The sequence below is a fragment of the Shewanella sp. SR44-4 genome, from assembly GCF_014163715.1.
In the GTDB taxonomy this organism is placed as follows: Bacteria; Pseudomonadota; Gammaproteobacteria; order Enterobacterales; family Shewanellaceae; genus Shewanella.
The window spans coordinates 12552-69920 of the sequence record NZ_JACJDU010000025.1 but is presented as its reverse complement, the minus strand read 5'-3'; the positions used below and the strand labels follow the sequence as shown (position 1 = coordinate 69920).

The window sequence follows — 57369 nt, the reverse complement described above, 5'->3', positions numbered from 1 at the left end:
AATCAGGTTTGGTGTGGTGACGTGACCTATGTTTGGTCAGGAACCAAATGGCTCTATTTAGCCGTGGTAATGGATTTGTATGCGAGAAAAGTGGTGGGTTGGGCTTGCTCTGACAGCCCGAATACCGATTTGACTTGTGCAGCATTAAGAATGGCATTTGAAAGTCGTGGACGGCCCCAAAACCTGATGTTTCATTCTGACCAAGGTTGCCATTACAGTAGTCTTCAATATCGACAAATGCTGTGGAAATATCAAATAACGCAGAGTATGAGTCGACGAGGAAACTGCTGGGATAACGCGGTAATGGAACGTTTTTTTAGAAGTTTTAAAACAGAATGGATGCCGAAGTATGGTTACAACAATTTTGATGAAGCGAAGCTGGATGCGTTGAATTACATACTAAAGCACTACAATACAAAACGTGGTCATAGTTATAACAATTATATGACGCCAGCGGCTGCCGAAATGGCTGCATAAAACGCCCCCTGTTTGTGTACAGTTTTACTTGACCACATCACCGTTCAGTAAACGTCGTCGGAACGCTAAGTATTTACAAATGGATGATTTATTAACACGAGTGTTCTACTCTATTGTTAGCTGTGCACCTCGCTCTTCCTGATCTAGTCGATAATAAATACTCATTCAACAACAAAACCTTTAAACATAAACTGACTTTATCGTTAACAAACAAGCACAAATGTAAATTATCAGATGAGAATGGTTTTCATTAGTGTTTAGTGCTATATTGCGGCCAAATTTTACTGTTGCCGATGAGTAAGCTGTTATGCATTTGAACGTCATTAATATTGGGATGTTAAGTCTACTGCTACCTGTACTGAGTGTCAGTGCGAACGAGAACACGACCGACCTAGACTCGACAGAGTCGATTGAGAAAATTACCGTAATGGGCCGGGCACAAACCTTTTATCGTGAATCTTCTACGTCTGTGGGTGCCAAAGTTGAAACCGATATTATGGATTTACCGCAATCGGTGCAGGTGTTGAATGAACAGTTAATAGTTGACCAAGCAGCACGCGAAATCACCGATTTATACCGCTCTATTGCGGGTGTGAGCACTTATAGTTATTCAGGGGTGACCTTTCGTGGCTTTCGTGATGACAGTAATGTGTTTTATGACGGTGTAAGAGGCGACCCTTTTTCTGGTTTCGGTGTACCACAGTTATTTAATATTGAACGAGTTGAAGTATTAAAAGGTCCAGCAGCTGCGTTATACGGTGGTGGTGAGCCTGGCGGCATGATTAATTATGTCAGCAAAAAGCCGAGTTTTGTCCAAGATACTGAAGTGACATTAACCACAGGCGATAACGACCGTATGGGCGGGTCAATTGATTCTAAAGGTGGTTTAACGGATTCAATTGCTTATCGTTTAGGCGGTTTTTATGAGCAAAAAGACAGTTTTCGAAATAATGCCGACTCTGAAAATACCGAGTTAACAGGTGGATTATTATTTCAACTTGACGATGACACTACACTCACAACAACGATTGATTATATCAAACAAGACTTAGGTGGTAATCGTTTGCGTGGCGTTCCCGTTGACGATGATGGTAACTTTTTGGTTGATCCAAGCTATAACGCTAATGAAAAATCCGACTATCAAAACCTTGAAGCAACAATATTACAAGCTGACTTACAGCATCATTTTAGCGATGAGTTAAGTGTTAATACCACAGTGCGTTACCTTGATAACGAGCGTGTTCAGGGATATCACGAATCACAAAGTTGGGTTGACGTTAATGGTGATGGCGAAGCCAATATTGATGATAAAACCATTAAACGCGAATATCGTAAACAGTATCGCGCTAACCAAGAAGTCAGTGTGACTTCAGATTTTGTATATCGATTAGATACTGGTATTGAGCAAACCTTATTATTTGGAGCAGATTACCATCACGTAAACAGCGATTATGATTATTGGCGTGCCCGTTATGAGGCTGATGGTGTCGCTAATCTAAACATTTTTGATCTTAATTACGGTGAAACTGATCCTTCGACTTATAACTTACAAGATCAAGATCGTGATGGCACTAAAACCGAACGCGCGGGTTTATATGTTCAAGATCAAATCAGTTTAAGCGAGAAATGGTTGTTATTGGTGGGGCTACGTTACGATCACTTTAATGATTTTGATAAAGAAACTGGATTTGAATTTAGTGATAATCATGTATCACCGCGTGGTGGTATTGTTTATAAATACTCCACCGATACATCGTTTTATGTTAATTATGCAGAAAGTTTTAATCCGACCTCGCTTGGCGATCAAGAAACGGCGAGTGAAGACAGTAGCTTAGAACCTGAAATGGGTGAACAAGTTGAACTAGGGATAAAAAATCAGTGGTTTAATGGCAGCATGATGACCACGTTAGCTGTGTATCAAATTAATAAAAAAGATGTCGCCATGAATAATCCTGCTGACACGGGCAATGATGACGGAATCCCTGCGTTAGTAAGCTTAGGTGAAGTTGAAAGTAAAGGACTTGAGTTTACGTTGGTGGGAGATATAACACCTAATTGGACTGTTATGGCTAATTACGCCTATAACGATACTCGTGTTACTCAAGGCGATATTGGCGATACCTATGCCGATGGCAGCAAGTTTGTTAATGCGCCGCGTCATCAAGCGGGTTTGTGGACGCGTTATGACATTGACAGTTTGAATTCTGCTATTGCACTGGGTGCAGATTATGTCAGTGAGCAAATGAGTGCAGATGCGCAGCGTGTTAAACCCTATACCGTGTTTGATATGAGCTGGACAACTACGTGGCAAGATACCCAGTTTCAGCTAAATGTGAAAAACCTGTTTGATAAAGAATATGCCGTGAGCGGTTTCTCTGAACGTAATGGCCATTTCCCGGGTGCACCACGAGAAGTGGTGTTGCAGGTATCGCATCACTTTTAATGTCGAATTATTAGTGGGGTTGTATTAACGTCTTGCTGAATTAAAAAAAGGGCGTAAACAATTTATTGTTTACGCCCTTTTTTGCTATCTGGCCGAGGGTTAAAAGCTGGCTTTGTGGCCATCAGTTGAGACTATTATCGGTCACCAAGTTAGATAGAATGAATGCCAATATTGTCAATTCCGCTAATGCTAAAATCACTAACAACTTCAATCAGTAAAGATGTTACCAAGTCTACATGGCAAAACCTCAAGCATTTAGTGCTGACGGCCTTGCGAATGTATATCGTAACCAAACAGTCTGCCTAATTAAAAATGGTCTTTCACTTGAAATCTGAACTCCCAAGCGTTGATGTCGTTGCCCGTAGTGATCGGGACGGCAATATCAACATGGGCTACGTTACCGTAACTGGATTTAGAAGAGTAAATCCGTGCGCCAATACCAATACTACCAATAGGGCCATCAACTTCGTTTTGCTCGTCTGGACCACCGCTTGCTTGACCTATATCGGCAAATACAGCCCAACCTAACTCGGCCAATTGATATAAATTGATGTTTGGATAGTATCGGATTTCACTCGTGAGCAACCATTGATTGTCACCATGCTGGTAGTCGTTGGGATATCCCCGTACACCTGTTTCGTCGCCAAGGGCAAACGTTTGATCAAGATAGTTATTGTGTGAGGTTGCGATACGCGCCTTGGAGTAAGCGGTCCACTTAGGGCTGATTTGGTGGAAGAATTCAGCGGCTAAACCGACATTATAAAAGTCTTGTTGGCCGGTTTGAATATCCGTTCGAGCATTAACGGTCATTAGCAATAATTGATTGTCTTCCTGCCAACCGCGACTGCTTGAAGCCGTTACGTGATAGCCCACAGCAGCATTGTCGGCAACGTCATTGGTTTCCAATCCTAAACTTACAGTGTGGTGCCAACCTAAGTTAAAGTCTTCGTTATTATTAATCAGGTGGATATTGTTCAGCACTGTGTATTGGTCTTGCAGGTATTCGTAGCTGATCCAAGGGTATACAAACTCACGATCAAAAGGTAACGGTGAAATGGGGTATTCGTCGATGTTATTGAATTGATGTTGGTCTTGGGTTATCCCTAGGCTAATACGGTGCAATTGATCTGGCGTTTTATCGACTAACCAACCAAATCCGACGTTAGCATAATCGATAACATGTTCAAATTCGTTAATGTCTTGGCCATTTTGTCTTATGGTGTCGATGCGGGTATCCGTTAACCATGACAGGGCGTACATGTTCTGAGTATCAAGAGTATAAAAGGGCTTATTAAAGGCGATAGCAGACGCTTGGCCGTCACTGTTGTCGTAAAAATCGACCGACACATTACCGTGTTTAATCCATCTTACTGGAGCATCAAAGGCAAACTTATACCCGGTGCGGTCGGCACTTGACTGGTATTTTATTTTAGTTTTAACCCCTAATCCCAGTAAGTTATCTTCCTTCATGCCAAACGAGTATTTAGTGTCGCCGCCATTTTTACTCAAACTGACCGTTGGCAGTAATGACCAGTTATCCCACGTTTCGACTAATACCACGTCTTCAACGTTGTCGTCGGCGAGTGGATCTTTTCTGGCAATGTTGATATCAGCATCACGAATGTAAGGTTCGTAGCGCAATAATCGCTGCGCTTCTTGAAGATCTTTCTGAGTGATTTTTTCACCTTTTTCAAAGCTTAAGCTATTGAGAATAGTCGACTCTTTGGTATTGATATGCAGATAGTTTGCCCAACGATGAAGGAAAATAGCATCCGGAGCTGACTCATCAAAAATAGGATGACTAACGACTACAATGTTCGCGACTTTTTCGACATCATGTTTATTCGTTGTCGACGGACTAGAGGGCGTGGTGACAGAGTCATCGTTGGCTTTTAACTGTGCTTCACTGTCAGCAATAGTTGCTTGAACAGCAGACGAAGAAAGCAGGATGACGAAAAAAAATACTGCCATAAATATGATTGGCATAGCTTCGTCCTTATTTTTATTGTTATGTTTTTGAGAGGCCAGTAAGAATAGAACTATTGTTTTCAATATGAACTTTTTATGTTGCCTCTTTGTTTCATATCATACCTGAATAACATAATAGTCAAGCATTTAGCTTGAATAAATATTTCATTAATCCATTTAAATTATGTGGGTATTTGAGTTGTTAAAAAATAAGGGCAGCGTTTATAGCTGCCTTTTAATACCGATAGGAAGGTAATGTTAACTTGTAAGATTTATAACGAACGGCGAGGGGGCACGATAACGTTAGCAAAAATAAGCCCAGCGATTAAGGACATAAAAATTAAGAATATTTGTGAGCCTAAATGGGCTTGATTGAGCATGGTTTCGCCCGAAATTAATGCATTGAGACCAATATAGGTTTTGCTACCAGGGACCAGAATAACGATGCCTTGCAGTAACGCAATCGACACTGGCGCCTTCATCCAGCGCGCATACAGATTTGAATAGATGCCCACGGCTAGTGCACCGACAAAAATACCAATAGACTCACCTAGATAAATCCCGCCTAACATGGCAGAGAAAAATGCCACAATGCCGGCAAATATGCCCCAAGGGGAATCTTTTAAGCGTGCTTTAAAGATAATAACCAACGACATCGACAATAACGGCACCGCAGACCAAATCGCCCAACGAGGCAACGGTATAGGTTCTACATAGATAGTTTCACCAAAGATGGCTTTACCAATGGTCATGCCAAGCACAGCACCAAAATACAGTTTAAATAACTGCATCACAGCATCCATGATACGTGCCGTACCGGAGATTAAATCGCGGGCGGCAAGTTCCGCTAAGCCGAGAGTGAGTGCAAGACCGGGAACAAAAATAATAATCCCCGATAAAATGGTTACGGGTAAATTGATACTCGGGTCTAATTGCGCAATCCCTGACGCTAAGATAGCGCAAACTACCGCCGCCATGGGTTCGAGCATCTCTGCGATACGTTTTGAGCGTTCAGCCCAAAAAACTAAGCTGTATACCAGTAAACCAAAAATAGCTGACCAAAAAACGTCATGCCAACCGGTACCCATTAACATGGCGAAAGCACCCGCACTGGATCCAAAAGCTAACAGCGTCAGTTTATGGCCATAAGGATTGGGTTTATTGGCGATTTCTTCTAAGCGTTCTAATGCTTCTTGCAAGGTTCGCTGCCCAGAACTGAGCTCTTCAACCAATTCAAAGGTACGTGCTAACGAGCCTAAATCTAAGTCGCCAGGTTTAACGCGTGCAACGTGATTGTATTCTTGCTCAGTGTCATGTTGGAGTACAAATGTCATCGATGTGGGCGATATTAAAAAATATCCTTCAATACCAAGGGTATTACATACCGTTTGTAAGTGGGATTCTAAGCGATACGCAGGAGTACCAAATTTATGCAGGTACTTACCTAGTTTAATGATAAATCTACGTTTTTCTAAAAAATCCTGATTATCCACTGGGCAGTAGTCACTCTTGTTAAGGTATTGAGCTTATTTTGGCGCGAATATTAACCGATTAAGGCGTGTGTTTACAGCCAAACTGATTCAAAATGTAGTGATAACATCAACAAATCAAAGATTAGTATAATAACAATAATATAGACGACTTAAGGAATAACACATGACATTGATGATATCGGGTTTATATGCGGGCCTAACAGCGTTGTTGGTTTTAGCATTATCTTACAAAGTGGTTAAATTTCGTCGAGTGAATAAAATAGGTATCGGTGATGGTGGCCATCAAGGATTATCCATTGCGATCAGAGCTCATGGCAATTTAATTGAAAATGCACCCATAGTACTCATTTTGTTAGCACTGGCTGAATTGAATGGCATGCCGGTTTACTTGATACACTGTTTGGGCACAGCTTGGATTGTGGCGCGTTTATTACATGCTATTGGATTAAACCAAGGTCAAGGCGGCCATCACTTCGGCCGTTTTTGGGGTGTATTAACGACTTGGATAGTACTATTAATCTTAGCGGTTGCTAATATTGGCTTCTTTATTGGGTTATAACATTGAAAGCATAAGGGAATAGCAATATTCCCACGTGTTTTACAAGGTTATAAAAGGATAAAAATATTTCACTTTTGGTGTTTTTTTAGTCACACTTAGTGTCGCTGTACTGCTATACTCCGCGTCCGTTAAATTCAGCCGTAGGCTGATGTTGTCATCGGATCAGCTAGGCTGGTTTTCCCCATTTATGTAGGTCATATACATGCAAGTTGAGTCAACGTTATTTAATTATCCAAAGTTTTGGGCTGAATGCTACGGAACAGCACCTTTTTTACCCATGTCTCGTAAAGAGATGGATATTTTAGGTTGGGATAGTTGCGATATTATTGTCGTGACTGGCGACGCGTATGTTGATCACCCAAGTTTTGGTATGGCGGTGATTGGGCGAATGTTAGAAGCCCAAGGTTACCGTGTGGGTATTATTTCGCAGCCTGATTGGTCAAACAAAGAAGACTTTATGCAGCTAGGTCGCCCAAATCTATTTTTTGGGGTAACCGCTGGCAACATGGATTCGATGATTAACCGTTACACCGCTGACCGTAAGTTACGTCATGATGATGCTTACACTGCTGGTGATATTGGCGGCAAACGCCCCGATCGTGCCGTGACCGTGTATACCCAGCGTTGTAAAGAAGCCTTTAAAGACGTACCCGTTGTTATCGGTGGCATTGAAGCCAGCCTACGCCGTATTGCCCATTATGATTATTGGTCAGATAAAGTGCGTCGCAGTGTGATTTTTGACGCCAAAGCCGATATTTTAATTTACGGCAATGCTGAACGACCATTAATGGAAGTTGCACGCCGTATTGCTGCGGGTGAGGCCATTGGCGATATTGACGATGTTCGTGGTACCGCAACAATGCGTAAAGAGCCTATGCCCGGTTGGCGTGGCATGGATTCACGCAAAATTGACCAATTACATAAAATTGAGCCATTACCTAGCCCATATGGTGCTGATGATGTTGGTTGCAGTAATTTGTCAGGTCCAACAGACGAAAAGATTTTTGATAACGAGGCACCTAAAGCCATTAGCGTTCAACCGCCTCGTCCAAAGCCATGGGAAAAAACCTATGTACTGCTTCCTGCCTATAACAAGGTCAGCGAAGACAAGTATTTGTATGCCCATGCCTCGCGTATTTTGCACCAAGAGCAAAACCCAGGCTGTGCTCGTGCGCTGTTTCAGCCACATGATGCCAACCGTGGTGTATGGGTAAATCCACCTGCGTGGCCATTAAACACCGACGAAATGGATGCAGTATTCGATTTACCTTATCAACGCATCCCGCACCCTGTGTACGGCAAAGAAAAAATTCCTGCCTACGACATGATTAAGACGTCAATCAATATCATGCGTGGTTGTTTTGGTGGTTGTTCATTCTGTTCGATTACCGAGCATGAAGGACGCATTATTCAAAGTCGCTCGAAAGAGTCGATCATCAAAGAAATTAAAGATATTCAAGAAAAAGTGCCAGGCTTTACCGGCGTTATTTCTGACTTGGGTGGCCCAACGGCGAACATGTACCGTTTAGGTTGTACCAGTGAGAAAGCGGAGAAAACCTGTCGACGTTTATCATGTGTGTTCCCGTCTATTTGCGGCCATTTAGGCACCGACCATAAACACACCATCGACTTATACAAAGCGGCACGTGAAGTACCTGGTATTAAAAAGGTGTTAATTGCTTCGGGTGTTCGTTACGATTTGGCTATCGAAAACCCAGAATATATTAGAGAGTTAGCTAAACATCATGTGGGTGGTTATTTAAAAATTGCTCCTGAACATACCGAAGAAGGCCCGCTCAGTAAAATGATGAAGCCAGGTATGGGAACCTATGACAAGTTTAAAGAACTGTTTGATAAGTTTTCTAAAGAAGCGGGTAAAGAACAGTTTTTAATTCCGTACTTTATTTCGGCGCATCCTGGTACTACCGATGAAGACATGGTTAATTTGGCATTATGGTTAAAAGGGCAGAAATTTAAGCTCGACCAGGTGCAAAACTTTTATCCATCTCCGATGGCAAATGCGACCACGATTTATCATACCGAACTTAACTCACTGAAAAACATTAAGCATGATAGTGAACAAGTGACAGTGCCTAAAAAAGGTCGTCAGCGTAAATTGCATAAATTCTTGTTGCGTTACCACGACCCAATGGGCTGGCCGATGATCCGTGAAGCCTTAGTTGCTATGGGTAAAGAGTCGTTAATTGGTAATGGTCCAAATCATTTGGTACCACCCGAAACGCGTAACGAGCAAACTAAAGTGAAGTGGGGCCAAAAGCCATCGGCTAAAGCGAAAGAACAAAGCGGCCAAAAAGCCATGACCCGTTTTTCTGCCGATCAGTTTGAAGACCGTAAAGGTAACACTAAAGCGGATAAAGGCAGTGCTAAGCCAGTAGGGCAGAAACCAAAGTCTCCAGCTAAGGCTTCGGGCCAAGCGGCAAAAGGGCAAGCGCCCACAAGCCAAGGCGCCAAGCGTCCAGCTAAAGCGACCACTTGGGCGACTAAGTCTAAATACGCTAAGTAAGCTAACACGTTAACTTATTGTCATAAAAACCCGCATTAACGTTTGCGGGTTTTGTTTTTCTAGCAGCAATAGATTCAATAACAAGGTAATCTTGTTCGGTACTTTCGTCTTTTAATTTAGTCTGCTCAGTAGCCGTTGTGTTACACAACTGCACTTTATTGATTAAATTACTCAATGGTTTGATAAACAAGGAATGATCATTATGCCAACGTTAATTAGGCTTAGCGCATATCTCAGTGGTGCATTACTGTGTGGTAGCGCTATGTTGGTTAATCCTGCTTATGCCGTAAACTCGGTACAACAAAAGCAATTTTTTGAAGCGATTAGCGCTCTTTGTGGCAAAGCTTTTGCCGGTAAAATCACTGCTGGTGGCAGTGAAGGAGATGGCTTTAGTGGCAAAACATTAATTATGCATGTAAGAGATTGCACCGATCATCAGTTGCGTATTCCATTTCATGTTGGCGATGATCACTCTCGCACTTGGGTGATAACTCAAACCGATACCGGATTACGCTTAAAGCATGATCATCGCCATCAAGATGGCAGTGAAGATAAAGTGACTATGTATGGTGGTGATACACGCGATACTGGCACTGCTAACTTACAAACGTTTCCTGTGGACGATGAGTCTATTGCCAACTTCAAGCAACATGGCTTAACTCAGTCGGTCACTAATGAGTGGCAGATGATGATTGAAGCGCATACTTTTACTTATCGTTTAAGTCGTGAGGATCGAGATTTTAAAGTCGAGTTTGACCTCTCTAAGCCTGTAGCATTACCGCCAGCACCTTGGGGATATAAATAGGTTGTCTACTTACGCAGGCTAATTTAATCGTCATCCCGGTAATGCTCGTGAGCCGGGATCCAGGTTTATTTTTTGTATTTTATGCTTAGTACTTATGTACTTATGTACTTATGGCCTGCGGCCACTAACGTCGTGGCGCTTCACCCACACCAGACCAAGAGGAAACCAACGGCTGTTCCCTCTTGGAACTCCCAGCCGCCCCGCAACATTTTCAAACAGCGAAAAGGTCGCCATGGGGATTGATCCAGCTTTTAACTTTATTGGGTAACTGCCTCAGCCTTATTCGAAAATGCTAACGCTTCCGATAGGCCATCCCTGGCCAACGAAAGCTAGCCTGACGTCCTGTCAGGCTCACGCTATTTTCTTCAACGTCCTCAAGTTCAGAGTTGAATCGGTCCATTTCCAAGTAAAGAAAACTAACTCGTTTTTGCCCCATTCCTTGCTAACTCATAAAGCTGAGTAGTCTGCTGTTAATTACATTTACCATACTTACTCTAATGGATTGAAAATACAAGCTTCGACCCTTCAAGCTTGTTTGAAGTCCTGTCAGCCACTAGTGAAGATGGTTTGATGTAAAAGTCACTTCATCGCAAGGTTATGCGTGAAGCTGAGTATGTTATTTAAAATCAATGTAATTGCTTTATTTTAGCAGTATATTGATTTGCATATACATATTACAAATAGGATTTGTATGACACAAATAGCGAAAGTTGTTACTTGGGTAAATAGCGATCAAAAACCGCTATGGTGGAGACAAGTAATTCGTAGAGTCATGGAGCAGGGAGAGCTTAAACAGCAAGATTTGCAGCTTATTTACCAGGTTGCAAAAATGGAATTTGGTTTGCTTGAAAAAAATGTTGACTATCCTAGTTACATTAAACTCGTTGATGTTGCAGGATTTGAAACCGAAGCTGCGCCAGTAACATTAGCAAGCATAGGCAATGTAAAAAATGTCTCATCGTTAATTGAAGATGTAACGCTAAACTTTCCAATTGAGGGTTTAACGGCCGTTTATGGAGATAATGGTGCTGGTAAATCTAGCTATGCAAGGATAATGAAAAGTGCTTGTTTAACTCGCGGTGATGTCCCTGTTATTACAACCAATGCTTTCAATCCTTCAACTATTCCATCACAAGCTACTTTAGGAGTGTCTATTGGAGGTGCTGCAGTAGTTGAAAATATCTGGACTATTGGTGGTAAACCAAGTCCTGAGTTGAAGTCTATAAGAGTATTTGATTCTCACTCTGCAACACACTACATTTCTAAAACAGACAGTGTTGAGTACAAACCAGCAGAAGTAAGATTATTGGATGAGTTGAGTAGAGCTTGTCAATTTGTGAAGGACGAATTAACTCGTGAAATAGCACCATTTAGCACCCCTTACAGAATACCTGATTTAAATCCATTATCTAAAGTGAGTGCTTTTTGTAATTCGCTAGTTACTGCAACACAAACTACATTAGATGCTCGATGCGGTGGTGAAGATGAGTTGCCAGAAATAGCTCTATTAAAGAAAGATGTGATAGAACTAAGTGGAAAAACACCTGCTCAAGTAAAAGCTATTTATGAATCCAAATTAAAACACCGTGAACCGTTACTGAATTTTCTGACCAACCTGTATGAAAAACTAGGTGATGTTAATTTAGCCAGACTTGGTGCGTCGTATGATGATAAATTAACCAAGTTAAAAGTTGCTGAACAAGTACGGCGGAGCACTTTAAATGGTTTACCAATTGAAGGTATCGGCAATGAGGCTTGGAAAGAAATGTGGAGTCATGCTCAGAACTTCATAATGAGTAATGGTGATGATAAAACTTTCCCACCAGTTGAAAATGAACACTGTCCTACGTGTATACAACCGATCGGAAGTCAAGCGGCGGCAAGGATGGCTAGGTTCGCTGATTATATTACTAACCAGTCTCTGGTAGATGCAGATAAGGCAACGACTACTTTAACTTTACAGATGAATCTCATAGCTCAATTGAGCTTTGACCTTAAACCGTATGGCGGTGTTCTTGAGGAATTAGTGCAATCTGCAAATGATGCCATGGAACAATTTAACACCTGTATACAGCAATTGTCAGATAGGAAGAGCAACCTCACATCTGCTGAACCAACATTTAGTTATCCAGAACTCGATATGAGATTTGTACAGAGGCTATCTCAGCAAGTTGAAGCTATAAAAGCGAAAAGGGATGGTGTTGTTGATGATGGTTCGTTAACCCAGTCAATTAAGCTTATGCAAGACAGATTGATAGAGCTTGAAGATCGACAGCGGTTATCGGCACATAAAGAAAATATCATTTTAGAAATGAACCGTATTAAGATGCTTGGACGTTTTAACTCAGCTTTATCTACTACCAATCTTTCACTTATTACACGGTTTATATCCGAGCTGGCTAAAACTGGCAGTTTGGGGTTAATTAATACTGCATTTGCCAATGAGTTATCAGCGTTGGGCTTTAAAAGTTTTGATGTAGAAACTAAAACTCAAGGTTCTGCTGGCCAGCAAAAATTGACTCTACAGATTTCAAATAATGCGTCAAAAATAGGACATATCGCCAGTGAGGGTGAGCAAAAGTGTATCGCACTAGCTGGTTTTATGGCTGAGTTAACGATTGATAATCGAAAGTCTGCCATCATTTTTGATGATCCAGTTAATTCATTAGACCATAAGTGGAGACGCAAGTTTGCTAAACGTATTGCAGATGAAGCACTACATAGGCAGGTGATTGTACTTACACACGACTTGCCATTCTTGATGATGTTGAGTGAGGAATCCTCAAATCCGATTAATATCCAGTCTATCACTCGTAGAGGCAAGCTCTCAGGGTTTCCGCAAGGGAGGCCACCTTGGGACACTTTAAAAACTGTAGACAGGATAGGCCAGTTGAGGCAGTTAGAAGTAGAGCTTAGACGGTACACTAAACGAGATGACTTTATTGAAGATATTTATAGTCGAGATGCTAAACATATCTACGGTAAAATGCGTGAAACGTGGGAGAGATTAGTTGAAGAATGGTTAATTAGAAATGTTGTGCAACGGTTTAGTCGTGCTGTTCAAACACAAAATATTCGATATATAGTTGATAGTACGCCAGAGGATGTGGCTACCATTAGTGAAGGAATGAAGAAGTGCAGCACTTTCTTTGAAGGTCATGATACCGCTACTGGTTTAGGTGTTACGGAAATGCCAGATATTGATGAATTGTTGGCTGATATTACCGCACTTGATGTTTACTTTAAGTTATTAAAAAAACGCAGAGAGTAGTATCTGCAGTTGTGGGAAGCTTATAAGTCATGTATTACCCACCATTGACCCATATTGGGTCAATGGTGGGTAATTGAACATAAATAAAAAATTTCGGGGCATGTCCATACATTTTCTAATATCTAAAGCATTGTTGAGGCTTTATTTCAAACTTGTTTATGTCCATAAATGAGTCAGAAGTCATGATTGAAAATGGATAAATTCACCTCTGAACTTGAGGCCGTTGAAGAAAATAGCGTGAAGCTCACATGGATGTGAGCTTAGCTTTCGCGGTACAGGATGTACCATCGGAAGCGTTAGCATTTTTGAATAAGGCCGAGGTAGGATTCAAATGAGGTTTCAAGCTGGATAAATTTCCGTGGCAATTTTTTCGCTGCTGTTGTTTGGTTAAATAGCGAAAATGTTGCCGGAACGGCAGGGGTGATCCAAGAGGGGATTGCTGTTGATCCCCTTTTGGCCCGTGCAGGGTGGAACCTTGCGATGTTAGTCTGGTGTGGGCGAAGCGCCACGACGTTAGTGGCCGCAGGCCATAAGTACAACGTATGAAAAAGCTGGATTCCGGCTTAAAAACATTGCCGGAATGACAAAGTATTTGGCCCGTGCAGGGTGGAACCTTGCGATGTTAGTCTGGTGTGGGCGAAGGCCACGACGTTAGTGGCCGCAGGCCATCAATACCAAACATAAAAGAATAAACCTGGATCCTGGCTCAAAAGCATTACCGGGATGACGAGAAGGTTGTCCACAAATGCATCAGCAAGGTTAATTTGACCGCTGTGTATATGCTAATGCCATTGTTTGGACTCTGCGATAATAAACCACTTATTCCAAATAATTCAGGCTGCCAATGGCAGCCTGAATGTTATGTACTTAACGAGTGTTAAGACTCGCAGTGGTTACTTGCCATCAAAGGTAAACGACTGACCTGCAAGAGCGGCTTCAAACATTAACCCACCCTTTGCGGCGGTAAATATCGCCATACCATTGATATAGGCTGCGGCTGCGGCATGATTACTGCCTGCTTGTCCTGCGCCTGCTGAATTACCTGTAGTACCAACTTGCGCATTGGCACCAACGTTAATGGCCACTGCTGACGCTTGCGCGCTAAATTCAAAGCTACCGCTGGTGAACTCATTATAAGCTTTGGCATCTTTAAAGAAGATAATTTCACTATAGGCTTGTCCGCCTAACTGAAAGCCAATAGATAGTTGGGTTAATGTGGAATCCCCCATATAAGCATCGCTTTGATATACACGACCATTTCCATATGCGGCACCAATTCCGATACCGCCTTTGGCTACGGTTGGGAAGACTGCATAACCATAAGCCGTATTAAATAAATGTCGGCTTTCATTGGCCTTTTTAAAATTAGTGATGGCATCGTTATAAGCATCTTCGTTTGCAAAACTAGGAGCTGAAAACGCGAAGCTTAATAACACGAGTAAACTGGAAAAAACTAAGCTAATTGAACGTTTCATAAATAACCTCAGTGACTAAATTGTCATGGTAAAACTCGCCATAGAGTAGCATAACCCCTAATGGGTGCGAGTTAATAAACATTTATACTCGGCGAGCATCGGTAAACGGTTGAACATTTTTTCAGTGTGATGTGTACGGGGAAATCAGTCAGTTTTCTGTCTTACTCATCCTTTTTTTATCCCTCTCTACAGCTGAATTATCGTTTGGGTCGCGCCCATCCTCATCGACCATTAAATGATGTAAGTAAGTTATTTCTTCCTCGTCCAGCAGTGGATCAGTGTGCGGCTCTTTGCTTGATGGCGTAGCTTGGTTGGAGGCATTGAGCGACCCGCGCAAATAGGCCGATCGGGTGACTTGCTGGATGCCATATAACGCCAACACATATACGGTTAATAATAGGCTTAAACGTGTTACCGCTTGGGTTAATAATAAAACGGAGTCGCCTAAGTAAAACGGTAAATAGACCAACACGATACGCAGTATCCAATTAATGAGAATGCCGATAGTTAATACACTTAGCCAGCGAAATCGTATTACTTGTAAGTTAGGCTGCCTATTGGCCAAATATTGTGGGCGATAGTGGGATAATAAACGATAAATAGCCCCAAAATAGCCAAAGGTTTGTAGCATTAATAGGATGGGTAAAACCACAGCTAATAGATTAATACTGTTTATTTCACCCAGAGTTCCAATGGTGTTATTGGAATTTTTTGGATCGATACCAATATGAAATAATATGGTTGAACTGGTCACTAAGGCGATGATAATGGCAAAGCCAAAATGTTTGATTAACAGTGGTTGGTAATCTTGTGCTGTTAGGCTGCTTTTACAATATAAATACAGCATTGGCATTAGTAAAAAATAGATAGGGATAAACAGTGTAAGGGTTAAATGTATCGGGATAGGGGTGGTTTCAGGGGTAAGTAAACCGGTTAAAAAATAACAGCCGATAAGTAAAAAGATCCCAGCCAACAGGCTATGGCTGCGGGTGGCACTTTGGTAAATATAATGAACATACAAGCCTACTCCAAGACAATGAATGCCTCCTAGCAAGGAGAGCCACCAGTATGTTTGAATGAATAAATCGTTAAATTGGTTCATTTTCACTCTCTTTGACGATAGTGAATACTAACCTACTTTGTGTAAACCGAGTAGTTCTCGGTTATTAACTTTGCTTTACTTTACGTAAATGTCTGTTTGAAACTCTTTCTGGCGGCAGGCCTGGTGCCGGTTTGCGTTCTGCCAATAAATGCTTAATGGCAAAGATTGGATGAGGTAACAGCATTCTTGGCCCTGCATACATCATGATTTCACGTGCTCTTTGTTTCATATGAGGTTTGTAACAATGCACCGGGCATTTATTGCAAGTGGGCTTGTCTTGGCCGTAGGGGCACCGATCGAGTCGAGTATTGGCATAGCTTAAAAACTCACTACATTGCAGGCATACACCCTGGGAGGGTTTAAGAGGATGGTGCGCTTTACAGTAGATTTCGACCATAGCTTGCATGGTTCGAAATTCGTAGAGTAATTTACCGCTTAATAGTTCTGTATCATCCATAGTGTTATCTCTTATTAAATACCTTAGTAAAACAGTCGGATATTAGTAGTGTAAACTTGGCAATAGTAGCTGACAAACTCCGCTTATTTAACTTTGATCTTTGGCTCAAAATGTCCTTTTTTTGAGGTTGAGATCGCAAAAATGATTAAAACTGATGCGAAATGGCGAGTGGTCTACGACTTGTTACAGATTAAAATAGATAAATACTTGATTTTATAGTGTACATTGAAATAATAATGGCTAGTGCTTAAAAAAACAGCGCAGTATCATTAAACCATTACATTGCCTCACAATGAATGCTGTTGTGAGTGAGTTAAAACAATGTGCTCTGGCACATAATCAGCAAGGTGGAAGCCTAATGAAGGTAATTTTAACTGTCATATTGATTGCAATTGCTCTGTATTTGTACAGACGTACTCAAGCGGTGGCAAAACAAGAACGTGATAAAACCGATCGTAATGCCACATCGCATTCATCAAGTGAGGTTGCTCAACCTTTAACGGCAGCAGACGATACGACTATGGCAGAGTCTGAGCATGTCGTTATGGATAAGTCGGCAGCAGATGAGGTATTAACTGAGGTTACAGTGAAGACCGATGAACTTATTTCAGTTGATGTTGATCCTGTTGACGAGTTCAGCGAAAAGCCAACAGCGCCAGTTGAGCTGCTTGGTGAGCCAGTTGATGCTGTCGAAATTGCTCCGGAACCGACTAAGCCCAAAACTCCTAAATCCGAAAGTATAGTCACTGAGGTGGTTTCTGCGCCTGAAGTTGCCCCTAAGGATGTTGCTGCTGCAAACGAGAGCAAAGCTAGTGAGAACAATGCTAGCGAGAACAATGCTAACGTGAGCAATGCAGATGCCGAGCCTAAAGTATCTGCTACTGCAGAGGTTGATGCGCCAAGTGATCAAGGCTTGTCCTTGAGTCTAAACCGTGTTGAAGGCGATTGGGCCAGCGAAAGTTTTCTGCAACAGGTTGATGCTGCCAATAACGCTAACGATCTTCAAAGCCAGCATAATGACTTAGCCAGTGTGATTAATCATTGCTATAAAATGCGTAAACAGAGCGATTATTGTCAATATGGTGCGGCGTTACAATTAACCTATGTAGGGTTATATCGCTCATTACATCAACAATATGTCTCTCAAAAAAGCACTGATGAAATCAAATCGCCAGCGTTTATGCAGTTATCGACATTGTTAAATGATGTTGGTCAGTTTGATGAGGCGATTAAGGTGTGCGAGCAAGCGCTTGAATACCAGCTAACCGACGGCACTGTCACTGGCTTTGAAGGACGCATAAAGCGGATAGAAAAGGCCAAAACCAAAGCGAGCTAATAGGCTAATCAATACTGTTGGATGGATATCAGGTATGATATTCAAAAGGAAAGCGGACCTTGGTTCGCTTTTTTGTTGCTTCAAATCCAATGCTTTCAAGGTTTAAAATGACATTAATGACTCGTACATTAACAAAAACATTGCTGTTTACTGCCACAGTAGTTTTACTTGCCGGTTGTATTCGTACACCTGAATGGACCTTATTTTATGTTGCAGATCGAACACCTATACCGACCCAAATAGTACTGCAAGACCACATTGCCGGTTTTTACGATTCATTGGAGCAATGCCAAGCTAAAGGTGCTGGAATGTTACGCTTGCAAGCCTCGTCAGTGCCTGCAGAGCAAGCGTTTGCATGTGGCGAGTTGTGTCAGATAGATGAAAAGCAACAATTGCAGTGTGAAAATCAGGTCGTGGGTACAAAGCATAATGCAGTTTAAGCAAGATTTTTTTGAGCAACTAGAAGGCTTTTATTCGCAAGTTTATCCTTTACCCATCAGTAATCCTCATTGGCTGGGTTGGAGTGATGACGCGGCTCAATTAATTGGTTTAGCAAAACCCAATACTGAACTGTTGATGCAATTATCGGCCAACTATGCAGCTCCTGGTGCCAGTTATTACGCTCAAGTTTATAGTGGCCATCAATTTGGTGGCTATACACCAAGATTGGGCGATGGTCGTTCAATTATATTAGGTGAAGCTATTGGTCCAAATGGGGCTTGGGATGTCGCGTTAAAAGGCGGCGGTCCAACACCGTATTCTCGCCAAGGTGATGGTCGGGCGGTAATGCGCTCAGCAGTTCGAGAGTTTTTAGTATCCGAAGCGCTTGCTGCGCTAAATGTACCTACCAGCCGTGCGTTAGCAGTTATTGGTTCCGATTTACCCGTATGGCGCGAAAGCCAAGAAACGGCCGCAATAACGGTACGTTTGGCAAAAAGTCACATTCGGTTCGGCCATTTTGAATATTTCTTTCATAGCGAGCAAGGCGATGCAGCCAAACTGACTCAATTAGTTAATTTTACCATTCAACAGCATTTTCCACATTTATCAACCGATGCAGCAGGTTACAAAAAATGGTTTTATGAGGTGGTGCAGTCTACCGCTAAAATGATTGCTCATTGGCAGTCTGTTGGTTTTGCTCACGGGGTGATGAATACCGACAATATGTCGATACTTGGTGATACCTTCGATTTTGGCCCATTTGCTTTCTTAGACACCTTTAAAGAAGACTTTATCTGTAATCACTCCGATCACGAAGGTCGTTATGCCTTTGGCCAGCAACCAGGAATTGGATTATGGAACCTCAAGCGTTTGGCGCAAACATTAACGCCTATTATCGAGTCGGATGATTTAATCGCAGCGCTAAATACGTATCAATTTGAATTAATTCAGCAGTATTTATTACTCATGCGCGCTAAGTTAGGCCTTTCTCAATCCAATATTAACCCAAATGTTGTTAATGCAGAGGAACAGGCCGAATTCGATAACAAAGATTTGCAGCTTGTGGGGCAATTAACCGGATTACTCGAAACTAACCAACTTGACTATACCAATAGTTTACGCCGTTTTGGCCAACTAGACCCGAGTAGTGTGCATTCTAGTTTACGAGACGATATGGCCGACCTTGCTGGTTTTGATACTTGGCATCAAGCTTATCAAAACCGAGTAGGTGAAGTGGCGGATGTGAATGCATGGCAATGTGAGCGTAATAGTGCCAACCCTAAATATATTTTGCGCAATTACCTTGCCCAGGAAGCTATTATCGAGATTGAAGAAAATGGCGACAACAGCAAGTTATTGCAACTTCAACAACTTTTACAACGTCCTTTTGACGAACAACCTGAGATGGAAGATTTTGCCAAACGCCCACCTAAATGGGGACAAGGCTTAATAATGTCTTGTAGCAGTTAATTGATGTATTTTATCTGAGTCGATTATGAAATTATTATCAGCCAAATTAGATCCCGCAGCATTGAGTATTGTTATTCAAGCTGAAGTGGATTTTGAGCAATTTGAACGATTTGCAGAACCGCTAGCGGCTGCACTTGATTGTGATATTCGAGAGCGCCAATGGGGCGCAGATCGTCATCAATGGTTACTGAACTTTGAAGGCAGCCCTTTATGGTTACATTATGAGTTTTATGGTGATATTTGTTGGATTTCCACCGATAGCGCAAATGAGTTAGACGTATTAGCGTTTTTATTAACGCTACTTGCCCCACATATTCAAACTGCTTAAGAAGGTATACATGGACAACGGTACAGGCGCAGAGTTTCATTTTCAGGCATTGAGACCCGATCTCATTTTAGATGCCATCGAAAGCATCGGCGTCTTCCCTGAGACGGGGCTATTAGCATTAAACAGTTACGAAAATAGGGTGTACCAATTCCGCTGCGATCAAGGCATTCGTTATGTGGTGAAGTTTTATCGGCCGCATCGTTGGAGCAATGAACAAATTCAAGAAGAGCACGATTATGCCTTGGCATTGGCGGCAGAAGATATTCCTATTGCCGTTCCTGTCGTTATTGAAGGTAAAACCTTATTTGAGTATCAAGGTTATCGTTTTGGTCTTTTTCCGTCTATTGGCGGGCGGGCATTTGAAGTAGACAATCTTGAACAACTTGAATCGGTTGGCCGCTTTATTGGCCGAATTCATCAATATGGCGCAATGCAGCCTTTTAAATACCGTGAATCGCTGACCCCTGCTATTTTGGGCGATGAGTCTTATCGCTATTTACGCGAAAGTGGTATTGTTGCCAGTTCGATGCAGACAGCTTTTTTCACCGTAGTAGAGCAAGTTTTAGAGAAAGCCAAGCAGATATGGCAGCAGCACAATTTTACCTCTATACGCTTGCACGGAGATTTACACCCTAGTAATATTTTATGGACACCAGATGGACCTGGATTTGTTGATTTAGACGATGCCAGGCAAGGGCCAGCAGTACAAGATTTATGGATGATGTTGACCGGAGATCGTCAGCAGCAATTATTACAAATTGATATTTTATTAGAGGGATATCAAGAGTTTTGTGATTTTGATGCGAGACAGTTGGCACTCATTGAGCCGTTAAGGGCTTTCCGGATGGTGCATTATAATGCGTGGTTAGCCAAGCGCTGGGATGACCCTGCATTCCCGATGAATTTTCCATGGTTTGGCGATATTAAGTATTGGGAACAACAAACTCTGGCGTTTAAGGAGCAGTTATCTGCGCTTAATGAGCCACCATTGAGTTTACCTAGTTTTAATTAACAATATTTCATAATCACTACCTAATAGTATTTAGTTACAAATACAATTGACTAGCGATTGAGTTACAGGCTAACGCTAGACTATGATAGAGCCAGCGTATTTATATTTTTGCCTATTTAGAAGGAAGTAAAATGAAAAAAGCATTACTGATGGCTGCTGCACTCCTGCTAGCGCCTATGGCTGCGATGGCTGCCGATTATAAAGAAGGTGTACATTACACGGTTATTAATGATGGCCCTGAAACTGCCAAGCCAGAAATTACTGAGTTTTTCTCATTCTATTGTCCACATTGTTTTAATTTTTCTAAAACAGTAGTGCCTAAAATTGAAGCGAACTTACCTGAAGGTGTCACATTTAATCAGTCCCACGTTGAGTTTATCGGTCGTGAAATGGGCGTAGAAATGTCACGTGCTTTTGCGGTTGCTCAGCAGTTAAATGTCGAGAAAAAAATGGACGCAGCTTTATTTAGCGCTATCCACGACAAGCGTCAGCAATTTACTCGCGCAGACGATATCAGAGCAGTATTTATCGCTAATGGCGTAGATGGTAAAGCTTACGATGCAGCGGCAAGTTCATTTATGGTGAACGCACAGATGTCGAAAATGAAGCGTGATACTGAAAATGCTAAAATTTCTGGTGTACCAACATTAGTAGTTAACGGCAAATATCGCGTCGAAACCAGCTCGATTAAATCTTATGATGAATTAATTGATATCGCATTTTACTTAACATCAATGAACAAAAAGTAATCTACACAACTTATGTTTGTTAAATAAGGAGCTTCGGCTCCTTTTTTGTTGTCTAAATTTCAGCAAAGGTTATCAAACAATACTCATATTTTTAAACAAGAGGCTGATGCTGTGGTTTAGGCGGGATGTTGATTGCGCGGAGTCGAAGTTTATCGCAGGCAAAAAAAAACCGTATGTCTATAAAAGACGATACGGAGATGAGTCAAATGACTCTTTTTTACCCTGAGTAACATCAAAGATCTTAACATGGCGTCAAAATATTGGCAAGCGGCATTAAAGTGTCACTTGAGATTTATGGGATTTATCAGAACAATAAAAAATAGCATGTTAATGAAACTCTTTCGGCATCATGTGGTCAAACTTGATGACATTGAAGTTGTGCTTAACAAGAAAGTGAATAGTGGTTTATATCTGCTTTGAACATTTACATTTCCGACTTATACATGGCTTATCGTCGTTATTTCATTGCACCTTGTGCATGTATTTTCTTGGAGGAAGTCGTATGAGAATGTTCCCTGTTTATGCACCTAAATTGATAGTTAAGCATGCTAGGATCTTTTTGAGTGGCGTGATTTGGGTAAAAGACTTAGGGTTACTCGAGTTTGATAAAGGGCGCTTTTTACAGACGAAAAAAAGCCTGCCGAAAGTTAAGCAGGCTATCAGTGAATTAAATGCCTTGATTGAAATACAATCAAAGCAGTATCAATCCATTTAGATTTCGTTATTCAATAAACCAACAAGGCCGTTGACCTTATCACTCCAAGAGTTTAGGTCTTGCTGCAATTGTTGGTTTTTTTGTGTCAATTCTTGTTGCTGTGAAAGCAACGCTTCGTTCTTTTGCTTCTCTTCATCAAGCTCCATTTTTAGTAGCTCAATATTTTCGAGAGTTGCCTGGATTTTGGTTTCCAGTTGGGACAATAATTCAAGGCTCATGGGGAGTCCTATACGTTTCTGGATGGAAACCCGATTCTAGCAGTGACAAGGCCTATAGGAATAGCCTTTAAAACTAAGTGGCTAAAATATATTCAATAAATCGTACTATATTGTGCTTTATCTCAGATCGCGCTATTTTCATCTGCTAACCAAGACAGTAAAAGACCTTTTTATGACAATTACCCGACTCGATGTTAACACTCGCATGAGCAGTATTGTGATCCACAACAATACCGTTTATCTGTGCGGCCAGGTGGCTAAAGATAAGTTCACCGATATTAATACCCAAACTATTACCATGCTTGAAGAGGTCGAAAGCTTGCTCGTACAATCGGGTAGTCGACGCGATCATATTTTATCAGCCACTATTTTCCTTAAAGATATGGCTGATTACGATGCAATGAATCAAGTGTGGGACAACTGGTTACCCAAAGGGCATGCCCCTGCAAGAGCTTGTGTACAAGCAGCGATTGCCGAACCTGAATACTTGGTTGAAATTTCGGTGATTGCAGCAGTGGCAAGTTAGCCATAAATGGATAATCATTCTTGGTGACATAACTTTGATTAATCTTGATTGATGCGTTGTGATTAGGCTAGTGACAGAATGAGATATGCACTGACAGTTTGTCTGTTGCAGTATGAATAAATATATTGATGCTTGTTACGTTCAATTGACGTATTTTGATTTAGGATCTAGGGCTGCGACTTGACATTATTCTCTAGCCTCCATAGTCTGCAAGCTCAGTTTTTAAGGTGGTATGCAATGGACATAAAATATAATTTAAAATCAGCGTCAGAGCGCCGCACAGAGCCATTTAAGCCTGAAGGCGATGTGGGTTTCGGTAAGCTTCGTACTGATCACATGTTTTTGATGGATTATCGTGATGGTCAATGGTGCGATCCGCGCATAGTTCCTTACGGCCCGTTTGAAATGGCACCCGGTGCAATGTCATTGCATTATGGCCAATCAATTTTTGAAGGCGCTAAAGCCTTTATGCACGAAGATGGCGAGATTTACACCTTCCGCTTAAATAAAAACGCTGAGCGCATGAACCGTTCTGCCGATATCGTGTGTATTCCGAATATCGATGAAAGTATGCAAGTAAAGGCAATTAATGCCCTTATTGATGTTGACCGTTTGTGGTTCCCACAGCAACAAGGTGCGTGTTTATACATTCGACCTTTTATTTTTGCAACAGAAGATCGTTTGTCTGTTAGCCCTAGTCAGCAATATACATTCTGCGTCATGCTAAGCCCATCTGGAGCGTATTATGCCTCTGGGGTTAATAATGGTATTCGCTTGTTAATCAGTACTAAGTACCACCGTGCAGTATCTGGTGGTACTGGTGCTTCAAAAGCTGCTGGTAACTATGCTGCTTCACTGCGTGCAGGTAAAGCGGCTGTAGAATATGGCGCATCGCAGGTATTGTATTTAGATTCAACTAATACTCAAATTGAAGAAGCTGGCGCGATGAATCACTTTCACATTTTAAAAGATGGCACTGTGATTATTCCGACATTCACAGACACCATTTTAAAATCCATTACCTCTCAGTCCATTATGGGACTTGGGGATATGCTGGGTTGTGAAGTAAGACAAGAAACGGTGATGTTAGATAAATTCATTGCTGATATTGAAGCGGGTGAAATTATTGAAGCGGGTGGATTTGGTACTGCTGCCGTGGTATCGCCTGTCAGTTCATATATCTTCGAAGATGGTCGGGTTTTGACCGTTGGCGACGGTAAGGTAGGTCCTAATATTCAGCGTATTTATAAGCTGTTTACTGAGCTACAAAAAGGCAACGTTACTGCACCGCAAGGCTGGGTAAAACGCGTTGAACGTGTTGCACCGTAGTTTATAGCTTATTCAATCAGTAAAATACACATAAAAGCTCCTAAATGGAGCTTTTATTTTGCCTTATGAATGACTAATCTTAACTTTGTCTTGCGTTAATAATGCAAGGCAATTAACCGCACTCAGTGGCTTACTGAGCAAGAAGCCCTGTACTTGATCACAACCCCCCTCACGTAAGAAATTCAATTGCGCTTGGGTTTCAACACCTTCAGCCACAACGTTAAGCTCTAAACTGTGAGCCAAGGTTATAATGGCGCTAGTGATGGCAGCATCGTCAGGATCTTCAGTTATATCACGTACAAATTCACGATCAATCTTCAAGGTATCAATTGGGAAGCGTTTCAAATAGCTTAAGCTTGAGTATCCGGTACCAAAGTCATCAATCGCAATGGTTAAGCCTAATGCTTTGAGTTGCGATAGCACGGCAACGGAATCCTGTGGGTTACCCATAATCATCGACTCGGTTAATTCGAGTTCTAAGGCGCTTGCCGGTAATCCAGATACCGCTAATGCGACTTCTATGGTCGAAATGATATCGGCTTTCAATTGTCTGGCTGAAAGGTTAACGGCGACAGATATATGCTCAAAACCTTGTTGATGCCATTGCGCCAGTTGGTTACAGGCTTGTTGAATAGCCCATTGACCAATCTGATTGATGATGCCTGTTTCTTCCGCTAGCGGAATAAACTCAACCGGTGAAATAAAGCCAAGTTCTGGGCTTTCCCAGCGCATTAACGCTTCCAGTCCGATAATTTTTTCAGTTTTTACATCGTATTTAGGTTGATAAACCAAATATAGTTCATTGTCTTGAATCGCTTTTTTAAGTCCGGCCTCTAACTGAACATGACGTGTAGCATATTGGTTTAATTGCTCGGTATAGAATTGGAAGTTATTGCGCCCCAGTGATTTTGCGTGATACATGGCGGTATCAGCATACTTAATCAATGAGGTGGTATCATCTGCATCTTCTGGGTACAAACTGATACCAATCGACGGTGATATAGTCAGTATTTTATCGTCAAGTAAAAAAGGTGTTTGAAAAGCGTGTAACACTTTTTCGGCAATAATGGTGGCGGCTTTCGTTTTGGCAACACCTTCTAAAATAATGGTAAATTCATCTCCGCCTAAGCGTGCAACGGTATCGCCATCTCGTACAGCATTTTGCAGGCGATGCGCGACGGCTTTAAGCAGTAAATCACCGATGTGGTGGCCCATTGAGTCATTGATATGTTTAAATCGGTCAAGATCTAAAAATAACAATGCTACGATGCTATTGGCACGGTGTGCTTTCGTCACGGCTTGGTTGAGCCTGTCCTGGAATAAAGTGCGGTTAGGCAGTCCGGTCAGTGGATCAAAGTTAGCCAATACTCGTAAATCTTCTTCGGCTTTTTTACGGGCAGTAATATCGGTGAACACCGCCACAAAGTGACTCGTTTCACCTTTATTATCGATAACTTGGTTAATTTCTAGCCATGCAAGAATACCGCGACGGTTGCGGGTTCTAATGTGAATTTCACCGGCCCAATGTTTGTGTCTTAATAGCTGGGTTTCAACTGAGTTATAAAACTCGCGTGACTGCTTTCCCATGGTTAAAAACAAGAAATGCTTACCGACAACATCACGATGTTTAAAGCCAGTAATGCGACTAAAAGCTGGATTGATTGAGCGTATTTGATAGTCTAGTTCACCAACGACAACGGCTTCGTTCATACTAAACAAGACTTGCGATGATAGCTTGAGTTCGTTTTCTGTGATTTTTCGGCTAGTAATGTCTTTATGAGTTCCAGCCATTCGCACTGGAATATTATTGCCATCACGTTCAACAATTTGACCACGATCTAACACCCAAGCCCATTCTCCAGGTTTAGTTTCAACGCGATACTCTGCTTCAAAGAACTCACTTTCACCGTTAAGGTGATCGTTAAGCAGTTTTTGCACTCGTGGTCGGTCTTCTGGATCAATGTTTTTATTCAATAACTGATCTTTTAACGAAAAACTCATCGGCTCGATCATGTTAGTTCGATAGACTTTATCGTCTTTAATGTTCCAATCCCACATACCATCGCCAGAAGCCCAAAGTGCCAGTTTTAAGCGCTCTTCAGAGGCGCGAATACTGTTGTCAAATTCACGTTGCTTGGCCTGTTTTTTCTTTCGGGCATAAAAAAACCAAACAATAATTAATAATCCGACCGTAATATACAGAATATAAGCTGTGTTGCTCATATACATTGGTGGCACTACTGACACGTTTACATTAAGTGTGTATTGGCTGTATCTATTCGTCCCTAGCGCATGACGAACCACTAACTTGTATTCACCAGGTGGTAAGTTGGTATAGGTGATTTCGTTGCCATGGGATAATTCGCGCCAATCGTTGTCATAACCGTCTAAAAAGTAGCTAAAACGGCTTAATCCTGGGTAACTGAAATTGAGCGAGCCGACTTCAAAGCTGATGAGTTGTTGTTCATAAGGCATGATAATGCGCGGAGCATGGCTTAAGTCGCGAATAGGGTGTTGGGTTTCACCAATCGTGTATTTTGTCAGCGCCAGTTTGTTCTCAGACCTTTGGCTTGGAATAGTGCTTGGGTTAAATTGGTTAAGGCCTCGAATACCACCAAACCATAAGGTACCGTTAAGCTCTTTAAACTTAGCTGAACCATTAAATTCATTGGCTTGCAAACCTTCGAATTTATTATAAGAAATAAAGCTTTTATTACTCGGGGTAAAACGTGAAATACCCGAGTTAGTACTTAGCCATAAATCGTGTTTTTCGTCTTCTAAAATCGCATAAACTGTATTACTGCTTTTGTCTGCATTGACGTCCATTCTTTCAAATTTAAACGTGCCGTATTCTATTGTTAGCTTGTCTATACCACCATGTGTAGCCACCCAAAAGTCGCCATTTTCTGCTAACAAAAAGTCTCTGACACGATTGTCACTCAGACTGTAAGGGTTTTCTGAATCATGGCTCAAAAAGTCTAGTTTTTGTGCTTCAGCTGAAAGCCTTACCACTCCGCCCATAGTGCCTAGCCATAAATAACCTTGGCTAAAATAAAGCTTAATAATTTGGTATTTGAATGGCGAAAAATCAGCTTGAAAGCCGAAGTTATAAGCCATCATGCGATTTGTATACTCAGAGATAAAATACAAACCTTGTGAGCTGGCTATCCATAAACGGTCTTTGTCATCAAAGGCTAAACTGCGGATTTGGGTATCGGCATAAAATTGTGCGTTTGCCGGTTTAATTTGCTGCAGGGTATTGCTCTTATCTAAGGTAAACAGCCCTACGTTGGTGGCAAACCATAGTAAACCTTGTTTATCTTGTTTAATGTCATGCACTATCAAGGATAACTGTTCTGTAGGTATCGCTAATGTTTTTGCAAATAAATCATTGATGTAATGATATTGGTTATCATCGGGGGCCAAATACTTAAGTCCAGCACCATCGGTGCCTATCCACAGGCGTTGCTGTGTGTCCCTGAAAATGACGCGGATCATGTTTGCCATGCCTGGAGCATTGGTTTGGTAGTCGTAAAAGTGGCTAAAATATTGATGGCTGAGATTTAGTTTATCGATGCCCGAATAACCTGTACCAATCCATAGGGTGCCGTTTTGATCTAGCATTAGGCTTTGTAGTGTATTAGCACTGATGGAATTGAGTTTTTGCGGATCATGTTTATAAAGTGTGCTGTGCCACTTGCCACCCATAAAATCGAGTTTGAATAAACCGGTATTGTTGCCGATAGCAAAAATTTGATTGGCATTAACCACGATAAAATCAATTATCTTTCGGTTATCGCCAAAACTATCATCATGCGACCATATCAGTTCTTTTTTATGGGTATCGAGATTGTAGCGCCAAATTTGGTTGTCGATGGCCAGCCAGACGGAATAAACAGAGCTGGATTTGATTTGGTTTACCGTCATATTGAGCGGGATATCAAGCCGAATAATAGTATTACTATCAATGGCAAATGTGCCATGTGATTGAGTACCAACGACAATGTATTTATCGTCAATATTGGCAATGCTGGTAATATTGGGCGTGATATTATTGCCTAAACTGACGAGAATAATTTTTTCGGTTTTTAAGGATAGTATGTACAAACCCGAACGAGTACCTACCCATAAGGTATCGCCAATCACGGCAAGATGGGTTACCTGAAGCTCAGTTAAGCCTTGGGGTTGTTTAAAAGCAGTAAACTCCCCCGTAGTGAGGTTGAATCGATTGAGTCCATTGTTGAAGGTGCCTATCCATAAATCGCCGTCAGGTGACTGCAAAATATCAGTAATTAAATTGCCTGAGATAGAGTTGGTATTTTTTGGCTGTTTTAAGTATAAATCAAACTCAACACCATTATAGCTGTGTAGACCGTCTTGAGTCCCTATCCAAAGCATTCCTGAGCTGTCCATAAACAGACGAGTAATCGAGTTTTGATTAAGGTCCCCTTCGGTACTGAAATGGTCAAATTTTACTTCGGTTAAGCTGTCATAAGGATCATTTTTTTGCGCTGAAACAGACACTGAAAAACTCAATGTTATGACTAAAATTAGCCAGTGTGTTAAAAGCGTGAATGCACGAAAATTCAAATTTCACCTATAAAAAATTTATTGGAAAGGCTGTGACAACTTTCAATTATATTAACAATAAAATCCGACATTAAGTCTTACACATTCAATTGTTAATTAATTTTATCAATTGAGTTATCGATAAACTCTTTTTCCTTATAAAACTGACAGTTTTACACCTTTAACGCAACAGAAAATCGTCATTTGTCGGTTTTATGACAGTTTAACCTCTTCAATGCAGTTACTGCTGTTGGTAAGCTTTTATTATGTCATCTATTTGCTGATCTTTTTCAAGCCAAAGCTGATTTAACCACCGCTGAAATTCGACACGAGTTTCTGGGCTTGAAAAGTAGACCTCTGAGTCCACTTTGGGTACGGGCAGAGTGTCAATACGGATCACCACTTTTTTAGTGCGTCCGTGCATCACATTCGCCAATACTTTTTCCGAGGTTTCAGGATAAACCAAGGTGATATTTAGCAGGCCGGTAAACTGTTCGCCCATTGCTGAGAGTGTAAAAGCTATCCCACTGGCTTTAGGACGTAATAAATGGCGATAAGGTGAATTCTGACGTAGTCGTTTTTCTTCGGTAAACCGACTGCCTTCAACATAATTAATAATCGATGTAGGCATGTCCTTAAAACGCTCGCAAGCTTTGCGGGTTGTTTGCAGATCTTTGCCTTTCAATTTAGGATTTTTTTTCAGTTTTGCTGCACTCGTACGATCCATAAACGGCATGTCGAGCGCCCAGCAACCTAAGCCCATTATTGGTACATATAATAGTTCTTTTTTTAAAAAGAACTTCAACATTGGAATATGGTTACGCAATAAATACGTTTGGGCTGCAATATCAAAGCCACTGACATGGTTACTGATCAGTAAATACCAACCGTTTGGGTCGAGTTTCTCTAACCCTTTTACATCCCATTCAATGTTGGATATCAAATATAAAATACCGCCATTGCATGTGGCCCATGACCACATAAAACGGTTCATTATTCGCGTTAATAATCGGCGAGCAGGCAAGAACGGCAGTAATAATTTAGCCACACCGCCAATGGTTAATAATGAGCTCCATACAATGGTATTGATGATCAATAGCGTCAGACTGATAATAAACAGTATTGGACCAGGTAAAAAAGCCAGCATATTGTGTTAACCCTCTTGTTTTGCTTGTGACGCAAAATTTTGTAACTGCAGGTCTTTATCTAGCCAAAGTTGATTGAGCTGCTCTTGAAATTCAATTTTAAATTCGCGATCTTTTAGGTAATCACCACGCATACGCTGAGGAATATCAGTGATTTTAATGTCCACTCTTACCTCTGATAATCCACCACAAATATAGTGCCAATAAGTCGGTACGGTATCTGGATAATATATGGTGACATTAACCAGTTTATTAATGTGCTCTCCCATAGCGGATAATGCGAATGCCATTCCTCCAGCCTTAGGTTTTAGAAGGTGCTGAAAAGGTGAGCCTTGTTTATCATGTTTAGCTGCCGTAAAACGAGTACCTTCAACAAAGTTCATAATACTCACAGGTTTCGTTTTAAATTTTTCACAGGCTTTACGAGTAATCTCGATATCTTTACCTTTCAATTTAGGATTTTTTCGCAACTGTGATGTGCTGTAACGGCGCATAAATGGAAAGTCTAATGCCCACCAAGCGAGGCCAAGTACCGGGACAAAAATCAGTTCTTGTTTGAGGAAAAACTTTAAAAAGGGAATTTTGCGGTTAAATACTCGCTGTAAAATGAGGATGTCGACCCACGATTGATGGTTAGCAATAACCATGTACCATTCTTGTTCAGAAAAAGATTGGTCGCCAGTGACATTGATACGCATTGGATGAAAAATTGATTCTACTATCGTATTGACACTGATCCATGCAGTAGCGCAATTATCGAGAATATAACTACATATTTTTTGACAAATGCCAATCGGGATCAATTTTACAATACTGAACGCCAAGATAGGGATGGTCCAAAAAATGGTATTAAATAAATAGCATAAGAATGCAATTGAACCTTTGATTTTCGAAAGCAGCGACATTTTTCTCTCCTATTAAACGGAGGGCTATGTTACTCGTAGTCGCAGTTTTGCTCAATCTATACGATAGGTTAAATTACGTTTATTGCTGATTCAATTTTGCCAGTAATCGATCCATGGCCCTATAACCAAGGGCTTGAGCTATGTGACTGCGCTCAGTTGTAGGGGATTGCTGTAAGTCGGCAATGGTACGAGATACCCGTTGAATCCGATGAAAACTACGTACAGACAATCCTAAGCTCACGACACTTTGTTCCAAAAAAGCGAGATCTGGTTGAGTTATAGCGCCATCTTGTTTGAGTTGTTTTGGGGTTAATTCACTGTTTAATACCCCAGCGCGGCTGAGCTGTAGATCGCGTGCTTGTTTGACCCGTTTAGCTATTTCAACGCTGGACTCACTGGGTTGGTGTTGTTGGGTTAAGGTGCCAGCAGGAAGTTTAGGAACATCTACGGTTAAATCGAAGCGGTCTAAAAACGGCCCAGATAAACGTGATAAGTAACGCTGAATTTGATCCGGGGTCGAACGTGCGCGCTCCGTATCACCACAAGGGCTTGGGTTCATTGCGGCAATGAGTTGAAATCGACTTAAGAAGGTCAATTTTGCTGCCGCACGTGAAATCTCAACTTGACCCGTTTCCAAAGGTTCTCGAAGACAATCTAGTACCTTTCGAGGAAACTCTGCTATTTCATCAAGAAATAATATTCCACGGTGCGCCAATGATATCTCACCTGGTTTGGGATGGCTGCCGCCGCCAATAAGTGCAATAGATGATGATGTATGATGCGGCGAGCGAAAAGGGCGGTTAAGGAAGTTTTGCGGTTGTACATGTAATCCGGCGACAGAATGAATCGCTGCTACTTCAATGGCTTCATCGTAAGTGAGTTTTGGCAATAACGGAATAATACGATTGGCTAACATACTTTTCCCCGTCCCTGGGGGGCCAATAAACAACTAGTTATGTTATTATCACTACAAAGTTCATAAGTGGCATTTTAAGCAATGAAAAAAGCATATTCATACATTCGATACTCATCACCACAACAAGCATCAGGGGATAGTTTTAGAAGGCAATTAGCCGCTACACAGGCATATTGTGACAAAAATGGCTATGAACTTGATACAGAATTATCACTTTACAAAGAATTAGGCATTTCTGGTTTCACAGGAGATCAAGAACATTTAAAGCGTTTTATTGATGATTGTGAGACAAATAAAATAAAAAAAGGGAGTTTGCTTATAGTTGAGAACCTTGACCGATTATCAAGACAGGCTATAAACATAGCAATGCGCCAGCTCCTTCATCTTCTTGATTTTGTTGATATATATACGACGCAAGATAATAAGTTATATTCTCACCATAATGATAAAAATAGCGAAAACCAACTATTAGATATTATGACAAGCTTGATTATTATGTCTAGAGCATATGAAGAAAGCGCAACTAAACAGAAAAGATTAAAAGCTGCTTGGCATAATAAAAGAGAAAATATTCAGAGCAAAAAATTAACAACACTAATTCCTCATTGGCTTGAATTAAATGAAGATTGGACTGATTTTCATATCAAACACGATAAAGTTGAAATTATTAAATATATCTATCAGAAATGTATAGATGGAATGGGTGTAACACAGCTTTTAAGACATTTAAACGAGAACATAGACCAATTTCCTACTCCAACAAGTAAAAGCTCTATTTGGGCAAGAACAAGCATCAGCAGAATTTTAACAGACAGATCAATACTTGGTGAGTATCAGCCCCATCAAGGAAAACATAGCGGTATCGGAGAAAACAAGCGAAAGCCAATCGGTGATGTAATTACGGATTATTATCCTCAGATAATTGATGAAGAAACATTTTTGAAAGCGCAAATTGCTAGAAAAAGTAGGGTAGTCGGTAGAGGAAAATCTGGAAGAGAAACATTTTCTAACCTTTTTAGAAACATTTTACATTGTGCTGTTTGTGCAGGAAAAATGGAGTATGTAGACAAAGGAGATGGCTCTAAAGGTGGTAAGTATCTTACTTGTTCAAATGCAAAAAGAGGCGGGGAATGCACTCAAAATAAACATTTTAAGTATCTTCCTACAGAGTTAATGCTGTTGCATCTTGTCACAGAAAATGGCTTTATGCCTAAGCCAGAAGCGCCTTCGGAGTTAAATATTAGACTTTCAAAGCTTCAAGAGTTACACAATAAATCTAATGAAAAACTAGATATATTATTAGAAAGTGATTTTACTATCCCAGCAGTAAAGAGAAAGGTAAATGAGTTATCTAAAAGTATAGAAAGTTATTGTGTAGAAATAGAAGATTTAGAAAGTAAAATATTAATATTTAAGCCAGATTATAAATATTCTGATTTATATAATGATGTTATTTTAGAAAATGACAAATTGAAGTTATATTCAAATAGAATCACATTCAGTACCTATCTTAAAAGTAAAATAGAAGCAGCATATTACTTAAATTCTTATTGCCCATTTATTTTATTTAAAATGAACGATGGCAAGGTTCATACAGTTATTTTAGATAGTAAATATAATTTTGGAGGCTGTACACTGCCAGATGGACGTGTTTCTTTTAAACGTGTGAGTGGTGATAGTTCACCAGTGGATGAACTTATTTGGACGATTCAAGAGAGTTTTATATCTTTAGTTGTTAACTCTAAAGATTTTGAAGATGAAAGATATAAAAGCATCTTAAATAAAATTAATTTGTTAATCAGCAAGTTTGTATTAAGTCAAGATGAATGTTTGTTAGATGAATTAAGAGTTAATATTAAAAATGCTAGTGCTATTTTACAAGAGAAAGTAATTTGAAAGTTTTTGACACTTGAGTATTAAATGGTATAAAACTAGTAAAGATATTGCAAGTAGGAAGTGAGGTGCCTCACTTACTTGTTTTCTATCGAAAATATTTTTAACATTACAATTATAACTCATTACATTCTTATATGTTAATCCGCATTGCATTTGGTGTTCTTATTATTTTCAAATAATTAAAGAGGTAGGTGATGAAAGATAAAATTAAAAGAAAAGATCTTAGGACAAGAGTAACAATAAGATTATCATTCGATAATAAATTGGTTTTAGATAATCATAAAAAATTGCTAGGTTCAGATAGTTATGAGGAGTTGATTATGAGTTTAATAAATAAAACAAGTGGAAGAACTAAGAAAGTATTAGTAGATCCAGAAGGTTATTGTCTAAAATCTATTAACTATTTAATGAAATATTCAACAAATTTAAATCAACTCGCTAAAATTGCTAATGAAAATAAAATGATAAGTGATGAGCAGTTTAAAGAATTTCAAAGGTATACAAATGAATTGATAAAAGTGAAAAGTTACTTAGCTAAAAAGGTTAAAATAATATATGGCAAGATTTAAAATATTGCACGAAGGAACAACGCTAAAAGGTTTGAAAGGCACAATTAAATATAATTCTAAAGATAAAATTGGAATAAATAGCAAGAAAAATCCCCGTTTAATCAGTGTTATATCTAATTGTGGTTTTTGTAAAAATGTAAATGATAGTAATGATTATATGCAACTTGTAGATAACTTTACATTATCTGTTCAATCAAATGCCCAGCTTGCTACAAATTCTCGCCAGAAGTATCTCTATGAACATTCTATGATTTCATTTTCAATTGAAGATGATGCAGTTAGAAGCCTTGAACAACTTCAATACTTAGCACTTGAAACTTGTAAGACTTATGATCCAAGTTTTGAAGATATTCCTTATATGCTCTTTCCTCAGCAGGATAGCGGGAAAATTCATTTTCATATAGTAAGAGGGTTTCACGATGAAAGCGGAAAGTATCATCGAAAAGTACAATCTGGTCGAAAAATGGAAGCAGCAGCTCAAAAGATAGAGAGAAAGCATAATTTAACTTTAACAGGAAATAATAATCCAGCTAACTATATAATAAAAAATGGTAAAAAAGTTTATTTCCCACAATACAAAAAAGATAGTAAAAAACTAGTTAAAAATAAAATCATAGATATTGAAAGTGCAACTAATCCACACCTGAAAAGAAGGAGTAAAATTGATAGTAAGATAAAAACTAATAATTTTATTATGAATGAACTAACTAGTGTTAAAAATAATGTTACAAATGAAACCTTTTTAAAAATAAAGTCAATAAAAGAAAGGATTTACTTGTTGGAAAATAATAGTTATACATTTATACAGAGAACTTTTAGAAATGATGAGTATAATGACAGTCAAGATGTTTTGTTAAAAAAATTTGAATTGGAAAATATTAAAAAAAATGCTTTGGTAAAAATAGGGAAAATTAATATAAGTGGAACATCAATTCTTTCTGAAAATAAAAGGTTAGAAAGTTTTAAAGCAAAAGATGATAAAGTTATAAATGCAAGTAAGGTTAAGGTTAATCTCATAAAAAAAAGTTTTTTAAATATTGATGATTTCAAGTTTACAATTAATGATGCTTACAGAAATTCAAAAAGCGCAATTGATTTTGTCAATAAAATAAATATGAAAGGTATCGATATATGCGTTTCAAAACGAGATAATGGAATGGGCGGAATTACCTTTGCAAGTGATCATTTCTCAATGGCTGCGGGGAAAGTAAATTCATATTTAACTTATGGTAAAATAAAGAGAAATGATCCTGAGCTGTTTGATTTTTTAAATAACTTAGAAGGGTTAAGTAGTTTAGTTTTTAATATGGAAAGTCCAAGTGTTAAACCACTGAATATTAAGGTTTTAAACAGAAACTACAAGCAATATATATCTGATGAAGGTGATACTTTAATTTACTACAAGAAGAAAAATAATGATCAATACCCAAATAACTACAATTTAAAAATTAACAATGATAAGACTAAAATTTCTATCGGTCAAAGAAGCAATGAACACGATATTAAGCTTGTATATGATATTGCAAAGCAAAGTGGCTGGACTAATGCAAAGTCTAGCTCTAAGGAGCTTATACAGCGTTCTATGCGTGTTGCATATGCTGAGAATAAATCAGATTTATTTTTCTTCTCAACCCATAAACCGAGTTTAACAATGTCAGATCTTAAAAGTATCGTAGGTAATGATCGACTCTCCAAAGACAATCTTATAAAACTTTATGATAGTGATTTAATTGTTGAATCTGAAAGGAATGAGATGAGGATTTTTGTAATGAGTCAATTAAAGCTACAGAATGAAGATGTTAAAATAATTGGTAAATTATTGGATAACAGAGAAACTTTAAGATCTTCATTAGATGTAGATAATAGTTCGAGAAAAAAAATGGTCATAATAGAGTATGAAGATCAAAAGAAAAAAATATTAAAAAAATTAAATGTAGATAGTATATCTATCTCTAGTCCATACCAAAAACCAAGTGATCATTTCCAAAGCAAGCTAAAACCTTATTAAAAAGTCTATAATATTGTTTTATAATGGAATTTATAATGCTCATCAAGGACTTTAGCATTTTGATTGTTTGGGTGTTTATATATAAAGTCAACTCCAGAATTATCAAATGCATTTTTAATTTTTGCTATTTTGTTATTTCTTCTACTAACTTTGTTTAACATCAAAACTTTAATCATATAGTTTAAATCAAAATATCCAGATGGCTTTAATTGAGTCAGTATCTTTAGTTTCGTGGATCTAATGTCAGTTATTTCTTTTAAAGAGTATAAGTCTACTTTATTAAACCCATTGTTATTAGCTATCGTTGTTAAATACTCTTTTGAAAGTTTAAAATATACTTGTTTATCTTCGCAACTTAAAACGTCAAAGAATAAACTATTAAAATCATTTATTATTTTTTCAAGCTTTTTGAATGTTAATGACTTTCTAGGTAGAAAACTATCATCGGAAAGGTAACCTTTTAATGAAAAGTTTTGTATCCCATTTATTTTATTTGTTCTATAAACCATCGTTGCGTGTGATAATATCGCAATGAATATTTTCATCTCTATATTATTCTCAAATTTAAAAAGTTCATAGTGTAATTTGTTTTTTCTATTCATTAGTTCGTGTGATCCTGTAAAATATTTAATCATAACAATCCTTTAATTTTATTTCAGTTAAATTATATATTGGGAGTGATATGCATTATAATATTTTTGTTGTTATTACTTTACAAAATGCAATAAAAGGTTATATTTATATATATCACTTCCCTGGTAAGAAGTTTAACTTTAGAAGTCGCAATTTATATTGCGACTTTTTTTGTTAATATAATTACTAAAACATAGTTAGTTAAATTGTCAAATGTGCCTATGTCTGTAGCCAGCAAATGCCTCTAAGTGTATTTTGCTAATGCCTTGAAGTGTTACCCTATTAATATAAATAATAAAGAATAATAAAGAATAATAATAAAGAGTTTAGTTGGGGATTAAATCTCAAGCAGAAAAGCTTCTGATGGTAAAGCGAAGTGAATGGCGCTACGTTTCTATAATAATAGATTATGTTTTTATTATTATCAATGTCACTCTTTATTTAAATTAATTAATTCCTTGTCGAAGCATTTAATAGCTTCTGCCCATAAAGGTTTATGTTTGTTACATTTATCATCAATAATAAGTGATATGACATTAAAGCCTTTTTCGTTTAATATTCGCTTTCTTAATGAATATTTATGTTCATCCTTTTTATTAATGTAGCAATTTTTTGCAATATCTTTGTCATATCCATATTCTTCTTGGCAATCATAGTAGGCCAATTTTAACCAACCATTATCTCCCGCTTTGAGATTCTCAGTTGAGTATGAAATCGGGATAAACACTAAAAAAGTTATAATTGTAATAAATTTATGCATTATAAATCCAAATTTTATTAATCTTATTAAACATAAATGATACACCTTAATTTTTCCCGTATCCATTTTTAGATTTTAATGAAATAAATTTATTTTTAGGTAAATGACATAACCTTAACCTTGGCGGGTTGCCCAAGAGCATCAAAGTAAGGATTTAAAATAGGCTTTCCTACAAATTCCTCAATGCTTTTTTGTGCTCTTTTTTGTGCCTGTTCATTTAAGATAGAACGAGCACCATAGCTAACAATATCATTAGTTACATCAAAGCAAGTTGTTACAGATCCCACACAGAAACAAGTTTTACTATTGGTTAGCCTCGTAACATTAGAAGCACAAAAATCGCATAATCTACCTAAAAATCATTGGTTGTGGTTTAATATAGCGAATTATAATAATTAGGGCGTAAAGATGCTTAACTGGTTAAAGTCAAAAAAAAATAACAATAAAAATCAATATGATTTAGATAAGAAAATGCAAATTGAGTGCCTTATTCGCTATTGGTATAAAACAATTGAAAAACACGAAGATCGCTTACCCAAAGAGTTTATAAATGACAGTGTTGATCCAAAAGTCATAACTAAGTTTATGACTGATGTTGTTCAATTTGGTTGGGAAGTGAATGCTAAAAATATGACGGGTAAGGGGTTTTCTAACAACTCTGTTATTCAACCTCATATTGGAGCGCTAAGTTGTGCCGTTTTACATTATTTTACTAATTTTTCGGATGAAGATAGAGATGTTTATATTGGAGCGACTTGGTGGGCTATGTGTTTTGCAATGTTAGACGATTTAAAACCTGATTCTACAATCCTTGAATTGACAGTTGCAGTAAACTGTAAAAGAAAGTTACTAGACAGCAAAGGCTTAGAATAAAATGCCTAATTTGTAGGTAATTGACATAACCATAACATGTTATGTCCTCCGGCTGCGGCGATTTCAAGCCCGTGTTTTGCCTGATATTGGCCAATGACATCGCTCATACATAGCGATGATTGCATCAGAGGTTCTTCTTCAATCCACTCGGGTAAGGTATCGAGTAACGGCAATTGTGCTTGGCCATGTAGGAATGCCGCCAAGTTTTGCAAGTGAGCGACAAAATAACTGTGCTTATAGCCAACCAGCTCTGCTTCATGTCTATTTTCGATGGGCATAAAAAAATGGTGCTGATCATTACGTGCCGCAATAATGGCTGGTAATAATCCACTGCAAGGTCGAATTTGCCCAGAAAGAGCCAGCTCACCAACAAACTCGCATTGGTGTAACGCTTTAGCTGGAACTTGATTTGATGCGGCGAGAATACCGACTGCAATAGGCAAATCATAGCGGCCACCTTGTTTTGGTAAATCTGCTGGGGCTAGGTTGACGGTAATTCTTTTTTGAGGGAATTCAAATCCCGCATTAATCAACGCACTTCTGACACGCTCTTTGGCTTCTTTGACAGAAGTTTCTGGCAGTCCGACTAGATTAAATGCGGGTAAACCGTTGCTTAAATGAACTTCAACAGTGACTCTTGGCGCTTCTACACCACAACTTGCTCGAGTAAATACACAGGCTATCGCCATCAACAATTCCTTTTGTTTGAATAATATACAAATGAAGAGGTGGTTACAGTTTAGCAGTGATGTTTTTTTTTGCGTGATAAAGGCTAAATAAGTGAGATAAAGTTGTGCTTGTAAGCTAGTTTAAATGACTGATGTTGAGTAGAATACCGTCGCTTTATAGTTCACAAGGACCGATTATAAATAGGTCTGTTGTCGTGAAACACTATAATGATATTCCATCACTCGTTATTTCTATCTGTATTGAATCATTAGCCTTATTAATTTGAATGTTAATAAATGGCTGAGGTCTTGCATTTGCCCATTTTGCAACAAAGATATGTACATACATTCCTGATATTTTGGCTAGTATTCAGGTAAAGGTAAACTATGAGCCTCTCTGATAATTTATTGATCATCTTGTGCCTGATCGGCATTAGTTGTTTTTTTTCTATGTCTGAAATTGCCCTCGCGGCATCACGAAAAATGCGTTTGCAATTAATGGCTGATGAGGGCGATTTACGTGCCGCAAAAGTGCTTAAACTTCAGGCGCATCCAGGCAGTTTTTTTACCGTGGTACAAATCGGACTCAATGCGGTCGCGATTATGGGCGGTATTGTGGGTGAATCAGCCTTTAGACCTCATTTTGAACAATTACTGTTGCCTTTACTCGGCAATGAGTGGGGTTTACAGCTGAGTTTTGTTTGTTCATTTGTGACGGTCACTTCGTTGTTTATTTTATTTGCTGATTTGATGCCTAAACGAATTGCTATGGTGATCCCAGAGCAAGTCGCGGTCACTTTTGTAATGCCAATTATTTTGTGCATTAAAGTATTAAAGCCGTTTGTGTGGATTTTTAATGGTTTGGCCAATGCAATTTTTAAATTATTGCAAGTGCCTACAGCACGTAACGACCAAGTCACCCATGATGATATTTACGCCATGATGACAGCCGGTACTGAAGCTGGGGTGATGGATAAAGGCGAACAACAAATGATGGAAAACGTGTTTGAAATGCAGTCGGTGTCGGTGACCTCTGCAATGACAGCACGTGAAAGTTTAGTGTATTTTTTACTGCAAGACAGCGAAGAAGACATCAAACAGAAAATTGCTAAAAACCCGCATAACAAATTTTTAGTTTGTGATGGTCAACTGGATATGATCAAAGGTTTTGTTGATGCAAAAGAGTTACTGATTAGGGTAATTAACGGCGAGAACATCACCTTAAAAGGCAGTACGTTAGTGCATAACTGCCTCATCATTCCAGATACGTTAACCTTGTCTGAGTCGATGGAATATTTTAAGAATAATCGTTCCGACTTTGCGGTGGTGATGAACGAATATGCTTTGGTTGTTGGCATAGTTACCACCAATGATTTACAAAGTGCCGTTATGGGCGCGTGGTCATTACATGAAAGTGAAGAACAAATTGTTGCCCGTGATGGTAACTCTTGGTTAGTCGATGGGGTGACACCGATTACTGATGTAATGCGAGCATTTAATATTGAAGTGTTTCCGCATAATCAAAATTACGAAACCATTGCTGGTTTTATGATGTATATGTTGCGCAAAATCCCCAAACGTACTGACTTTGTCAATTATGCAGGTTACAAATTTGAGGTAGTCGATATTGACTCATACAAAGTCGACCAACTACTGGTTACTCGGTTAGATATTGAGATGCCGCCACTGCCTTAAGTCAATTAGCTTAAACAATCTACACGGCACCATTAAATGATGTCTAAGAACGCACTAATGATTGGATCATTGGTGCGTTTTTCTTTACAGCAACAGCCTAATTCAAATGGCGGGATCGGGATTGGCGAAGCTAAGGTTTGGATGCGATCTCGTACCGGACTATTGTGGATCACCGCTTCTGGGCTAATACCAACACCACAGCCGAGCGCGACCATAGAGACAATCGCCTCCTGACCAGAGACTTGGGCATAAATATTAGGTTTTATGCCCATTTGCTTAAACCATAAATCAATCCTTTTTCTGCCGGGACCATGGTCCGGTACGATATAGGGCAGTTTAGCCCAGTCAATTTTTGGCTGGTTTACCCATTGCTGAACTTGGCATTGTATTGTGGGCGCAATGACGGAAATCGGTACTTTATCAATCGGAGTAAAATGCAAGCTACTAGGAAACGCCTCCGGTAATGCAATAATAGCAATATCGGCGCGATTTTTTTGAATTTGGTTGACCGCATTGGCTGGATCTCCCGTGTTGAGATTGATATCGACATGGGGATGCTCACGTCTAAACCGATCTAACAGTGCCGGTAAATGGCTATAAGCTGCGGTAACTGAACAGTACAAATTAAGATTGCCATGTAAAAACTGTTGGCTTGGGTCAATTCGACTGCGCAGCTGGGTCCATTCCGATAATGTTTGCTCTGCAAAACGTTTAAATTCAACGCCTGCGTGGGTAATCGTGACGCTTCGATTGTCTCGGTCAAATAATTTACTGCCCAGTTCCTCTTCTAACCGCTGCAACGCACGGCTTAAGGTTGACGGACTAACATGCGATTGCTCCGCCGTTTTGGCAAAATGCAGGCTATCGCATAAGTGTAAATACATTTTAAGTGAACGGATATCCATCACAGCACCTTCAAGTACGCATTAAGTTGAGTGTAAGTTAAATATTAGGTTAAGCATTCCATGTTGCATTAATTGCAACGTCATGTCCCGAATATATCATTTTAAGCAATCATATGCATGCGCTATAGTGACTTCAATCACAACGCTTAGGGTCGCTGACTTATAAGATGTTGAGTCCCAAATTACTAAATTTTATAGGTGGTATCAGATGGCTAACTATTTTAACTCTCTGAATTTACGTCAACAATTAGCTCAATTAGCACAATGCCGCTTTATGGACCGTACTGAATTCAGTGACGGTTGCCAATATATTAAAGATTGGAATATCGTGATTTTAGGTTGTGGCGCCCAAGGCCTTAACCAAGGTTTAAACATGCGTGACTCAGGCCTAAACATTTCTTTTGCCTTACGTCCACAAGCTATTGCAGAAAAGCGTGCATCGTGGCAAAAAGCCACCGATAACGGCTTTAAAGTCGGCACCTTTGAAGAGCTTATTCCTGCGGCTGATTTAGTGTTAAACCTTACACCAGACAAGCAACACACTAATGTTGTAAACGCGGTTATGCCATTAATGAAGCAAGGTGCTACGTTATCTTATTCACATGGTTTCAATATCGTTGAAGAAGGCATGCAAGTTCGTCCAGACATTACTGTGGTTATGGTTGCGCCAAAATGCCCTGCTACAGAAGTCCGTGAAGAATACAAGCGTGGATTTGGTGTGCCAACATTGATTGCAGTGCATCCAGAAAATGATCCAAATGGTGATGGCTTAGAGATTGCTAAAGCTTATGCCAGTGCTACCGGTGGCGACCGCGCCGGTGTATTAATGTCATCGTTTGTGGCTGAAGTTAAGTCAGATTTGATGGGCGAGCAGACCATTTTATGTGGCATGTTACAAACGGGTGCCATTTTAGGTTACGAGAAAATGGTGGCTGATGGTGTTGAACCTGGTTATGCCGGCAAGTTAATTCAACAAGGTTGGGAAACCGTTACCGAAGCGCTTAAGCACGGTGGCATTACCAACATGATGGACCGCTTATCAAACCCAGCTAAAATCAAAGCATTTGATATGGCTGAAGAGTTGAAAGTTATCCTTAAGCCATTATTTGAAAAGCACATGGACGACATTATCAGCGGTGAGTTCTCTCGCACTATGATGGAAGATTGGGCTAATGATGACGCTAACTTGTTGCGTTGGAGAGCTGAAACCAACGAAACCGCATTTGAAAATGCGCCTGTGTCATCTGAACATATCGATGAACAAACCTATTTTGACAAAGGTATTTTCTTAGTGGCAATGATCAAAGCGGGTGTTGAACTTGCATTTGATACCATGGTTGCAGCAGGCATTGTTGAAGAGTCGGCTTATTATGAATCGCTACATGAAACACCGTTGATTGCCAATACAATTGCACGTAAGCGTTTATATGAAATGAACGTGGTTATTTCGGATACGGCTGAATACGGTTGTTACTTATTTAACCATGCAGCGGTACCTATGTTACGTGATTATGTTAACGCTATGCCATCTGAGTATTTAGGTGCTGGACTTAAAGATCAAGCAACAGGTGTTGATAACCTTCGCTTAATCGACGTCAATGAACAAATTCGTAATACAGAGGTTGAGTATATCGGCGCTGAGTTACGTGGTTACATGACCGATATGAAAAGTATTGTTGAAGCGAGCTAACGTATAAGGTCACTGGTGAAGTACCTGTTCAGTGTTTTTTGCAACATGTTTATGTTGTCGTTGTCGGACAGGCATCAATCGAAACGTCCTAATGTTATTGATTAGGACGCTGAAAAAACAAATTGTTAGATTGAGTTCTAATTATTTATTCGTTGAACTCATGCGTTAAGTTTTTGTTGTTGTTTGCATTGTCTCGGCAGGGAAGCTGAATTTTTTTTATAATGGCAATTTTTTAGTTGTGCTGGATAAATCTTTTATGGTACTTGTTAGTTATACCGTAATGTTATTTGAACATAACCAAACGAATTAATACTAGAAACTTAGGATACAGTCTAAAACATGTTAAACCACACAGCCATTCTCATTCTCGAAATTATTACCGTAGTGATTATTAAGTCACAGCGGGGGTGGCGTTTTGGCAACTAGACTGACCTAAGAGTCAAACAGATTGCAAAAACCCCCGCTCCGAAAGGACCGGGGGTTTTTTAGTTTTAGGCTTAAGTAAAACCAAAGACCCAATATTACACAGTAGAGCAGCAGATACATTGACGAAGTAGAGAGCAACATATGGAAGCAGGACAGAAAATGCGCGGCGCGGATGCAGTAATCAAAGTGCTAGCAGCACATGGTGTGACAACCGTATTTGGTTATCCTGGTGGGGCGATTATGCCAATCTATGATGCCCTTTATGGTGGTCCTGTAGAGCACTTGCTTAGCCGTCATGAACAAGGTGCCGCGTTTGCTGCCGTGGGATATGCCCGTGCTAGTGGTAAAACCGGGGTGTGCTTTGCAACATCAGGCCCAGGGGCCACTAACCTAATCACCTCACTTGCCGACGCTTTACTTGACTCGGTTCCACTAGTTGCCATAACGGGCCAAGTGTCTACTAGTGTTATCGGTACCGATGCATTCCAAGAGATAGATGTATTAGGTATGTCGTTGTCATGCACCAAACACAGTTTTATGGTCACCGACATCAATGAGCTTATTCCCACCTTATATCGCGCTTTTGAAATTGCAGCAGAAGGACGTCCTGGTCCGGTTTTAGTTGATATTCCCAAAGACATTCAACTTGCAGCATTAGAATACAAAACCCCCCTTCAAAGTGTTAATGATGAATTACAGCCTCTGGTGACTGACTTAGATGCGGCAGCGGAATTAATTAAGCACGCTAAGAAGCCTATGTTGTATGTTGGTGGTGGTGTGGGTATGGCTGGCGCAGTTGCGCAGTTGCGTCAGTTTATCGACACCACAGGCATTCCATCAGTGGCAACGTTAAAGGGTTTGGGCAGTATTGCACATGGCACTAAAGGTTATTTAGGCATGTTGGGTATGCATGGTGGCAAAGGGGCAAACCTTGCTGTGCAAGAATGTGATTTATTGATGGTCGTAGGCGCGCGTTTTGATGACCGCGTTACCGGTCGGCTTGCGAGTTTTGCCAGTAATGCCAAAGTATTGCATTTAGACATCGATGCCGCCGAAATCGGTAAGTTACGTCAAGCTGACGTGGCGATAGCTGCTGAACTTAGCATAGTGTTACCTGCATTAACGGCCGCCGTTACTGGCAAACTGGATATTGCTCAATGGCAAGCCGATGTTGAGGAGTTATCCCGTAAGCACCAATGGAATTACCAACATCCAGGTGATTTAATTTATGCGCCAGCGATGTTACGCCGTTTAGCTAATAAACTACCAGAAGACAGTGTTGTTGCTTGTGATGTCGGCCAGCATCAAATGTGGGTTGCACAGCACATGTGGTTCCGTCGTCCTGAGGATCATTTATCCAGTGCTGGCTTAGGTACTATGGGTTTCGGCTTACCTGCTGCTATTGGTGCCCAAGTTGCCCGACCTGATGCAACTGTGGTCACGGTCTCTGGTGATGGTTCGTTTATGATGAATGTTCAAGAATTGACCACCATTAAGCGTCGTAAATTACCGGTAAAAATCTTACTGATTGATAATCAAAAACTGGGTATGGTTAAGCAATGGCAACAGTTATTTTTTGAAGAGCGTTACAGTGAAACAGACTTATCTGACAATCCTAACTTTGTCCTGATGGCATCGGCGTTTGATATTCCAGGTCGAACGATAACGCGAGCGGATCAAGTCGAACAAGGGTTAGATGATATGTTGAATAGTAGCGGTCCTTTTATGTTACATGTGTCGATTGATGATGCTTTTAATGTATGGCCTCTAGTGCCACCGGGTGCGAGTAATAGTGAAATGATGGATCAAATGGAGAAGCAAACATGATGCATGCATTAGAAATAACCGTTCAACAACGTCCCGAAGTACTGGAACGCGTGCTACGTGTTACTCGCCATCGTGGTTTTAAAGTCACCCAAATGCAGGTTCGCATTAATGAAGACGCCAGTATGGCGGTCGATTTATGGGTTGAGGCCGAACGTGCCATTGAATTGCTCAGCAACCAGTTAGATAAATTAATCGATGTCACGCACTGTAAAGTGCTATCGGCGGCACCATTAAACCAAGTCGCCAACGGCTAGAGCTTACGATTAAATCCAGCACGATTTAGTTAGAGATTATTTAGTTAGAGACTATTTAGTTAGAGATTATGTAGTTAGAGATTATTTTAGTCGTTATAAGGTGAATAAACCGATAACGCGATCCACATTAAACAAGGATATTAGCAATGCCAAAATTACGTTCAGCAACCAGCACCGAAGGCCGCAACATGGCAGGCGCCCGCGCACTATGGCGTGCCACTGGCGTGAAAGAAAATGATTTTGGTAAACCTATCATCGCGATAGCCAATTCGTTCACTCAGTTTGTACCTGGGCATGTGCATTTAAAGAATATGGGATCATTGGTTGCAGGTGCCATTGAAGAAGCAGGCGGCATTGCCAAAGAATTTAATACCATTGCCGTAGATGACGGTATTGCCATGGGCCATGGCGGCATGCTGTATAGCTTACCGTCGCGCGAGTTAATTGCAGACAGTGTTGAATACATGGTCAATGCGCATTGTGCAGATGCATTAGTGTGTATTTCTAACTGCGACAAAATTACTCCTGGCATGTTAATGGCAGCGCTACGGTTAAATATTCCGGTGGTATTTGTATCCGGTGGACCAATGGAAGCGGGTAAAACCAAGCTATCTGATCAAATTATTAAGCTTGATTTAGTTGATGCCATGATCGCCGGTGCAGACTCTAATGTCAGTGACGAAGACAGTAAGCAAATCGAACGCAGTGCTTGCCCTACTTGTGGCTCATGCTCGGGCATGTTTACTGCTAATTCGATGAACTGTTTAACCGAAGCCTTAGGCTTATCGTTACCGGGTAACGGTTCCATGCTCGCAACTCATGAAGACCGTCGTGAATTATTTTTAGAAGCGGGTCGTCGCGTGATGATGTTGGCTGAACGTTATTACAAGCATGACGATGAAACGGCATTGCCACGTAATATTGCGTCATTTAAATCATTTGAAAATGCCATGGTACTTGATGTTGCCATGGGCGGTTCATCTAATACAGTGTTGCATTTAGTGGCTGCCGCGCAAGAGGCGGAAATTGACTTTACTATGGCCGATATTGATCGCATATCGCGCTTAGTGCCTCATCTATGTAAAGTTGCACCATCAACGCCTAAATATCATATGGAAGATGTTCACCGTGCTGGTGGGGTGATGGGTATTTTAGGCGAGTTAGATAGAGCAGGTTTAATCCATAACGATGTACCGCATGTGGCCGCAGACAATGGCGGCGATTTAAAATCAGTTTTAGCTAAATACGACATTAAACAAACTAACGACCCAGCTGTGATCCGCTTTTTTAGTGCCGGCCCTGCTGGTATTCCAACCACTAAAGCATTTAGCCAAAATTGCCGTTGGGACAGTGTTGATGACGACCGTGAAAATGGTTGTATTCGCTCGCGTGAGTTTGCCTTTAGTCAAGAAGGTGGCTTAGCGGTATTGTCAGGTAATGTGGCCGTTGATGGCTGTATTGTCAAAACGGCAGGGGTTGATGAGTCTAATTTAACTTTTGTTGGTAGTGCTCGCGTGTACGAAAGCCAAGATGATGCGGTAGCCGGTATTTTAGGCGGCGAAGTGGTTGAAGGTGATGTGGTTGTTATTCGCTACGAAGGCCCAAAAGGTGGCCCTGGTATGCAAGAAATGCTGTATCCAACAACCTATTTGAAATCGCGTGGGTTAGGCGCTAAATGTGCGTTAATTACCGATGGTCGTTTTTCGGGTGGTACTTCTGGTTTGTCTATTGGCCATGTGTCACCAGAAGCAGCATCAGGTGGCACTATTGCACTGATCGAAAACGGCGATCAAATTGCGATCGATATTCCCAAGCGCAGCATTCAATTAAATGTCAGTGAAGCAGAGCTGACTCAGCGTCGCACTGCCATGGATGCTAAAGGCCCGTTAGGTTGGAAGCCGGTGTCTCGTGAGCGTTATGTGTCATTAGCCCTTAAAGCTTATGCATTATTGGCAACCAGTGCTGATAAAGGTGCTGTACGCGATCGCACTAAGCTGGAGGGGTAATATGTTGGCTTTGGCGTCTCAAACTCAATTAGATTTAGCGCATTATTATTTACAGAAAATTTTGCTGTCGTCTGTTTATGATGTGGCTAAAGTGACGCCACTGTCGAGCATGAATAAATTGTCTGCTCGCTTTGGTTGTCAGGTGTATTTAAAGCGTGAAGATATGCAACCTGTGCATTCATTTAAAATACGTGGTGCCTACAACCGTATAGCAGCGTTAACTCAAGATGAGTGTGATAGAGGTGTGGTGTGTGCATCGGCGGGCAATCACGCTCAAGGGGTAGCGATGTCTGCTGCCAGTCGCGGTATTGATGCCGTAATTGTAATGCCTAGTACCACGCCAGATATTAAGATTGATGCTGTGAAACGCTTAGGTGGCAATGTGGTGCTTTATGGGCAGGCGTTTGATCAAGCCAATGACTATGCAAAGAATCTGTCGGTAACAGAAGGGCGTGTTTATATCGCTCCTTTTGATGATGAAGCGGTTATTGCGGGGCAAGGCACTATTGCGCAAGAAATGGTCCAGCAGCAACGCGATATCGAAATCGTGTTTGTGCCCGTTGGCGGTGGTGGCTTAATTGCCGGTATTGCGGCTTATTATAAAGCGGTCATGCCACAAGTGAGGATCATTGGAGTCGAACCCGAAGATGCCGCTTGTTTAAAGGCGGCATTAGAAGCCGATGAACCAGTGACACTGGCTCAAGTCGGTTTGTTTGCTGACGGCGTAGCGGTTAAACGCATTGGTACTGAGCCATTTCGCTTAGCGCGTGAATACGTTGATGAAGTGGTTACTGTTACTTCTGATGAAATTTGTGCGGCAGTAAAAGATATTTTTGAAGATACCCGCGCGATAGCTGAACCTGCAGGGGCCTTGTCGATTGCTGGGCTTAAAAAATACATGGCCCAACAAGGTGACTCCATTAATGCACCGAAAAAAGTCGCGGCAATATTGAGTGGCGCCAATGTGAATTTTCATAGTTTACGTTATGTGTCTGAACGCTGTGAATTAGCTGAGCAAAAAGAAGCGGTACTAGCGGTAAAAATCCCTGAAAAGCCTGGCAGCTTTTTACGTTTTTGCGAGTTACTCGATAAACGGGTGATGACCGAATTTAACTATCGCTTTAGTAGCCGTGACATTGCGGTGGTATTTGCCGGCATTCGTCTTACCGGTGGCCAAGTAGAGCTAAGCGAAATTATCGCTAAACTTGAGTCTGAAGGCTTTAAAGTTCAAGATTTATCCCAAGATGAAACCGCTAAATTACATGTGCGTTATATGGTTGGTGGTCACCCACTTGAGCCACTAGAAGAGCGCTTGTTTAGTTTTGAATTTCCTGAGCATCCAGGGGCATTGTTGAAGTTTTTAACCACTTTACAGAGTAAATGGAATATCAGTTTATTTCATTACCGTAACCATGGGGCAGCCTTTGGCAGGGTGTTAACTGGGTTTGAAGTTCCGGCTAAAGACGACGTGGCATTTGCACAGTTTTTAACGGAGTTAGGTTTCGTTTATCAAGAAGAAACCCACAGCCCGGCATATCAGTTATTTTTAAATAGCGCTAAAGCAAAATCGTAAGCCATTGTTAACTAAACTGATCTCGGGATAAGAGACGAAGATATGATAATAAAGATCATAAACTTAGACGTTTATCACTATCAAACTTGTCATTTGTTTTACTAACAAGGCGAATAGACGCGTCAATAGCGGGTCTATTGCAAATTAATTCAACACCGTTAGCAAGGCAAAGGGCTGTTTGAGAGGCGTTTGTTATCCCTAGTTCAGGTTAACGACCATTCTGAGGTGATTTAGTGCTTCAATGTGGTATTGTCAGTTTGCCTAAAACGAAAAAATATTCGTAGGTTTGTAGAAACGATTACCAACGACCACTAATAAATTGATGTTAATGTATTTTGCAGCAACTGATTGGTATAGTTTGCTTTATATGTAGGGTAAATTTTTCCAGATTCATACTGAATTATGAATTTCGACCTCATTTTAAGGAGACATTGATGTTACCCGTACCAACAATTCCAGCTTTTATGCCACCGCGCCGAATCTTAATGGGTCCAGGCCCATCTGATGTGTATCCTGAAGTGCTTGCGGCACAATCAAGGCCGACTATTGGCCACCTTGACCCATTATTTGTTGGCATGATGGATGAGCTAAAAAGCTTAATTCAATATGCTTTTCAAACTAAAAACGAAATGACCTTAGCTGTATCTGCCCCAGGCAGTGCTGGCATGGAAACCTGTTTTGTCAATTTAGTTGAACCAGGTGAAAAGGTAATCGTGTGTCGTAATGGGGTGTTTGGTGAGCGCATGCGCCAAAACGTTGAGCGTGTTGGTGGTGTTGCAGTTGTGGTCGACAATGAATGGGGCGAACCCGTATGCCCAGATAAAGTTGAAGCTGCACTTGTCGCGCATCCTGATGCCAAATTTTTAGCCTTTGTACATGCAGAAACCTCAACGGGTGCGCTGTCGGATGCCAAAACATTATGCACCTTGGCGCAATTACATGACTGTATCAGTATTGTTGATGCGGTGACCTCATTGGGTGGCGTTGAACTGCTGGTGGATGAGTGGGGCATTGATGCCATTTATTCAGGCAGCCAAAAGTGCTTATCTTGTGTGCCTGGTTTATCTCCGGTGTCATTTTCTCCTAAAGCCGTTGCTAAACTAAAAGCTCGTACCACCCAGGTGCAGAGTTGGTTTTTAGATCAAACCTTAGTGATGGGTTATTGGGGCAATGGCGCTGGTGCTAAGCGCAGCTATCATCATACTGCACCCGTTAATGCATTATATTCCCTCCATGAGTCTTTACGTTTGTTAGCCAATGAAGGGCTCGAAAATGCCTGGGCAAGACACCGTAAAATGCATCAATTATTACGCGATGGATTAACCAAGCTTGGATTGAAATTTGTGGTTGAAGAAGCGTCTCGTTTACCGCAACTTAATACCGTTTATATTCCAGATGGTGTTGATGATGCTGCAGTGCGTAAGCATTTATTGGAAGAATATAATTTAGAAATTGGTGCAGGCTTAGGTGCTTTAGCGGGTAAAGCATGGCGCATCGGCTTAATGGGCTATGGTGCCCGTCGTGAAAACGTCGCCCTTTGCTTATATGCATTAGCAGAGTCTCTTAACCAGAACTGAGGTTAACAAGCTTAGTGGGTGTAAAAAAATGACGCTAAATAGCGTCATTTTTTATGTCTGTAAATGAGTTAAAACGATTACAGAGTCCGTAATATCAATCGTTATTCCGAATTTAGGTTAGTTACTCGGCAAACTTTTTTTCTAACTCATTCACTTGCGCTTGTAATGCTTCAAGCTTCTCGCGGGTTTTAAGCAACACATGTTGCTGAACCTCAAACTCTTCGCGCGATACCACGTCCAGTTTCATCAATTGGTTTTGTAATATCTGCTTGCTGCGTTCTTCAAACTCACCGGCAAATTGCTTAACACCGCTGGGTAAGTTATCGCTAAGTTGTTTCGCGAGCTCTTCTATTTTCTTTGGATTAATCATGATGATTCCCTACTGAGACATTGATTTAATTGTAACCGAGGTAAGCGCTTTTCCAAACACTAAGTGTGATTTTTCGTTAACCGTCATCAGTTGATTCTGCTATGATCCGCCTTCGTTTAAGGCTAAGCAAGGTGTAATGATTAATGAAACTCAATCCAGGGCAAAATGAAGCCGTACATTATGTATCGGGTCCATGCTTAGTGCTCGCTGGCGCGGGGAGTGGTAAAACACGTGTAATCATTAATAAAATTGCTTACTTAGTTGAAAAGTGTGGCTATAAAGCTCGCAATATTGCCGCAGTAACCTTTACCAACAAAGCCGCCCGTGAAATGAAAGAACGTGTTGCTCAGTCTATGGGGCGCAAAGAAGCGCGCGGATTATGGATTTCTACTTTTCACACCTTAGGGCTCGAAATCATTAAGCGCGAGCATAAAGTGCTTGGGCTTAAAGCGGGTTTTTCATTGTTTGATGACCAAGACACTTTCGCGTTATTAAAAGAACTGACCGAAGATGAGTTAGATGATGATAAAGACCTGATCAAATCTTTGGCATCAGCGATATCGAATTGGAAAGGGGGATTAGTGATCCCTCAGCAAGCAAAAAATATGGCAAAAGATGAGCAAAGCCAATTATTTGCCATGTTATATGCCAGGTATGCTCAGCATATGAAATCTTATAATGCGCTCGATTTTGATGACCTAATCTTAATTCCAACCTTATTATTGCGGATGAATGAAGAAGTCCGCACCCGTTGGCAGACTAAAATTCAATATTTGCTGGTGGATGAGTATCAAGATACCAATACCAGCCAATATGAGTTAGTTAAATTACTGGTGGGCGAGCGAGCACGTTTTACGGTGGTAGGTGATGATGATCAGTCTATTTATTCTTGGCGTGGTGCAAAGCCACAGAACCTGGTGTTATTAGGGACTGACTTCCCAAGACTTAAACTCATAAAGTTAGAGCAAAATTATCGTTCAAGCCAACGTATTCTTCGGGCAGCCAATATTTTGATTGCTAACAACCCTCATGTGTACGACAAAGCGTTATTCAGTGAGTTAGCTTACGGTGAGCCCTTAAGAGTATTAATTGCCGCTAACGAAGAGCAGGAAGCTGAACGAGTGGTTGCCGAGATCATTCGGCATAAGTTTGTTGGGCGGACTAAGTTCGGTGATTACGCCATTTTATACCGAGGTAATCATCAGTCTCGTTTACTTGAACGATCGCTTATGACCAACCGTATTCCTTATAAGCTTAGTGGTGGTACTTCATTTTTTTCTCGTGCAGAAATTAAAGATATCATGGGATATTTACGTTTAGTGGTGAACCCTGACGATGACAATGCTTTTTTACGGGTGGTTAACTTACCTAAGCGTGGTATCGGCCCTGCATCGCTGGAGCGTTTAGGTAATTTTGCCAATCAAAAGCATATATCATTATTTGAAGCTATTTTTGATGTTGAACTCAACCATCACTTAGCACCAGCTGCGGTTAACTCCTTGTATCAATTTGGTAAATTTATTGTTGATACTGGTGAAGTTGCCACGCGTGGTGAGCCTGTCGAAGCGATTAAACAGCTTATTCGTAAAATAAATTACGAAGATTACTTATACGAAACGAGTACCAGCGCTAAAGCGGCTGAAATGAGGATGAAGAATATTTCGGAATTATACCGCTGGGTTACCGAAATGCTCGAAGGTGATGAGTTAGATGAACCGATGACGTTACCAGAAGTAGTTACTCGATTAACCCTGCGCGACATGATGGAACGCAACAGCGAGGATGAAGGTGGCGATCAAGTTCAGTTAATGACGTTACATGCCTCTAAAGGACTGGAATATCCTTTTGTATTTATGGTGGGCGTTGAAGAGCGCATTTTGCCGCATCAGTCGAGTATTGACGAAGACAATGTCGATGAAGAACGCCGTCTGGCGTATGTGGGTATTACCCGTGCACAACGTGAATTGTGGTTTGTAATATGCCGTGAACGTCGCCAATTTGGTGAAACAATGCGATGTGAGCCGAGCCGTTTTTTACTTGAGTTACCGCAAGATGACTTAATTTGGGAAAACCGTAAGCCTGTTCAAACAGAAGAGCAGCGTGTCGAAACCAGCAAAAGTCACATCGCCAACATACGCGATATGTTTAAAAAATAGTGCTAATTGGGCTGGACTTATTGATTAGGCACAGGCCTTATGTGGCTTTTTTTTTTCGTTAAAAAGTTTACTGATCGCTCGTCCTTGACCACGCACATAACCCAGTTCTAAAAACTGCCTTACTTGTTGTTGTGTGTCTACTGTGGTGGCGTACATATCGAAATTAAGTGTTTGTGCCGTCAGTTGGTAAGCTTTGACTAATTGTAACTGTTTGTCATTGAGTAAATGCTTACTGATGTCATCATCTAACTTTAATGCCTTAATCGGTAAAAAGCTCAGGCAACTGAGTGAACTGTAACCTGTGCCATAGCCATCGATCCCGATTTGCACGCCTAGTTGCGAGATGAGCTCGAAACCATTGATGTGGTTTTCGGTGTCTTGCACTAGTGCTTTTTCGTTAAAGAATAATATTAATTTCTCAAGATTGATGTTGCTACTTTTAATCGTTTGCTTGAGATTGCGTAATACGAATTTATTTTTGATGTGCTGGCTGCTAATGGATAGATGTAAGTATACTGACGGTCCATATTTTTGTTTAAGAAATTGATACTGTTCACTTAAGTGAGAAAAAATATAACCGTCGATATTAAGTGTGAGCTGGTATTGTGCGGCAAGACTTTTCATTTTGCCATGTTCAATTATGCCTTGTTTGGGATGGTGCCACTCAACGTGAGGTTCAATGGCAATGATTTCACCATTAGTAAAATCGACCACTTCAACGTAGTTAATTTCAAATTCTTGTTGGTCTAGGGCGTTTTTAAAATCAATTTCCAATTCATGTTGTAGCTTAGATTGTGCGCTGAGCTTGTCGTCAAAAATAACATAACAACCCTTACCATTAGCTTTAGCCTGATACATAGCAGCGTCAGCATCACGAAGTAGTGACTCGCTGGTGACTAATTTATTACGTCCACTAAATGCAATTCCGATACTGGCACCTGAGATGAACTCTTGTTTGGCTAGCTGATAGGGCATCGACAACGCTTGTAAAATACGATCACTGACCTCGATTGCATCTTCCGTGGCATTAATAGAATCCAGCAAAATAACAAATTCATCACCGCCCATTCTTGCTAGAGTGTCATTTTCACGTACACATGACTTGATACGTTGTGCGGTTTCAATTAAAAAGCGATCGCCTTCGAGATGACCAAAAGAGTCATTGATCACTTTAAAGCGGTCGAGATCGATAAATAATAATGCAAATTGATCTAATCCATGCCGGCGCAAGTGTTTTAATGCTTGTGATAATCGTTCCATTAAATAGCTGCGATTGGGTAACCCTGTCAGTCCATCATGCTGAGCATCGTGTAAGAGTTGATCTTCAATCTTTCGGCGCTGATTAATTTCTTGTTGAAGATTGCTGTTCAGTTCAGCGAGTGCTCGAGTGCGTTTAACGACTTTATCTTCTAACTGCTCATGGCTATTTTTCAGTGACTCAGCCGCCAATTTACGTTCAATAGCATTGGCCATATGCTGAGACACAAACGTCAGCAACTCTAAATCTTTCAATTGATAAATATGAGCGTCACCCAAGCTATAAATCGTTAATGCGCCAGCGACATCGCCATTAATGATCAGCGGAATGCCTATCCATTGATGCATTCTATCGGTTTTGTTTAATTCTGGTGATTTTGCGTAAATCTCACCATTAGCAACCATGTCAGCGATATCTTTAGATGATAATAACCGCGGTAATTTATGTTCTAGGATGTATTCTGTTAGCCCATCCTGCATAGGACGAGAGGCTGGATATTCGGTTGTCATTTGCGAAACATAGAAAGGAAACGACAACATATTGTTATCGTTTATCAATGAGATAAAACAGTTATCAGCCGGTATTAATTGACTCATAATAGTGTGAAGTCGTAAATAAAAGTCTTGTTGGAGTACATTTGATGCAGATAAATCGGCAATTTCGAATAAGGCTTTTTGCAATTTTTCGGCTTTAACTCGTTCCGTTATCTCTTTTTTGACTTTTTCATAAGCTTGGCTGAGTTCTTTAGTGCGTTCAACAATGGCTTGTTCTAGTTGTTCATGATGCTCAAGCCGTTCCATTACCCCAGAAATATGATGGCAAATGAAACCCATTAATTCTAATTCAAGTTCACCGTAGGTATTGGCTTCGTTATAGCTTTGTACAACAAGTACACCACTGACGACATCTTGGTTCTTGATGGGTACGCCAAGCCATTGGTGACTTGGAGAGCCAAGACTTTTAATATCGCCACTGGCGATCAATTCATTAAACTTATTATCGTCGCATAACAAAGGTGTGCCATTACGGAGCACATAACCTGTTAAACCACTATTAAGTAATGCTGATATTTCTTGGTCTGGGTAGAGTTCCGTTGGGTGAGAATCTTGTTGGTCGGCAAAAAAAGGTAAACTTGTCAGTCCGGTTTTTTGGTCTTGAGATGCAATAAAAAAGTTTTCTGCAGGGATAAGTTGCTGCAGATGTAAGTGTACTCGTTGATAAAAATCATCAAGTGAAGTGACCTGGGTCGCAATATTAGAAATACCCAGTAAAGCGTTCTGAATAGTCTCAGAACGTTTATATTTTTTAGCCAAACGCTTTAAGCGAGCGATCCTTTTTTGCAGATGCTCGACTCGTGGAGAGGCTATTGAGTGACTTATTGCAGTATCCATACCCTTGTTGACCGTTATCCTATTAATTATGTGAACAAATTATTGTTGAACAATCATTATAATTACCATAAATACAAATGTGATCCAAGCTAAATTAATGTCAGTATAAAGTTAATAACTCTCGTAAATGAGTGCGAATAAGTAAGAAGTGAGCAAATAGTTAGCGTAAATGAGTCAAAAGTTAATCAGTCAGTTAAAAAAAGCAAATCAGGGCTAGACGTGACGGTGTTTTATCCCTAATATATGCGTCGCTAACCAAGGCGAGCGCCCATAGCTCAGCTGGATAGAGCGTACCCCTCCGGAGGGTAAGGCCGAAGGTTCGAATCCTTCTGGGCGCACCATTCGGCATGTACTGTTTCTGTCGCATTGGTTAGTAGAATTGAAAGTCAGTGGTGATTGTAGCTCAGTTGGTAGAGTCCCGGATTGTGATTCCGGTTGTCGTGGGTTCGAGCCCCATCAGTCACCCCATTCAATTTGTCGTTTTATATAGTTTTATTTTCGGTGATTAGCGCAGCCCGGTAGCGCATCTCGTTTGGGACGAGAGGGTCAGAGGTTCGAATCCTCTATCACCGACCACATCCCCGCTTTCTTATAGCGAATT

Annotated in this window: 43 protein-coding genes, 3 tRNA genes and 2 pseudogenes; 30 read left to right on the top strand and 18 right to left on the bottom strand. The window is 40.4% G+C overall.

Annotated features, from left to right (window positions below; all coding sequences use genetic code 11):
* On the top strand, positions 1 to 477 hold a 477-nt coding region (locus H5125_RS12930), incomplete at its 5' end, for an IS3 family transposase (protein WP_182744425.1).
* Between the two features lie 307 nt (positions 478 to 784).
* A complete protein-coding gene (locus tag H5125_RS12925; protein WP_182744424.1) occupies positions 785 to 2920 on the top strand; it encodes a TonB-dependent siderophore receptor in 2136 nt (711 codons plus the stop codon).
* A gap of 306 nt (positions 2921 to 3226) precedes the next feature.
* Here H5125_RS12925 and H5125_RS12920 read toward each other — a convergent pair whose 3' ends face one another.
* Positions 3227 to 4906 (bottom strand): ShlB/FhaC/HecB family hemolysin secretion/activation protein, encoded by a 1680-nt coding sequence (locus H5125_RS12920; RefSeq protein ID WP_182744423.1) that lies wholly within the window; start codon positions 4904 to 4906, stop codon positions 3227 to 3229.
* A 254-nt stretch (positions 4907 to 5160) separates the two neighbouring features.
* Positions 5161 to 6381, bottom strand: coding sequence for a threonine/serine exporter ThrE family protein (locus H5125_RS12915; RefSeq protein WP_011635884.1), 1221 nt, complete (start codon positions 6379 to 6381; stop codon positions 5161 to 5163).
* 163 nt (positions 6382 to 6544) lie between these two features.
* Here H5125_RS12915 and H5125_RS12910 point away from each other — a divergent pair, with 163 nt between their 5' ends.
* Together H5125_RS12910 and H5125_RS12905 are read left to right on the top strand one after the other, a co-directional pair.
* Entirely contained in the window at positions 6545 to 6940 is a 396-nt protein-coding gene (locus H5125_RS12910) for an MAPEG family protein (RefSeq protein ID WP_101087288.1), read from the top strand.
* A 202-nt stretch (positions 6941 to 7142) separates the two neighbouring features.
* On the top strand, positions 7143 to 9464 hold the full coding sequence (locus tag H5125_RS12905) for a YgiQ family radical SAM protein (protein WP_162022154.1): 2322 nt from the start codon (positions 7143 to 7145) through the stop codon (positions 9462 to 9464).
* A 1-nt stretch (position 9465) separates the two neighbouring features.
* Here the strand turns inward: H5125_RS12905 and H5125_RS12900 are convergent, their stop codons facing one another.
* Positions 9466 to 9654 carry a hypothetical protein gene (locus H5125_RS12900; RefSeq protein WP_182744422.1) on the bottom strand — a complete coding sequence of 63 codons (189 nt, stop codon included), beginning with the start codon at positions 9652 to 9654 and terminating at the stop codon, positions 9466 to 9468.
* A gap of 12 nt (positions 9655 to 9666) precedes the next feature.
* On the opposite strand from H5125_RS12900, the gene H5125_RS12895 reads away from it, so the two are divergent.
* Positions 9667 to 10269 carry a hypothetical protein gene (locus tag H5125_RS12895; RefSeq protein ID WP_182744421.1) on the top strand — a complete coding sequence of 201 codons (603 nt, stop codon included), beginning with the start codon at positions 9667 to 9669 and terminating at the stop codon, positions 10267 to 10269.
* Between the two features lie 691 nt (positions 10270 to 10960).
* Positions 10961 to 13540: an AAA family ATPase gene (locus tag H5125_RS12890; protein ID WP_182744420.1), complete on the top strand. Its 2580-nt coding sequence runs from the start codon at positions 10961 to 10963 to the stop codon at positions 13538 to 13540.
* Between the two features lie 893 nt (positions 13541 to 14433).
* Here H5125_RS12890 and H5125_RS12885 read toward each other — a convergent pair.
* The 3 genes from H5125_RS12885 to H5125_RS12875 form a co-directional block, all read right to left on the bottom strand.
* Positions 14434 to 15015, bottom strand: coding sequence for a lipid-binding SYLF domain-containing protein (locus tag H5125_RS12885; RefSeq protein WP_101087284.1), 582 nt, complete (start codon positions 15013 to 15015; stop codon positions 14434 to 14436).
* A 148-nt stretch (positions 15016 to 15163) separates the two neighbouring features.
* Entirely contained in the window at positions 15164 to 16117 is a 954-nt protein-coding gene (locus tag H5125_RS12880) for a hypothetical protein (RefSeq protein ID WP_182744419.1), read from the bottom strand.
* Positions 16118 to 16181: 64 nt separating this feature from the next.
* Positions 16182 to 16574 (bottom strand): nitrous oxide-stimulated promoter family protein, encoded by a 393-nt coding sequence (locus H5125_RS12875; protein WP_101087282.1) that lies wholly within the window; start codon positions 16572 to 16574, stop codon positions 16182 to 16184.
* Between the two features lie 358 nt (positions 16575 to 16932).
* On the opposite strand from H5125_RS12875, the gene H5125_RS12870 reads away from it, so the two are divergent.
* From H5125_RS12870 to H5125_RS12840, 7 genes are all read left to right on the top strand, one after another.
* A complete protein-coding gene (locus tag H5125_RS12870) occupies positions 16933 to 17910 on the top strand; it encodes a hypothetical protein (protein WP_182744418.1) in 978 nt (325 codons plus the stop codon).
* A gap of 107 nt (positions 17911 to 18017) precedes the next feature.
* Positions 18018 to 18350 carry a hypothetical protein gene (locus tag H5125_RS12865; RefSeq protein WP_162022160.1) on the top strand — a complete coding sequence of 111 codons (333 nt, stop codon included), beginning with the start codon at positions 18018 to 18020 and terminating at the stop codon, positions 18348 to 18350.
* Positions 18340 to 19821 (top strand): YdiU family protein, encoded by a 1482-nt coding sequence (locus H5125_RS12860; protein ID WP_182744417.1) that lies wholly within the window; start codon positions 18340 to 18342, stop codon positions 19819 to 19821. Before H5125_RS12865 ends, H5125_RS12860 begins: the two co-directional genes overlap by 11 nt.
* Positions 19822 to 19846: 25 nt before the next feature.
* Positions 19847 to 20149 carry a DUF3630 family protein gene (locus tag H5125_RS12855; protein WP_101087278.1) on the top strand — a complete coding sequence of 101 codons (303 nt, stop codon included), beginning with the start codon at positions 19847 to 19849 and terminating at the stop codon, positions 20147 to 20149.
* A 10-nt stretch (positions 20150 to 20159) separates the two neighbouring features.
* Positions 20160 to 21161: a serine/threonine protein kinase gene (locus tag H5125_RS12850; RefSeq protein ID WP_162022162.1), complete on the top strand. Its 1002-nt coding sequence runs from the start codon at positions 20160 to 20162 to the stop codon at positions 21159 to 21161.
* Between the two features lie 131 nt (positions 21162 to 21292).
* Positions 21293 to 21910 carry a thiol:disulfide interchange protein DsbA/DsbL gene (locus tag H5125_RS12845; RefSeq protein WP_101087276.1) on the top strand — a complete coding sequence of 206 codons (618 nt, stop codon included), beginning with the start codon at positions 21293 to 21295 and terminating at the stop codon, positions 21908 to 21910.
* A gap of 502 nt (positions 21911 to 22412) precedes the next feature.
* Positions 22413 to 22625: a DUF1107 domain-containing protein gene (locus H5125_RS12840; protein WP_101087275.1), complete on the top strand. Its 213-nt coding sequence runs from the start codon at positions 22413 to 22415 to the stop codon at positions 22623 to 22625.
* Here the strand turns inward: H5125_RS12840 and H5125_RS12835 are convergent.
* Complete coding sequence (locus tag H5125_RS12835) at positions 22622 to 22843, bottom strand: cell division protein ZapB (RefSeq protein ID WP_011635901.1); 222 nt, start codon at positions 22841 to 22843, stop codon at positions 22622 to 22624. The two genes, H5125_RS12840 and H5125_RS12835, sit on opposite strands and share 4 nt — an antisense overlap.
* Before the next feature lie 172 nt (positions 22844 to 23015).
* Between H5125_RS12835 and H5125_RS12830 the strand changes: the two genes are divergently transcribed.
* Complete coding sequence (locus H5125_RS12830; protein WP_182744416.1) at positions 23016 to 23369, top strand: RidA family protein; 354 nt, start codon at positions 23016 to 23018, stop codon at positions 23367 to 23369.
* A gap of 237 nt (positions 23370 to 23606) precedes the next feature.
* Positions 23607 to 24698, top strand: coding sequence for a branched-chain amino acid aminotransferase (locus tag H5125_RS12825; RefSeq protein ID WP_182744415.1), 1092 nt, complete (start codon positions 23607 to 23609; stop codon positions 24696 to 24698).
* A gap of 63 nt (positions 24699 to 24761) precedes the next feature.
* Here the strand turns inward: H5125_RS12825 and H5125_RS12820 are convergent, their stop codons facing one another.
* The 4 genes and pseudogenes from H5125_RS12820 to H5125_RS12805 form a co-directional block, all read right to left on the bottom strand.
* Positions 24762 to 29222, bottom strand: a complete 4461-nt coding sequence (locus tag H5125_RS12820) for an EAL domain-containing protein (RefSeq protein WP_101087315.1) — start codon at positions 29220 to 29222, stop codon at positions 24762 to 24764.
* A gap of 286 nt (positions 29223 to 29508) precedes the next feature.
* Positions 29509 to 30414: an acyltransferase gene (locus H5125_RS12815; RefSeq protein WP_182744414.1), complete on the bottom strand. Its 906-nt coding sequence runs from the start codon at positions 30412 to 30414 to the stop codon at positions 29509 to 29511.
* 6 nt (positions 30415 to 30420) lie between these two features.
* Positions 30421 to 31317: an acyltransferase gene (locus tag H5125_RS12810; RefSeq protein WP_101087271.1), complete on the bottom strand. Its 897-nt coding sequence runs from the start codon at positions 31315 to 31317 to the stop codon at positions 30421 to 30423.
* Positions 31318 to 31396: 79 nt separating this feature from the next.
* Positions 31397 to 32266, bottom strand: a pseudogene (locus H5125_RS12805) (YifB family Mg chelatase-like AAA ATPase); the annotation flags it as partial.
* Between the two features lie 48 nt (positions 32267 to 32314).
* Between H5125_RS12805 and H5125_RS12800 the strand changes: the two are divergent.
* From H5125_RS12800 to H5125_RS12790, 3 genes are all read left to right on the top strand, one after another.
* Complete coding sequence (locus H5125_RS12800; protein WP_182744413.1) at positions 32315 to 34129, top strand: recombinase family protein; 1815 nt, start codon at positions 32315 to 32317, stop codon at positions 34127 to 34129.
* A 194-nt stretch (positions 34130 to 34323) separates the two neighbouring features.
* On the top strand, positions 34324 to 34698 hold the full coding sequence (locus H5125_RS12795; RefSeq protein ID WP_182744412.1) for a hypothetical protein: 375 nt from the start codon (positions 34324 to 34326) through the stop codon (positions 34696 to 34698).
* On the top strand, positions 34685 to 36706 hold the full coding sequence (locus H5125_RS12790) for a relaxase/mobilization nuclease domain-containing protein (RefSeq protein WP_182744411.1): 2022 nt from the start codon (positions 34685 to 34687) through the stop codon (positions 36704 to 36706). The genes H5125_RS12795 and H5125_RS12790 overlap by 14 nt, the downstream gene beginning before the upstream one ends.
* Before the next feature lie 5 nt (positions 36707 to 36711).
* Here the strand turns inward: H5125_RS12790 and H5125_RS12785 are convergent, their stop codons facing one another.
* The 3 genes from H5125_RS12785 to H5125_RS12775 all read right to left on the bottom strand — a co-directional run bounded on the left by H5125_RS12785 (position 36712) and on the right by H5125_RS12775 (position 38386).
* Positions 36712 to 37308, bottom strand: a complete 597-nt coding sequence (locus H5125_RS12785; protein WP_182744410.1) for a hypothetical protein — start codon at positions 37306 to 37308, stop codon at positions 36712 to 36714.
* A 461-nt stretch (positions 37309 to 37769) separates the two neighbouring features.
* Positions 37770 to 38099 carry a hypothetical protein gene (locus H5125_RS12780; RefSeq protein ID WP_182744409.1) on the bottom strand — a complete coding sequence of 110 codons (330 nt, stop codon included), beginning with the start codon at positions 38097 to 38099 and terminating at the stop codon, positions 37770 to 37772.
* 95 nt (positions 38100 to 38194) lie between these two features.
* Positions 38195 to 38386, bottom strand: a complete 192-nt coding sequence (locus H5125_RS12775; RefSeq protein ID WP_182744408.1) for a hypothetical protein — start codon at positions 38384 to 38386, stop codon at positions 38195 to 38197.
* A 121-nt stretch (positions 38387 to 38507) separates the two neighbouring features.
* Between H5125_RS12775 and H5125_RS12770 the strand changes: the two genes are divergently transcribed.
* On the top strand, positions 38508 to 38972 hold the full coding sequence (locus tag H5125_RS12770; protein ID WP_182744407.1) for a hypothetical protein: 465 nt from the start codon (positions 38508 to 38510) through the stop codon (positions 38970 to 38972).
* A 26-nt stretch (positions 38973 to 38998) separates the two neighbouring features.
* Here H5125_RS12770 and H5125_RS12765 read toward each other — a convergent pair.
* Positions 38999 to 39661 (bottom strand): annotated as a pseudogene (locus H5125_RS12765) (magnesium chelatase domain-containing protein); the annotation flags it as partial.
* 366 nt (positions 39662 to 40027) lie between these two features.
* Between H5125_RS12765 and H5125_RS12760 the strand changes: the two are divergent.
* Complete coding sequence (locus H5125_RS12760; protein WP_101087269.1) at positions 40028 to 41335, top strand: hemolysin family protein; 1308 nt, start codon at positions 40028 to 40030, stop codon at positions 41333 to 41335.
* Positions 41336 to 41367: 32 nt separating this feature from the next.
* Here the strand turns inward: H5125_RS12760 and ilvY are convergent, their stop codons facing one another.
* On the bottom strand, positions 41368 to 42240 hold the full coding sequence (ilvY, locus tag H5125_RS12755; protein WP_101087268.1) for an HTH-type transcriptional activator IlvY: 873 nt from the start codon (positions 42238 to 42240) through the stop codon (positions 41368 to 41370).
* A gap of 208 nt (positions 42241 to 42448) precedes the next feature.
* On the opposite strand from ilvY, the gene ilvC reads away from it, so the two are divergent.
* From ilvC to H5125_RS12725, 6 genes are all read left to right on the top strand, one after another.
* Entirely contained in the window at positions 42449 to 43930 is a 1482-nt protein-coding gene (gene ilvC / locus H5125_RS12750) for a ketol-acid reductoisomerase (RefSeq protein WP_182744406.1), read from the top strand.
* A gap of 567 nt (positions 43931 to 44497) precedes the next feature.
* Positions 44498 to 46183, top strand: a complete 1686-nt coding sequence (ilvG, locus tag H5125_RS12745; RefSeq protein WP_162022166.1) for an acetolactate synthase 2 catalytic subunit — start codon at positions 44498 to 44500, stop codon at positions 46181 to 46183.
* Entirely contained in the window at positions 46180 to 46437 is a 258-nt protein-coding gene (ilvM, locus tag H5125_RS12740; RefSeq protein WP_011635912.1) for an acetolactate synthase 2 small subunit, read from the top strand. The genes ilvG and ilvM overlap by 4 nt, the downstream gene beginning before the upstream one ends.
* A gap of 146 nt (positions 46438 to 46583) precedes the next feature.
* Positions 46584 to 48443, top strand: a complete 1860-nt coding sequence (ilvD, locus tag H5125_RS12735; RefSeq protein ID WP_162022167.1) for a dihydroxy-acid dehydratase — start codon at positions 46584 to 46586, stop codon at positions 48441 to 48443.
* Position 48444: 1 nt separating this feature from the next.
* Positions 48445 to 50016, top strand: a complete 1572-nt coding sequence (gene ilvA, locus H5125_RS12730; RefSeq protein ID WP_182744405.1) for a threonine ammonia-lyase, biosynthetic — start codon at positions 48445 to 48447, stop codon at positions 50014 to 50016.
* A 434-nt stretch (positions 50017 to 50450) separates the two neighbouring features.
* On the top strand, positions 50451 to 51593 hold the full coding sequence (locus H5125_RS12725; RefSeq protein WP_101087262.1) for an alanine--glyoxylate aminotransferase family protein: 1143 nt from the start codon (positions 50451 to 50453) through the stop codon (positions 51591 to 51593).
* Positions 51594 to 51714: 121 nt separating this feature from the next.
* Here H5125_RS12725 and ubiK read toward each other — a convergent pair whose 3' ends face one another.
* Complete coding sequence (gene ubiK, locus H5125_RS12720) at positions 51715 to 51963, bottom strand: ubiquinone biosynthesis accessory factor UbiK (protein ID WP_059746313.1); 249 nt, start codon at positions 51961 to 51963, stop codon at positions 51715 to 51717.
* Positions 51964 to 52106: 143 nt separating this feature from the next.
* On the opposite strand from ubiK, the gene rep reads away from it, so the two are divergent.
* Positions 52107 to 54119 carry a DNA helicase Rep gene (rep, locus tag H5125_RS12715; protein WP_182744404.1) on the top strand — a complete coding sequence of 671 codons (2013 nt, stop codon included), beginning with the start codon at positions 52107 to 52109 and terminating at the stop codon, positions 54117 to 54119.
* A gap of 24 nt (positions 54120 to 54143) precedes the next feature.
* On the opposite strand, the gene H5125_RS12710 is transcribed toward rep, so the two are convergent.
* A complete protein-coding gene (locus tag H5125_RS12710) occupies positions 54144 to 56768 on the bottom strand; it encodes a diguanylate cyclase domain-containing protein (RefSeq protein ID WP_162022171.1) in 2625 nt (874 codons plus the stop codon).
* 264 nt (positions 56769 to 57032) lie between these two features.
* Here H5125_RS12710 and H5125_RS12705 point away from each other — a divergent pair.
* The 3 genes from H5125_RS12705 to H5125_RS12695 all read left to right on the top strand — a co-directional run bounded on the left by H5125_RS12705 (position 57033) and on the right by H5125_RS12695 (position 57344).
* Positions 57033 to 57109 (top strand) — tRNA-Arg (locus H5125_RS12705).
* A 51-nt stretch (positions 57110 to 57160) separates the two neighbouring features.
* Positions 57161 to 57236 (top strand) — tRNA-His (locus H5125_RS12700).
* 31 nt (positions 57237 to 57267) lie between these two features.
* A tRNA-Pro gene (locus H5125_RS12695) sits at positions 57268 to 57344 on the top strand.
* Positions 57345 to 57369 lie beyond the last annotated feature (25 nt).

Coding starts and splice junctions, on each gene's coding strand:
- H5125_RS12925 (WP_182744424.1), top strand. CDS start 785: ATGCATTTGAACGTCATTAATATTGGGATGTTAAGTCTACTGCTACCT.
- H5125_RS12855 (WP_101087278.1), top strand. CDS start 19,847: ATGAAATTATTATCAGCCAAATTAGATCCCGCAGCATTGAGTATTGTT.
- H5125_RS12815 (WP_182744414.1), bottom strand. CDS start 30,414: ATGCTGGCTTTTTTACCTGGTCCAATACTGTTTATTATCAGTCTGACG.
- H5125_RS12905 (WP_162022154.1), top strand. CDS start 7,143: ATGCAAGTTGAGTCAACGTTATTTAATTATCCAAAGTTTTGGGCTGAA.
- H5125_RS12865 (WP_162022160.1), top strand. CDS start 18,018: ATGACATTAATGACTCGTACATTAACAAAAACATTGCTGTTTACTGCC.
- H5125_RS12850 (WP_162022162.1), top strand. CDS start 20,160: ATGGACAACGGTACAGGCGCAGAGTTTCATTTTCAGGCATTGAGACCC.
- H5125_RS12770 (WP_182744407.1), top strand. CDS start 38,508: ATGCTTAACTGGTTAAAGTCAAAAAAAAATAACAATAAAAATCAATAT.
- H5125_RS12710 (WP_162022171.1), bottom strand. CDS start 56,768: ATGGATACTGCAATAAGTCACTCAATAGCCTCTCCACGAGTCGAGCAT.
- H5125_RS12830 (WP_182744416.1), top strand. CDS start 23,016: ATGACAATTACCCGACTCGATGTTAACACTCGCATGAGCAGTATTGTG.
- ubiK (WP_059746313.1), bottom strand. CDS start 51,963: ATGATTAATCCAAAGAAAATAGAAGAGCTCGCGAAACAACTTAGCGAT.
- ilvA (WP_182744405.1), top strand. CDS start 48,445: ATGTTGGCTTTGGCGTCTCAAACTCAATTAGATTTAGCGCATTATTAT.
- H5125_RS12880 (WP_182744419.1), bottom strand. CDS start 16,117: ATGAACCAATTTAACGATTTATTCATTCAAACATACTGGTGGCTCTCC.
- H5125_RS12860 (WP_182744417.1), top strand. CDS start 18,340: ATGCAGTTTAAGCAAGATTTTTTTGAGCAACTAGAAGGCTTTTATTCG.
- H5125_RS12785 (WP_182744410.1), bottom strand. CDS start 37,308: ATGAATAGAAAAAACAAATTACACTATGAACTTTTTAAATTTGAGAAT.
- H5125_RS12885 (WP_101087284.1), bottom strand. CDS start 15,015: ATGAAACGTTCAATTAGCTTAGTTTTTTCCAGTTTACTCGTGTTATTA.
- ilvM (WP_011635912.1), top strand. CDS start 46,180: ATGATGCATGCATTAGAAATAACCGTTCAACAACGTCCCGAAGTACTG.
- H5125_RS12725 (WP_101087262.1), top strand. CDS start 50,451: ATGTTACCCGTACCAACAATTCCAGCTTTTATGCCACCGCGCCGAATC.
- H5125_RS12870 (WP_182744418.1), top strand. CDS start 16,933: ATGAAGGTAATTTTAACTGTCATATTGATTGCAATTGCTCTGTATTTG.
- H5125_RS12800 (WP_182744413.1), top strand. CDS start 32,315: ATGAAAAAAGCATATTCATACATTCGATACTCATCACCACAACAAGCA.
- ilvD (WP_162022167.1), top strand. CDS start 46,584: ATGCCAAAATTACGTTCAGCAACCAGCACCGAAGGCCGCAACATGGCA.
- H5125_RS12840 (WP_101087275.1), top strand. CDS start 22,413: ATGAGAATGTTCCCTGTTTATGCACCTAAATTGATAGTTAAGCATGCT.
- ilvC (WP_182744406.1), top strand. CDS start 42,449: ATGGCTAACTATTTTAACTCTCTGAATTTACGTCAACAATTAGCTCAA.
- H5125_RS12760 (WP_101087269.1), top strand. CDS start 40,028: ATGAGCCTCTCTGATAATTTATTGATCATCTTGTGCCTGATCGGCATT.
- H5125_RS12845 (WP_101087276.1), top strand. CDS start 21,293: ATGAAAAAAGCATTACTGATGGCTGCTGCACTCCTGCTAGCGCCTATG.
- H5125_RS12920 (WP_182744423.1), bottom strand. CDS start 4,906: ATGCCAATCATATTTATGGCAGTATTTTTTTTCGTCATCCTGCTTTCT.
- H5125_RS12810 (WP_101087271.1), bottom strand. CDS start 31,317: ATGTCGCTGCTTTCGAAAATCAAAGGTTCAATTGCATTCTTATGCTAT.
- H5125_RS12780 (WP_182744409.1), bottom strand. CDS start 38,099: ATGCATAAATTTATTACAATTATAACTTTTTTAGTGTTTATCCCGATT.
- H5125_RS12895 (WP_182744421.1), top strand. CDS start 9,667: ATGCCAACGTTAATTAGGCTTAGCGCATATCTCAGTGGTGCATTACTG.
- ilvY (WP_101087268.1), bottom strand. CDS start 42,240: ATGGATATCCGTTCACTTAAAATGTATTTACACTTATGCGATAGCCTG.
- H5125_RS12875 (WP_101087282.1), bottom strand. CDS start 16,574: ATGGATGATACAGAACTATTAAGCGGTAAATTACTCTACGAATTTCGA.
- H5125_RS12890 (WP_182744420.1), top strand. CDS start 10,961: ATGACACAAATAGCGAAAGTTGTTACTTGGGTAAATAGCGATCAAAAA.
- ilvG (WP_162022166.1), top strand. CDS start 44,498: ATGGAAGCAGGACAGAAAATGCGCGGCGCGGATGCAGTAATCAAAGTG.
- H5125_RS12910 (WP_101087288.1), top strand. CDS start 6,545: ATGACATTGATGATATCGGGTTTATATGCGGGCCTAACAGCGTTGTTG.
- rep (WP_182744404.1), top strand. CDS start 52,107: ATGAAACTCAATCCAGGGCAAAATGAAGCCGTACATTATGTATCGGGT.
- H5125_RS12790 (WP_182744411.1), top strand. CDS start 34,685: ATGGCAAGATTTAAAATATTGCACGAAGGAACAACGCTAAAAGGTTTG.
- H5125_RS12795 (WP_182744412.1), top strand. CDS start 34,324: ATGAAAGATAAAATTAAAAGAAAAGATCTTAGGACAAGAGTAACAATA.
- H5125_RS12825 (WP_182744415.1), top strand. CDS start 23,607: ATGGACATAAAATATAATTTAAAATCAGCGTCAGAGCGCCGCACAGAG.
- H5125_RS12835 (WP_011635901.1), bottom strand. CDS start 22,843: ATGAGCCTTGAATTATTGTCCCAACTGGAAACCAAAATCCAGGCAACT.